This window comes from Flavobacterium sp. Root901 (assembly GCF_001429765.1).
Classification (GTDB): domain Bacteria; phylum Bacteroidota; class Bacteroidia; order Flavobacteriales; family Flavobacteriaceae; genus Flavobacterium.
On record NZ_LMJB01000008.1, the window covers coordinates 1 to 57671 of the forward strand.

At 34.2% G+C, this 57671-nt stretch carries 48 protein-coding genes (1 of these 48 running past the window's edge); 31 read left to right on the plus strand and 17 right to left on the minus strand.

Going from position 1 to position 57671, the window contains the following annotated elements:
- Window positions 1-4081: 4081 nt before the first annotated feature.
- The 3 genes from ASE21_RS22475 to ASE21_RS15520 are packed head-to-tail and all read left to right on the plus strand — an operon-like array spanning window position 4082 to window position 8426.
- Window positions 4082-5449 (plus strand): gliding motility-associated C-terminal domain-containing protein, encoded by a 1368-nt coding sequence (locus tag ASE21_RS22475; protein ID WP_410503572.1) that lies wholly within the window; start codon window positions 4082-4084, stop codon window positions 5447-5449.
- 50 nt (window positions 5450-5499) lie between these two features.
- Entirely contained in the window at window positions 5500-6411 is a 912-nt protein-coding gene (locus ASE21_RS15515; RefSeq protein ID WP_057123607.1) for a type IX secretion system membrane protein PorP/SprF, read from the plus strand.
- Between the two features lie 11 nt (window positions 6412-6422).
- Window positions 6423-8426 carry an OmpA family protein gene (locus ASE21_RS15520; protein WP_057123608.1) on the plus strand — a complete coding sequence of 668 codons (2004 nt, stop codon included), beginning with the start codon at window positions 6423-6425 and terminating at the stop codon, window positions 8424-8426.
- 43 nt (window positions 8427-8469) lie between these two features.
- Here the strand turns inward: ASE21_RS15520 and ASE21_RS15525 are convergent, their stop codons facing one another.
- Window positions 8470-8811, minus strand: a complete 342-nt coding sequence (locus ASE21_RS15525) for a hypothetical protein (protein WP_057123609.1) — start codon at window positions 8809-8811, stop codon at window positions 8470-8472.
- A gap of 89 nt (window positions 8812-8900) precedes the next feature.
- Between ASE21_RS15525 and ASE21_RS21620 the strand changes: the two genes are divergently transcribed.
- The 17 genes from ASE21_RS21620 (at window position 8901) to ASE21_RS15610 (ending at window position 29665) form a co-directional block, all read left to right on the plus strand.
- Window positions 8901-9380 carry a helix-turn-helix domain-containing protein gene (locus ASE21_RS21620; RefSeq protein ID WP_082603494.1) on the plus strand — a complete coding sequence of 160 codons (480 nt, stop codon included), beginning with the start codon at window positions 8901-8903 and terminating at the stop codon, window positions 9378-9380.
- Window positions 9381-9732: 352 nt separating this feature from the next.
- Window positions 9733-10158, plus strand: coding sequence for a CBS domain-containing protein (locus ASE21_RS15535; protein WP_057123610.1), 426 nt, complete (start codon window positions 9733-9735; stop codon window positions 10156-10158).
- A 157-nt stretch (window positions 10159-10315) separates the two neighbouring features.
- Window positions 10316-12607, plus strand: a complete 2292-nt coding sequence (locus ASE21_RS15540) for an NADP-dependent malic enzyme (protein WP_057123611.1) — start codon at window positions 10316-10318, stop codon at window positions 12605-12607.
- 80 nt (window positions 12608-12687) lie between these two features.
- Window positions 12688-13269 carry a Holliday junction branch migration protein RuvA gene (ruvA, locus tag ASE21_RS15545; RefSeq protein WP_057123612.1) on the plus strand — a complete coding sequence of 194 codons (582 nt, stop codon included), beginning with the start codon at window positions 12688-12690 and terminating at the stop codon, window positions 13267-13269.
- Window positions 13270-13293: 24 nt separating this feature from the next.
- A complete protein-coding gene (gene sprA, locus ASE21_RS15550) occupies window positions 13294-20505 on the plus strand; it encodes a cell surface protein SprA (protein WP_057123613.1) in 7212 nt (2403 codons plus the stop codon).
- A gap of 85 nt (window positions 20506-20590) precedes the next feature.
- A complete protein-coding gene (gene gcvH / locus ASE21_RS15555) occupies window positions 20591-20971 on the plus strand; it encodes a glycine cleavage system protein GcvH (RefSeq protein ID WP_057123614.1) in 381 nt (126 codons plus the stop codon).
- A complete protein-coding gene (locus ASE21_RS15560) occupies window positions 20964-21347 on the plus strand; it encodes a VanZ family protein (protein ID WP_057123615.1) in 384 nt (127 codons plus the stop codon). Before gcvH ends, ASE21_RS15560 begins: the two co-directional genes overlap by 8 nt.
- A gap of 114 nt (window positions 21348-21461) precedes the next feature.
- Window positions 21462-22205 carry a deoxyribose-phosphate aldolase gene (deoC, locus tag ASE21_RS15565; RefSeq protein ID WP_057123616.1) on the plus strand — a complete coding sequence of 248 codons (744 nt, stop codon included), beginning with the start codon at window positions 21462-21464 and terminating at the stop codon, window positions 22203-22205.
- Between the two features lie 17 nt (window positions 22206-22222).
- On the plus strand, window positions 22223-24337 hold the full coding sequence (locus tag ASE21_RS15570; RefSeq protein ID WP_057123617.1) for an energy transducer TonB: 2115 nt from the start codon (window positions 22223-22225) through the stop codon (window positions 24335-24337).
- A gap of 159 nt (window positions 24338-24496) precedes the next feature.
- Complete coding sequence (cyoE, locus tag ASE21_RS15575) at window positions 24497-25399, plus strand: heme o synthase (RefSeq protein WP_057123618.1); 903 nt, start codon at window positions 24497-24499, stop codon at window positions 25397-25399.
- A 2-nt stretch (window positions 25400-25401) separates the two neighbouring features.
- Window positions 25402-25989 carry a heme-copper oxidase subunit III gene (locus ASE21_RS15580; protein ID WP_057123619.1) on the plus strand — a complete coding sequence of 196 codons (588 nt, stop codon included), beginning with the start codon at window positions 25402-25404 and terminating at the stop codon, window positions 25987-25989.
- A 42-nt stretch (window positions 25990-26031) separates the two neighbouring features.
- On the plus strand, window positions 26032-27018 hold the full coding sequence (locus ASE21_RS15585; RefSeq protein WP_057123620.1) for a cytochrome c oxidase subunit 3: 987 nt from the start codon (window positions 26032-26034) through the stop codon (window positions 27016-27018).
- Window positions 27019-27036: 18 nt separating this feature from the next.
- The gene (locus tag ASE21_RS15590) at window positions 27037-27387 is read left to right on the plus strand and encodes a cytochrome C oxidase subunit IV family protein (protein ID WP_057123621.1); all 351 of its coding nucleotides are present in this window, start codon (window positions 27037-27039) and stop codon (window positions 27385-27387) included.
- 77 nt (window positions 27388-27464) lie between these two features.
- Window positions 27465-28121 (plus strand): hypothetical protein, encoded by a 657-nt coding sequence (locus ASE21_RS15595; RefSeq protein WP_057123622.1) that lies wholly within the window; start codon window positions 27465-27467, stop codon window positions 28119-28121.
- 11 nt (window positions 28122-28132) lie between these two features.
- Window positions 28133-28822 (plus strand): SCO family protein, encoded by a 690-nt coding sequence (locus tag ASE21_RS15600; RefSeq protein WP_057123623.1) that lies wholly within the window; start codon window positions 28133-28135, stop codon window positions 28820-28822.
- Between the two features lie 2 nt (window positions 28823-28824).
- Window positions 28825-29409, plus strand: a complete 585-nt coding sequence (locus ASE21_RS15605; RefSeq protein ID WP_057123624.1) for a DUF420 domain-containing protein — start codon at window positions 28825-28827, stop codon at window positions 29407-29409.
- The gene (locus tag ASE21_RS15610) at window positions 29399-29665 is read left to right on the plus strand and encodes a hypothetical protein (protein WP_057123625.1); all 267 of its coding nucleotides are present in this window, start codon (window positions 29399-29401) and stop codon (window positions 29663-29665) included. The genes ASE21_RS15605 and ASE21_RS15610 overlap by 11 nt, the downstream gene beginning before the upstream one ends.
- Window positions 29666-29677: 12 nt before the next feature.
- Here ASE21_RS15610 and ASE21_RS15615 read toward each other — a convergent pair whose 3' ends face one another.
- Window positions 29678-31084 carry a DUF4403 family protein gene (locus tag ASE21_RS15615; RefSeq protein ID WP_057123626.1) on the minus strand — a complete coding sequence of 469 codons (1407 nt, stop codon included), beginning with the start codon at window positions 31082-31084 and terminating at the stop codon, window positions 29678-29680.
- A 178-nt stretch (window positions 31085-31262) separates the two neighbouring features.
- Between ASE21_RS15615 and ASE21_RS15620 the strand changes: the two genes are divergently transcribed.
- From ASE21_RS15620 to tsaB, 7 genes are all read left to right on the plus strand, one after another.
- The gene (locus tag ASE21_RS15620) at window positions 31263-31964 is read left to right on the plus strand and encodes an ABC transporter ATP-binding protein (RefSeq protein ID WP_053471651.1); all 702 of its coding nucleotides are present in this window, start codon (window positions 31263-31265) and stop codon (window positions 31962-31964) included.
- Complete coding sequence (locus ASE21_RS15625) at window positions 31957-33201, plus strand: ABC transporter permease (RefSeq protein ID WP_057123627.1); 1245 nt, start codon at window positions 31957-31959, stop codon at window positions 33199-33201. Before ASE21_RS15620 ends, ASE21_RS15625 begins: the two co-directional genes overlap by 8 nt.
- A 2-nt stretch (window positions 33202-33203) precedes the next feature.
- Window positions 33204-34469, plus strand: coding sequence for an ABC transporter permease (locus ASE21_RS15630; RefSeq protein ID WP_057123628.1), 1266 nt, complete (start codon window positions 33204-33206; stop codon window positions 34467-34469).
- A gap of 38 nt (window positions 34470-34507) precedes the next feature.
- On the plus strand, window positions 34508-35626 hold the full coding sequence (locus tag ASE21_RS15635; RefSeq protein WP_057123629.1) for an efflux RND transporter periplasmic adaptor subunit: 1119 nt from the start codon (window positions 34508-34510) through the stop codon (window positions 35624-35626).
- 79 nt (window positions 35627-35705) lie between these two features.
- The gene (locus ASE21_RS15640; protein WP_057123630.1) at window positions 35706-37094 is read left to right on the plus strand and encodes a TolC family protein; all 1389 of its coding nucleotides are present in this window, start codon (window positions 35706-35708) and stop codon (window positions 37092-37094) included.
- Between the two features lie 6 nt (window positions 37095-37100).
- The gene (locus tag ASE21_RS15645) at window positions 37101-38390 is read left to right on the plus strand and encodes an efflux RND transporter periplasmic adaptor subunit (RefSeq protein ID WP_057123631.1); all 1290 of its coding nucleotides are present in this window, start codon (window positions 37101-37103) and stop codon (window positions 38388-38390) included.
- A gap of 62 nt (window positions 38391-38452) precedes the next feature.
- Entirely contained in the window at window positions 38453-39124 is a 672-nt protein-coding gene (tsaB, locus tag ASE21_RS15650) for a tRNA (adenosine(37)-N6)-threonylcarbamoyltransferase complex dimerization subunit type 1 TsaB (protein ID WP_057123632.1), read from the plus strand.
- Between the two features lie 7 nt (window positions 39125-39131).
- Here tsaB and ASE21_RS15655 read toward each other — a convergent pair whose 3' ends face one another.
- From ASE21_RS15655 to ASE21_RS15665, 3 genes are all read right to left on the minus strand, one after another.
- Complete coding sequence (locus tag ASE21_RS15655) at window positions 39132-39947, minus strand: mechanosensitive ion channel family protein (protein WP_057123633.1); 816 nt, start codon at window positions 39945-39947, stop codon at window positions 39132-39134.
- 90 nt (window positions 39948-40037) lie between these two features.
- Window positions 40038-40310 carry a hypothetical protein gene (locus ASE21_RS15660; protein ID WP_057123634.1) on the minus strand — a complete coding sequence of 91 codons (273 nt, stop codon included), beginning with the start codon at window positions 40308-40310 and terminating at the stop codon, window positions 40038-40040.
- Between the two features lie 131 nt (window positions 40311-40441).
- The gene (locus ASE21_RS15665; RefSeq protein WP_057123635.1) at window positions 40442-41341 is read right to left on the minus strand and encodes a NifU family protein; all 900 of its coding nucleotides are present in this window, start codon (window positions 41339-41341) and stop codon (window positions 40442-40444) included.
- A 143-nt stretch (window positions 41342-41484) separates the two neighbouring features.
- Between ASE21_RS15665 and ASE21_RS15670 the strand changes: the two genes are divergently transcribed.
- On the plus strand, window positions 41485-42474 hold the full coding sequence (locus ASE21_RS15670; RefSeq protein ID WP_057123636.1) for a type IX secretion system membrane protein PorP/SprF: 990 nt from the start codon (window positions 41485-41487) through the stop codon (window positions 42472-42474).
- Between the two features lie 9 nt (window positions 42475-42483).
- Window positions 42484-43005, plus strand: a complete 522-nt coding sequence (locus ASE21_RS15675; protein WP_057123637.1) for a gamma carbonic anhydrase family protein — start codon at window positions 42484-42486, stop codon at window positions 43003-43005.
- Between the two features lie 91 nt (window positions 43006-43096).
- Here the strand turns inward: ASE21_RS15675 and ASE21_RS15680 are convergent, their stop codons facing one another.
- The 5 genes from ASE21_RS15680 to ASE21_RS15700 all read right to left on the minus strand — a co-directional run bounded on the left by ASE21_RS15680 (window position 43097) and on the right by ASE21_RS15700 (window position 47208).
- On the minus strand, window positions 43097-43813 hold the full coding sequence (locus tag ASE21_RS15680) for a LytR/AlgR family response regulator transcription factor (RefSeq protein ID WP_057123638.1): 717 nt from the start codon (window positions 43811-43813) through the stop codon (window positions 43097-43099).
- A gap of 118 nt (window positions 43814-43931) precedes the next feature.
- Complete coding sequence (locus tag ASE21_RS15685; protein WP_057123639.1) at window positions 43932-45026, minus strand: sensor histidine kinase; 1095 nt, start codon at window positions 45024-45026, stop codon at window positions 43932-43934.
- Window positions 45027-45356, minus strand: a complete 330-nt coding sequence (locus ASE21_RS15690; RefSeq protein WP_057123640.1) for a DUF4907 domain-containing protein — start codon at window positions 45354-45356, stop codon at window positions 45027-45029.
- Window positions 45346-46350: a Kelch repeat-containing protein gene (locus ASE21_RS15695; protein WP_057123641.1), complete on the minus strand. Its 1005-nt coding sequence runs from the start codon at window positions 46348-46350 to the stop codon at window positions 45346-45348. The genes ASE21_RS15690 and ASE21_RS15695 overlap by 11 nt, the downstream gene beginning before the upstream one ends.
- Before the next feature lie 15 nt (window positions 46351-46365).
- A complete protein-coding gene (locus ASE21_RS15700) occupies window positions 46366-47208 on the minus strand; it encodes a DUF6268 family outer membrane beta-barrel protein (RefSeq protein ID WP_057123642.1) in 843 nt (280 codons plus the stop codon).
- Window positions 47209-47439: 231 nt separating this feature from the next.
- On the opposite strand from ASE21_RS15700, the gene ASE21_RS15705 reads away from it, so the two are divergent.
- Both ASE21_RS15705 and ASE21_RS15710 read left to right on the plus strand, forming a co-directional pair.
- Window positions 47440-48768 carry a DUF4270 family protein gene (locus ASE21_RS15705; protein ID WP_057123643.1) on the plus strand — a complete coding sequence of 443 codons (1329 nt, stop codon included), beginning with the start codon at window positions 47440-47442 and terminating at the stop codon, window positions 48766-48768.
- A complete protein-coding gene (locus ASE21_RS15710; RefSeq protein WP_057123644.1) occupies window positions 48769-50004 on the plus strand; it encodes an aromatic hydrocarbon degradation protein in 1236 nt (411 codons plus the stop codon).
- A 3-nt stretch (window positions 50005-50007) separates the two neighbouring features.
- Here ASE21_RS15710 and murI read toward each other — a convergent pair whose 3' ends face one another.
- The 7 genes from murI to ASE21_RS15745 form a co-directional block, all read right to left on the minus strand.
- On the minus strand, window positions 50008-50784 hold the full coding sequence (gene murI / locus ASE21_RS15715) for a glutamate racemase (RefSeq protein ID WP_057123646.1): 777 nt from the start codon (window positions 50782-50784) through the stop codon (window positions 50008-50010).
- A 148-nt stretch (window positions 50785-50932) separates the two neighbouring features.
- Entirely contained in the window at window positions 50933-51436 is a 504-nt protein-coding gene (locus ASE21_RS15720; protein ID WP_177178064.1) for an OmpH family outer membrane protein, read from the minus strand.
- 15 nt (window positions 51437-51451) lie between these two features.
- Window positions 51452-52486 carry an OmpH family outer membrane protein gene (locus ASE21_RS15725; RefSeq protein WP_057123647.1) on the minus strand — a complete coding sequence of 345 codons (1035 nt, stop codon included), beginning with the start codon at window positions 52484-52486 and terminating at the stop codon, window positions 51452-51454.
- 61 nt (window positions 52487-52547) lie between these two features.
- A complete protein-coding gene (locus ASE21_RS15730) occupies window positions 52548-55322 on the minus strand; it encodes an outer membrane protein assembly factor (protein WP_057123649.1) in 2775 nt (924 codons plus the stop codon).
- Window positions 55255-55995, minus strand: coding sequence for an isoprenyl transferase (locus tag ASE21_RS15735; RefSeq protein WP_057123651.1), 741 nt, complete (start codon window positions 55993-55995; stop codon window positions 55255-55257). Before ASE21_RS15735 ends, ASE21_RS15730 begins: the two co-directional genes overlap by 68 nt.
- A gap of 6 nt (window positions 55996-56001) precedes the next feature.
- The gene (locus ASE21_RS15740) at window positions 56002-56691 is read right to left on the minus strand and encodes a DUF6089 family protein (protein ID WP_057123652.1); all 690 of its coding nucleotides are present in this window, start codon (window positions 56689-56691) and stop codon (window positions 56002-56004) included.
- 172 nt (window positions 56692-56863) lie between these two features.
- Window positions 56864-57671: the 3' portion of an NAD kinase gene (locus tag ASE21_RS15745; protein WP_057123653.1), read on the minus strand. Its footprint extends 77 nt past the window's final position; only the last 808 of its 885 coding nucleotides appear in the window; the start codon falls outside the window, past its right edge; its stop codon occupies window positions 56864-56866.

A 57671-nucleotide genomic window follows, 5' to 3' on the forward strand; every position in this document is an offset into this window, starting at 1 on the left:
GACGGAACAGTAACAGTTGCAGTAAACACTGCAGCAGGAACTTATGATGTAGAATACAGCATCTGCGAGGTAACCAACCCTGCAAACTGTGATGCAGTGATCTCTAAAGTTGTAGTAACAGCAGCGTCATTGATTGCCAATGCTGATACTATTGGATCTGTAACATCTGGAAACACGGCTCAGACTTTACCGGTTAATGTATTTGATAACGATACCAAAAACGGAACAGCACTGGTTCCATCAGATGTAAATCTGACGACAACTACTGCAGACCCATCAGGATATTTAGTTTTAAACCCAGACGGAAGTTTAACATTAGGCGGTAATGCTCCGGCAGGCACTTACACATTAACTTATACAATCTGTGNCAGACCCATCAGGATATTTAGTTTTAAACCCAGACGGAAGTTTAACATTAGGCGGTAATGCTCCGGCAGGCACTTACACATTAACTTATACAATCTGTGAGAAACTAAACCCATCAAACTGCAGTTCAAACACAGTAAGTGTAACAATTGCAGCACCAATAATCGATGCAGTAACAGAAACTACAGCATCAGTAAACGGCAATACAGGCGGTACAACAGCNCAGTTCAAACACAGTAAGTGTAACAATTGCAGCACCAATAATCGATGCAGTAACAGAAACTACAGCATCAGTAAACGGCAATACAGGCGGTACAACAGCGGCCTTGACAGCAAATGATACCTTAAATGGTAACCCGGTTGTAATTGGTACTTCGGCAGGACAGGTTACATTAACAGCAATCAGCGTTCCAGCAGGTTTAACACTTAATGCCGACGGAACAGTAACAGTTGCAGCCAATACTGCAGCAGGAACTTATGATGTAGAATACAGCATCTGTGAGGTAACCAATCCGGCAAACTGTGATGCAGTGATCTCAAAAGTGGTGGTAACAGCAGCGACATTGATTGCCAATGCAGATACTATCGGATCGGTAATATCAGGAAACACTGCGCAAACTTTACAGGTTAACGTATTTGRTAACGATACYAAAAACGGAACAGCACTGGTTCCATCAGATGTAAATCTGACAGTTTCAGTACCAGACCCATCAGGATATTTAGTTTTAAACCCAGACGGAAGTTTAACNAAAAACGGAACAGCACTGGTTCCATCAGATGTAAATCTGACAGTTTCAGTACCAGACCCATCAGGATATTTAGTTTTAAACCCAGACGGAAGTTTAACCTTAGGTGCTAATGCTCCGGCAGGTACTTACACRTTRACTTACACAATCTGTGAGAAACTAAACCCGTCAAACTGCAGTTCAAATACTGTAAGTGTGACAGTAGGAGTAACGGTACCAACACCAGTAATTAATGCAGTAACCGAAACTACGGCAGCAATAAACGGAAATCTTGGAGGTACAACAGCAGCCTTAACGGCTAATGATACGCTGAACGGAAACCCAGTTGTAATTGGTACTTCGGCAGGACAGGTTACATTAACAGCAATCAGCGTTCCAGCAGGTTTAACACTTAATGCAGACGGAACAGTAACAGTTGCAGCAAATACTGCAGCAGGAACTTATGATGTAGAATACAGAATCTGCGAGGTTACCAACCCTGCAAACTGTGATGCAGTGATCTCAAAAGTGGTGGTAACAGCAGCGTCATTGATTGCCAATGCTGATACTATCGGATCTGTTACATCAGGAAACACAGCTCAGACTTTACCGGTTAATGTATTTGATAACGATACNAACAGCAGCGTCATTGATTGCCAATGCTGATACTATCGGATCTGTTACATCAGGAAACACAGCTCAGACTTTACCGGTTAATGTATTTGATAACGATACCAAAAACGGAACGGCACTGGTTCCATCAGATGTAAATCTGACAGTTTCAGTACCAGACCCATCAGGATATTTAGTTTTAAACCCAGACGGAAGTTTAACATTAGGCGGTAATGCTCCGGCAGGCACTTACACATTAACTTATACAATCTGTGTAACAGTTGCAGCAAATACTGCAGCAGGAACTTATGATGTAGAATACAGAATCTGCGAGGTTACCAACCCTGCAAACTGTGATGCAGTGATCTCAAAAGTKGTRGTAACAGCAGCGTCATTGATTGCCAATGCTGATACTATCGGATCTGTTACATCAGGAAACACAGCTCAGACTTTACCGGTTAATGTATTTGATAACGATACYAAAAACGGAACRGCACTGGTTCCATCAGATGTAAATCTGACAGTTTCAGTACCAGACCCATCAGGATATTTAGTTTTAAACCCTGACGGAAGTTTAACTTTAGGTGCTAATGCTCCGGCAGGCACTTACACGTTGACTTACACAATCTGTGAGAAACTAAACCCGTCAAACTGCAGTTCAAACACAGTAAGTGTAACAGTAGGAGTAACGGCACCAACACCAGTAATCGATGCAGTAACCGAAACTACGGCAGCAATAAACGGAAATCTTGGAGGTACAACAGCAGCCTTAGCGGCTAATGATACCCTGAACGGAAATCCAGTTGTAATTGGTACTTCGGCAGGACAGGTTACATTAACAGCAATCAGCGTTCCAGCAGGTTTAACACTTAACGCAGACGGAACAGTAACAGTTGCAGCAAACACTGCAGCAGGAACTTATGATGTGGAGTATAGAATCTGCGAGGTAACCAACCCTGCAAACTGTGATGCAGTGATCTCTAAAGTTGTAGTAACAGCAGCGACATTAATTGCCAATGCTGATACTATCGGATCGGTTACATCTGGAAACACAGCTCAGACTTTACCGGTTAATGTATTTGATAACGATACTAAAAACGGAACAGCACTGGTTCCATCAGATGTAAATCNCAAACTGTGATGCAGTGATCTCTAAAGTTGTAGTAACAGCAGCGACATTAATTGCCAATGCTGATACTATCGGATCGGTTACATCTGGAAACACAGCTCAGACTTTACCGGTTAATGTATTTGATAACGATACTAAAAACGGAACAGCACTGGTTCCATCAGATGTAAACCTGACAGTTGCAGTACCGGACCCATCAGGATATTTAGTTCTAAACCCAGACGGAAGTTTAACATTAGGCGGTAATGCTCCGGCAGGCACTTACACGTTAACTTACACAATCTGTGAGAAACTAAACCCATCAAACTGCAGTTCAAACACAGTAAGTGTAACAGTAGGAGTAACGGCACCAACACTAGTAATCGATGCAGTAACAGAAACTACGGCAGCAATAAACGGAAATCTTGGCGGTACAACAGCAGCCTTAACGGCTAATGATACCTTAAACGGTAACCCAGTTGTAATTGGTACTTCGGCAGGACAGGTAACATTAACAGCAATCAGCGTTCCAGCAGGTTTAACACTTAACGCAGACGGAACAGTAACAGTTGCAGCAAACACTGCAGCAGGAACTTATGAAGTAGAATACAGAATCTGTGAGGTAACTAATCCATCAAACTGTGATGCAGTGATCTCAAAAGTCGTTGTAACCAGCGGAGCATTATTACAAGCGATTGATGATATTGTTGGATCTGTAGTTGGAGTAAACCACCCTCAAACAGTAGTAAATGTTTTTGATAATGATACTAATAACGGATTGCCAGTTATAGCAAACACTTTGAACCTTTCAGTTGTGACTCCGGATCCAGCAGGATTTTTAACATTAAATCCTGACGGAACAGTTACATTAGGAGCAAGTGCACCAAGAGGCGATTATACATTGACTTATACAATTTGTGAAAAACTAAATCCAACAAACTGTAGTACAGCTTCTGTAAAAGTAACAGTTGATGATCCAACAATGACAGTAACAGCAAACAGTTATTGTTCGAACAACGTTCCTTATGTATCTTATAATGTTGTAGCAGATAATTTTACTCCTACAAATTTATTAACGATTCAATGGGTAGACAGTGCAAACAAGGTTGTCGCTACTCAGACTAACTTGCCATTAAGCGGAAATATTTTATGGCCGGGTGCAGTTGTTGATGGAAGCGGAAATGGACTAGACTGGCCAGGATGGGTAAATACAAATGGACAATGGACACAAGGTCCTGACGGATTTGAAAACACCAGACCAGCAGTGACAATGGTATTTTCATTGAACCCAACAGTTAATGTTTCGGTAAATTATCCAACAGCGACAGCTGGTTGTAATGCAAGACCAACATTTGAGATCAAAGCAAATAATGATACTGCAGGACCAATCGATATTACCAAAGGAACTAGTACAGGCATAAATGTATTTACTAATGACACACACAATGGATCAGCTGTTATTCCTGCAAATGTAATTTTGAGTACTGTTCTTCCAAATGCTAATTTAATTTTAAATGCAGATGGTACAGTTTATATTAAACCGGGAACACAAACAGGAAACTATCAGCTTACTTATCAAATATGCGATGCTTTAAGTTCATCTAATTGCAGTCAGGCAGTTGTAAGTGTAGATGTGTTGAATACGGTTATTCCGGTTACGCCAACTAAACCAATTGCTGCAAATAATGACGGAGAAATAGCAGTTGACGGAATTAACGGTTCTCTTGAATTCATAAATGTGTTAGATAATGATTTATTAGACGGATTAGCAGTTAACCCTGCAGATGTTACAATAACGAATACTTCTAATAATACGAACTTTGAATTTAATGCTGATGGAACTGTAAATGTAAAACCAAACACACCTAGAGGAACATATCAGATCACGTATGAAATTTGTGAGAAGGCAGCAGCAACAGCAAATTGCGCTTCGGCAACATTATCTGTTTTTGTTGAAGTTCCGGCAATCGCAATTGTTAAAACAGCTGTGTTCAACAATGAGAATAAGAACAACAACGCAGAACCGGGTGAAACAATTACATACAAATTTGTAGTGACAAACACAGGAAATATACCATTAAAAAATATTACGATTACAGATCCATTACCGGGAGTAATTGTTTCAGGACAAGCCTTGGATTTAGGTGTTGGAGAATCAAATGGCAGCAACTTTAGTGCAATTTATAAAATAACACAAACCGATATCAATAAAGGAGAAGTTACGAATCAGGCAAGTGTTAAAGGAAACAGCGCAAAAGGAGTAGTAGTTGAGGATCTTTCAGATAATGAAGGAGTAAATGGAGACCAGCCTACTGTGATAACATTAAATGGTTGTCAAATCGATGTTAAGAAAGGTATGTCACCAAACGGAGATGGTAAAAATGATCGATTCTACATTCAGGGAATAGAATGCTACCCGAATAATACGGTAGAAATCTATAACCGTTGGGGAGTTCTGGTTTTCGAAAAAGATGGTTATAATAATGAAGACAGAGTATTTAAAGGGTATTCTGAAGGACGTACAACCATTAAACAATCTGACGGATTACCAGCAGGAACTTATTTCTACATCCTGAAATACAAAGACAGCGGTTCTAATCCTCACGAAAAATCAGGTTATTTATATATTAATAAATAAAAATTACAAACGGCTTAGTACAAGCTAAGCCGTTTTAAAATTTCTTATAAATGAAAAAATTAGGCTTAATTTTCATGTTTTTTACAGTTGTGTGCTCTGCTCAGCAAGATTCTCAATTTACACAATATATGTATAACACTATCGAAATCAATCCGGCATACGCAGGTTCGCGTGGTGTTCTAAGTGTTTTCGGGTTATATCGTACGCAGTGGATTGGACTTGATGGAGCTCCGGTGACCAGTACTTTTTCATTAAATACACCTTTAAACAACAGTAATTTAGGATTAGGAGTTTCGCTGGTAAACGATAAAATCGGGCCAACAAATGAAAATACCTTGTCTGCAGATTTATCTTATAGTGTTCCAACTTCTGAATCGTTTAAACTTTCATTCGGAATTAAAGCAACAGCGAATCTTTTCAATCTTGATCCAAGTAAATTGAGCTACGAAGATCAAAATGACGAAATGTTTCAGGATTTGAGAAACAAGTTTACTCCAAATATTGGTGCCGGTGTTTATTGGCATTCTGACAAAGCATATATAGGTTTATCTGTGCCAAATTTTATTGAAACAAACCGATATGATGATAATGATGTGGCTATTTTCAAAGAAAAAATAAACTACTATTTAATGGCAGGATATGTTTTCAATTTAGATCGTTTAGAATATATAAAATTCAAACCGGCTGTATTAACAAAAATGGTAGAAGGAGCGCCTTTACAAGTTGATGTTTCAGGAAATTTTATGTTCAATGACAAATTTGTTTTAGGACTGGCTTACCGTTGGAGTGCCTCTGTTAGCGCAATGGCAGGTTTTCAGGTTACAAGAGGAATGTATATAGGATACGGCTACGATCACGAAACAACACGTTTGCAAAAATACAATTCAGGATCGCATGAAATTTTCCTTCGTTTTGACTTTTTTAATACCTACAGCAAACTTACTTCACCAAGATTCTTTTAATTGATTAAAATATGAAGATGAAAAATTTAGTTTATTCCTTTTTGTTCTTTTGCTTTTTTTTCAGTGCAAATGCGCAGACAGCCAGTATACAAAATGCAGATAAAAAATACGATAGTTACGCTTACGCGGATGCTATAAAAGCGTATGAAAAATTAGTAGAAAAAGGAGTTAAGGAAGAAAGGATATTTCAAAGACTTGGAAATTCTTATTACTTCATAGGAGAATTAGAAAACGCATTAAAATTTTATCAGGAACTATTTAATATTAATGAAAATCAGGAACCTGAATATTTATACAGATATGCGCAATGCCTAAAATCAATTGGAAATTATGCTAAAGCAGACAGGATTCTGGAAAAATTCAGCGACATAGCACCTTCAGACAAAAGAGCAGTTTTATTCTTAAAAAATAAAAGTTATTTAGACGATATTAAATCCAATTCAGGCCGTTTTGATATTGCTGATGCCGGAATTAATTCAAAAGATTCAGATTACGGAACTACAATTTTAGACAACAAATTAGTATTTACATCGGCAAGAGACACCGGTGCGATTATTAAAAAGAGTTTTAAGTGGACAAATAAAGCCATCTCAACTTTATATACCGCACAATTGAATCCGGACGGAAGCATTGGAAAAGCAGAGTTATTTCACAAGAAAAACTTAAAAGTAAACCTCAACCAGTCGACTCCGGTTTTTACAAAAGACGGACAGACCATGTATTTTACCAGAAATAATTCTGTAAACGGTAAAAGAAAAGAAAATGAAAAAAACATTACATTTTTAAAACTTTACAAAGCAGTATTGGTGAATAACGAATGGAAAGAAGTTCAGGAACTTCCTTTTAACAGTGACGAATACAGCGTAGCGCACCCGGCTTTAAGTGTGGATGAAAAAACATTATTTTTTGCATCAGATATGCCGGGAACCTTAGGTTTGTCTGATATATTTAAAGTGAGTATTCTGCCAGACGGAACGTATGGAACACCAGAAAATTTAGGATCGGAAATTAATACAGAAGGAAGAGAAACTTTTCCTTTTATTTCAGATGAAAATGAACTTTATTTTGCTACTGACGGTCGGCCAGGATTAGGAGGACTCGATATTTATGTTTCAAAAATAAACAAAGATGGTTCTTTTGATGAAGTACTAAATGTTGGAGAACCGGTAAATAGTAAACAAGATGATTTTGCTTTTTCAATAAACAGTAAAAACAGAAATGGCTTTTTCTCTTCAAACAGAGTAAACGGTCACGGACTTGATGATATTTACAGATTTACAGAAAACCGAAAACTAATCTGCGAACAGCAATTATCCGGAACAGTTATAGATCAGGAAACAAACGAAGTACTTTCAGACGTTTCATTAATTTTATTTGATGAATCCGGTAAATCGGCTGTTGAAACAAAATCGGATTCAAACGGAAATTATATTTTTTCGAATGTCAGATGCGGAAAAAAATATTATATCAAAACTTCCAAAGAAGATTATATATTTAAAGAAGTTAATATAACGCTTAAAAAAGCAACAGGTTCTGTTTCGCTGCCAATAGTTTTAGAAAAGAAACCAAAACCAATTGTAAAAGCAATGCCGGTTGTTATTAAAGGAAATTCAATTAAGCCGGTTAAAGTTAACATTACAGTTGGAACAGATTTAGCTAAACTTTTAAACATTCCGATGAACTTTTTCGATTTAGGAAAAGCAACGATTAAGAAAGAATCAGAGCCTAAACTGCAAAAAATCGTAGATATGCTGAAACAATATCCAACCATAAAAATCGATATTCGTTCGCATACAGACAGCCGTTCATCTACAGAAAGCAATCAGATTTTATCTGAAAAAAGAGCACAGTCTTCTAAAAGCTGGCTGGAGCAGAGAGGAATTGATCCAAGCCGATTAACAGCAAAAGGTTACGGAGAAACACAATTAGTTAATAAATGTGCCGATGGCGTAAAATGTACCGAAAAAGAACATCAGCAAAACAGACGAAGCGAATTCATAATTATAAGTCTGTAATTTAAGATATAAGGCCTTTCTAAATTTAGAAAGGCTTTTTTATTTACGTATTCTCAGGATTTGAATCTGCAGTAAACATATAATTGATTTCACTTAAAAATTCGAATTCTCTTAAAGGAAAAATTTGCAGCAAAGTTTCTAAAACAAGACTCACATCAATAGATTGATTTTTGTTGGTTTCCGAAATCTTATGCATATCGTGATTCAATGCCAAAATGCATAATTTCAGCATATCAGTTATCACACAGCCAAGTTCAAAATAGTTTAGAAATTTAATTTGAGCAGCATACATTTCACTTCCGTCATTAACGGGTTTAAGAGTCTGAAAATATAAGGCAGATAATTTTTTTAGGCGTTCTAAATTTTTAATTTCATTAGTTTCCATATAATATGTTTTTAGCAAATGTAATATTATATTCCACAAACGACATATATGTCGCGTTTATTTTTTTCACAGTTTAATAGATTTGATTTGTGGAAAAAAATAAATACGAGTTAGAGATTATTAAATTAGGTTTATTAATCAAAGAACTCAGAGGAAAACAAAATATTACACAATTACAATTGTCAACATTATGTAATGTTGATGTAAGAACTATTCAAAGAATTGAAAAAGGAAAACAAAATATTACCATTGGTTTACTTTTTTCAATAGCTTATTCTTTGAAAATAGAATCAAGTGTTTTAATAAGCAAAATTTTTTCCGAAAATAATTTACTTCAAGACTCAAACGAAATATATAAGGTAGAGGATTTAAAGCGTTTAGGAACTAGGATTAAAGAGCTTAGAACAGCCAAAGGATTGTCGCAAGCTAAGTTAGGTTTACTGATATTTAAAGATGAGCAATTTATACATAAAGTTGAGGCAGGTGAATTCAATCCTACATATCTTAATTTGCTTGCATTATCTAAAGGTTTGGGAATATCAATAAAAGAACTTTTTGATTTTGAATAAATCAAAACGAGTTACATAAGATATTTTCTAAAAATCTATAATAAATCAATTAGACTTTCTGTATTAATTCTTCATTCGTAATATACTTACGGGATATTTTTATTGACATAAATTTTATCTCTTTGACGCAATTGCAATAAAACAAATTCTACATTCAAACCAAAAACGTTAAAAAATCTAATTTTCTACAAAAAACAACTGTAAATTTTTTCTTTCATTAAATTATAATTTTGAAAATCTGTTATTTTATGTATTTTGTTTAAAATGAGCTAGTTGTGATTTTAAAAAATCGATTTCGCTGCGCATCGTATTTGTTTTTATTTTAACTTTATAAATCTAAAATTTTTCAGATATGACTGTAGATCAAATACTAAACGCAAAAGGGAAAAATGTTTTTTCGGTACGTTCAACAACAACTGTTTACGAAGCCCTGAAAGTAATGGGAGATAAAAACATCGGCGCTATTCTGGTCATAGACGGAACCGACTTAAAAGGGATTTTGTCTGAAAGGGATTATGCTAGAAAAATTGTTTTAAAAGACAAATCTTCTAAAGAAACATTTGTGCATGAAATTATGGAAAGCAATGTATTTTCTGTACAGCTCTCCAATAATATTGATGATTGTATGGAACTGATGAGTTCAAAAAGAATCAGACACCTGCCTGTTTTAGAAAACGGAATTGTGGTAGGAATCATTTCGATTAGTGATGTTGTTAAAGCAATTATTGAAATTCAGAAAGATACAATCCATCACTTAAACTCTTATATATCACAGTAAACGCTTCAATAAAAATACTTTTTTAAATAGTCCGGATCACGCCGGACTATTTTTTTTGAGTTTCCAATTTTGATATTTTAACAAAAGAAACCACTAAAAGCGCACCTTTTTAAAACTAAGACTTATATCTTTGTAAGCTAGAATAAAAGCTAAAATAATGAACAAAGAGAGTAAAAGAAGAGAGGCATTACTGTATCACGCAGAGCCGACTCCAGGAAAAATTCAGGTAGTTCCAACAAAAAAATATGCAACCCAAAGAGACTTGTCACTGGCCTATTCGCCTGGAGTTGCTGAGCCATGTTTAGAAATTGCAGCAAACGTTGATGACGTTTATAAATATACAGCAAAAGGAAATTTAGTTGCTGTAATATCAAACGGTACTGCTGTTTTAGGACTTGGAGATATTGGTCCTGAAGCTGGAAAACCAGTAATGGAAGGAAAAGGTTTGTTATTTAAAATATTTGCTGATATTGACGTTTTTGATATCGAAGTTGATACAAAAAATGTCGAAGAATTTATTCAGACGGTAAAAAATATCGCTCCAACTTTTGGAGGTATTAACCTGGAAGATATTAAAGCTCCGGAATCTTTTGAAATTGAAAGAAGGTTAATAGAAGAATTGAACATTCCGGTAATGCACGATGATCAGCACGGAACGGCAATTATTTCTTCTGCCGCATTAATCAATGCACTAGAACTGGCAGGTAAAAAACCTGAAGATGTAAAAGTAGTAGTTTCAGGAGCAGGCTCTGCAGCAATTGCCTGTACAGATTTATATGTTTTATTAGGTGTTAAGGTAGAGAATGTTTTAATGTATAATAGTAAAGGACTTTTAACAAAAGACAACCCTTCGCTTTCAGAATTGCAATTAAAATATGCCATTGATGGTCCAAAAATTGAATTAGCAGAAGCTGTAAAAGGAGCAGATGTTTTCATCGGATTATCATCAGGAGATATCCTGACAGCGGAAATGTTATTAACAATGAAAGACAATCCGATTGTTTTTGCAATGGCAAACCCAAATCCGGAAATCGATTATAATTTAGCGGTACAAACCCGCAAAGACGTTATTATGGCTACAGGCCGTTCAGATTTTCCTAATCAGGTAAATAACGTTTTAGGTTTCCCTTATATTTTTAGAGGAGCATTAGACGTAAGAGCGACAAAAATTAACGAAGCAATGAAAATGGCTGCCGTTAAAGCGTTGGCTATTTTGGCAAAAGAACCGGTTCCTGAACAGGTAAACGTAGCTTATGGTGCTACTAAATTAGGTTTCGGGCAGGAATATATTATTCCAAAACCATTTGATCCGCGATTGATTACAGTGGTTGCTCCTGCAGTTGCAAAAGCAGCAATGGACTCCGGAGTAGCAAAAAATCCGATTACAGACTGGGCAGCTTACGAAGATAAACTGCGCGAACGTATGGGGAACGATAATAAAATGGTACGTTTAATTACAAATCGTGCTAAATTAGATCCTAAACGTGTTGTTTTTGCAGAGGCAGATCAGTTAAATGTATTAAAAGCAGCGCAAATTGTTCATGAAGACGGAATTGGTATTCCGGTTTTATTAGGAAGCAGAGAAACTATTTTAGAATTAAAAGCTGAATTAGGTTTTGATGCTGATCTTGAAATCATCGATCCTAAAACAAACGAAGAAGAAGCAAGACGTAATAAATTTGCAAATTCATACTGGGAAGCGAGAGAGCGCAGAGGTGTTTCTTTGCTTGATGCTCAGAAATTTATGCGCGAAAGAAACTATTTCGCAGCCATGATGGTCAACGAAGGAGAAGCAGATGCACTGGTTACAGGTTATTCAAGAAGTTATCCAAGCGTTGTTAAACCAATGCTTCAGTTAATTGAAAAAGCACACGGAGCATCACTTGTTGCCACTGCAAACATGATGCTGACATCGAGAGGGCCAATGTTTTTATCAGATACCGCAATAAACATTAATCCTTCATCTGAAGATTTAGTAAACATTGCACTGATGACAGCAAAAACAGCAAAAATGTTCGGAATCGAGCCAGTTATTGCCATGGTTTCTTATTCAAACTTTGGATCATCGACACATCAAAATGCGGCAAAAGTAAGAGATGCAGTAGCATTTTTACATAAAAATCACCCTGAGATGGTCGTAGATGGTGAAATTCAGGCCGATTTTGCCTTAAATTCTGAAATGCTTCAGGAAAAATTCCCTTTCTCTAAACTGGCAGGTAAAAAGGTAAATACACTGGTTTTCGCTAACTTAGAGGCAGCAAACATTACTTATAAACTAATGAAAGAGTTGAATAAATCAGCTTCAATTGGTCCGATTATGATGGGAATGGGCAAGCCGGTTCACATTTTTCAATTAGGGGCAAGCGTTGAGGAAATGGTTAATATGGCGGCAATTGCTGTTATAGACGCTCAGGAAAAAGAAAATAAAAAGAACAAATTAGCACAATAGATTAATAAAAATAAGGATCAGATAATATTGTCTTATTTTTATTGCATTTTTACTATATTTGATTCTTATTAATATTACTTATGATAGCACATTTGCAGGGAAAATTAGTTGAAAAAAATCCAACAGACGTTATAATTGACTGCGGGGGAGTGGGATACCACGTAAATATTTCTTTACACACTTTTTCATTAATTCCAAATGCTGATTTTATAAAATTGTATACGCATCTTCAAATCAAAGAAGATGCGCATACTTTATATGGTTTTGTAGAAAAATCTGAACGTGAGATATTTAGGATGTTATTGTCGGTTTCAGGAATTGGAGCCGGAATTGCACGAACAATGCTTTCTTCAATAGAACCAAGACAAATTATTAATGCAATTGCCTCGGGCGATGTTGGGGTTATTCAGTCAATTAAAGGAATTGGAAACAAAACAGCGCAGCGAGTAATACTTGATCTGAAAGAAAAAGTGTTAAAGTTGTACGATTTAGACGAAGTTTCGGTAGTTCAGAACAATACAAATCGAGATGAAGCGTTATCTGCTTTGGAAGTTCTGGGATTCGTTAGAAAAGCTTCTGAAAAAGTAGTAGAAAAAATCGTAAAAGAAGATCCGGAAGCTACAGTAGAAACGATCATCAAAAAGGCTTTAAAAAGCTTATAAAACCAATTTTTTATAACCAATTGTATGCGTAAAATTTGTATTTTTTTACTGGTTTTATTTTGTGGTAATGTTATACGATCACAAGTAAATCCGGCGGTTCAAGATACAACAAAAACTCAGTTCTCTGTAGGGAAACTCGAGTTGGAAAATCCACCAAGCATACTTTCGGCCTATAAATACGATCCTGTTACAGACCGGTATATTTACACCAATTCAGTTGATGGTTTCTCCATTGACTATCCACTCGTTTTGACTCCCAGAGAATACGAAGATTTGGTTTTAAAAGAATCCAGAAGGAACTATTTTAGAAAAAAAGCCGACGCAATTGACGGTAAAAAAACCGGAGCAGAGGCTGCTAAAAAAGATTTACTTCCAAGATATTACATTAATTCAAGTCTTTTTGAAAGTGTATTTGGAAGTAATACAATTGATGTAAAACCCACAGGTTCTGTAGAAATGGACTTGGGTGTTCGCTACACCAAACAGGATAATCCGTCCTTTTCACCGCGAAACAGATCAAGCCTTACCTTTGATTTTGACCAGCGAATCAGTATGAGTCTGATGGGAAAAATAGGAACAAGATTAGAAGTAAATGCTAATTACGACACACAATCCACTTTTGCATTTCAAAACTTGTTTAAACTTGCCTATACTCCATCCGAAGATGATATTATTCAAAAAGTCGAAGTTGGTAACGTCAGTATGCCGCTTAACAGTACGTTAATTCGTGGTGCACAATCTTTATTTGGGGTAAAAACACAATTACAATTTGGAAGAACCACCATTACAGGTGTTTTCTCTGAACAAAAATCACAAACAAAAAGTGTTGTTGCAGAAAATGGAGGAACTGTTCAGAACTTTGATCTTTATGCTTTAGATTACGATAACGACCGTCACTTTTTCCTTTCTCAGTATTTTAGAAATAAATACGATGCGTCGTTAAAAAATTACCCTTTTATTGACAGCCGTGTTCAGATTACAAGACTGGAAGTCTGGGTAACCAACAAGCAAAATCGTGTAACGACAAACAATAATAACTTAAGAAATATTATTGCGCTTCAGGATTTAGGAGAAGCACAAATTACCGGCATTCCTGACAATCAGGTGGTAGTTATAAGTTCGACAACGGGATTTTTTAATAATCCGGTTGACAGTCCAACCAGCAATAATAACAACAAATACGATCCGGCGACAATTGGTCAGGCTGGGTCTTTCTTAAATTCGAATATTAGAGAAATCGTAACTGCAAAATCCGGATTTAATAACACAAACGTCAGCGAAGCAACAGATTATTCTGTTTTGGAAAATGCCAGAAAACTGACAACTGCAGAATATACTTTTAATCCGCAGTTAGGATATATCTCTTTACAGCAGCGTTTGGCAAATGATGAAATCCTGGCTGTAGCTTTTGAATATACAGTTGGAGGCAAAGTGTATCAGGTAGGGGAGTTTGGTAGTGATGGTGTTGATGCTACAGTTGTTACAGGAAATAACAACGCAAATCAGGCCATTATTACACAAAGTTTGGTTTTAAAAATGCTGAAAAGTAATTTGACGAACGTTCAGAATCCGGTTTGGAACCTTATGATGAAAAACGTTTATCAAATTCCACAGGCTTATCAAATTAAACAGGACGATTTTAGATTAAATATTCTTTACACAGATCCTTCGCCTATAAATTATATTACTCCGGTTCCGGGATCAACTTTCCCGACAAACCCAACGGCAGATATGAAGGTTGAACAAACACCGTTATTAAATGTTTTTAACCTGGACCGTTTAAATTACAACAACGATCCGCAAGTAGGAGGAGATGGTTTCTTCGATTACATTCCGGGAATTACAGTTGATGTTCAAAACGGACGTATCATCTTTACCACAAAAGAGCCTTTTGGAGAACTTATATTCAATAAATTAAAAAACGGAACAGAAGACTATAACGATCCCACGACATATAATGCAAACCAGCAGAAATATGTATTCAGAAACATGTACCGAAATACGCAATCTGGAGCTTTGCAGGACAGTGATAAAAACAAATTCTTATTAAGGGGAAAATACAAATCATCAGGAAGTAACGGAATTCCTATTGGTGCATTTAACGTTCCGCAGGGTTCTGTTGTGGTTACAGCTGCCGGAAGAAGATTAGTAGAAGGTATTGATTATAGTGTCGATTATCAATTAGGAAGAGTTCAGATCCTTGATCCGTCATTGCAGGCTTCGAATACACCAATTGAGGTTTCGCTGGAAAACAATTCTATTTTTGGCCAGCAGACCCGAAGATTTATGGGATTCAACATTGAACATAAAATCTCGGATAAATTCGTTATTGGCGGTACTTATTTAAAAATGACAGAAAGACCATTTACTCAAAAATCGAGTTATGGACAGGAATCTGTAAACAATACTATTTTTGGCTTTAATGGAAATTACTCTACAGAAGTTCCGTTCCTGACAAGATTGGCAAACAAACTTCCAAATATTGATACTGATGTTCCGTCAAATTTATCTGTTCGCGGAGAAGTAGCCTTTTTAAGACCAGATGCACCAAAAGCAAGTGATTTTGAAGGAGAAGCAACTATTTATGTTGATGATTTTGAAGGCTCTCAGTCAACAATAGATATGCGTTCTGCCTATGCATGGAGCTTAGCTTCAACACCGTTTGTAAATTCTATAAATGACAATACGTTTAATGCCAATTCAAATACCTTAGAATATGGTTTTAAAAGAGCTAAATTATCATGGTATACAATTGATCCCGTGTTTTATTCTTCAAAACCTTCGGGAATATCAAATGATGATTTATCGCTAAATACAACAAGAAGAATTTATAGCAGGGAATTATATCCAAATACAGATATTGCTCAAGGACAGATTCAGGTAGTTAATACACTCGATTTGACTTATTATCCATCTGAAAGAGGACCTTATAACAACAACCCGAATTTTGGAACAACAAATCCGGCAACCAATTTTGGTGGAATTATGCGTGCTTTAAATTCAACCAATTTTGAGCAGGGAAATGTTGAGTATATTCAATTTTGGGTTCTTGACCCTTATGTTGGAAATGGAGAAGCTCCGGTAAATAATACGGGTAAAATTTATTTTAACTTAGGTGAAATCTCAGAAGACGTTTTAAAAGACGGAAGAAAACAATACGAAAACGGATTAGGTCCGGATCAGATAAAGGTTAATCCGAGACCACTTTGGGGAGATGTTCCGGCTTCGCAATCTTTAATTTATGCTTTTGATACCAACCCTGACAATAGAAAAAATCAGGATATTGGTTTAGATGGATTGCCAAGTGCTCAAGAAGGACAAATTTATACTAATTATGCAGGAGAAGCAGATCCTGCTGCAGACGATTATACCTATTATTTAAATACGGATGGAGGTGTTTTAGAGCGCTATAAAAATTATAACGGCACAGAAGGAAACTCCGCAGTAAATATAGATGACCCTAATCGTGGTTCGACAACTCTTCCTGATGTTGAAGATATTAACCGTGATAACACGATGAATACGATCAATGCTTATTATGAATATAGTATTGATGTTAAACCGGGAATGCAGGTTGGAGAAAATTATATTACAGATATTAGGGAAGTAAGTAATGTGGAGCTTCCAAATGGAGGAAGTACTACTGCAAGATGGATTCAGTTTAAAATTCCTGTTTCTCAGCCGCAGAATACAATTGGAAACATTACTGATTTTAGATCGATTCGTTTCATGCGTATGTTTATGACTGGGTTTAACAGCCAGACAACAGTTCGTTTTGGTGCTTTAGATTTAGTTAGAGGAGAGTGGAGAAGATATACAGGAACACTTGATGCAAATGATCAAAATCCTAATGATGATGGTGTAGAATTTGACGTTGCGGCAGTAAATATTCAGGAAAACGGAACAAAATGTCCGGTTAATTACGTAATTCCTCCAGGTGTTCAAAGAGAGCAGTTGTACAATAACAATACTGTCATTAACCAAAATGAACAGGCATTGGCCGTGAGAGTGGGCGGAACAGGTTTGCAATATCAGGATTCTAGAGCGGTGTTCAAAAACGTAAGTGTCGATATGCGTCAGTACAAAAAACTGAAAATGTTTTTACACGCAGAATCTCTTCCAAATGAAAATGCACTTTTAGATGATGAAATGATAGGTTTCATCCGTTTCGGAAATGACTTTACACAAAACTTCTATCAGATTGAGATTCCCTTAAAAGTAACTACAACCGGAGGTTCTTGTACTATAAGTCCGGATTTGGTCTGGATGGAGGAAAACAATATTGATCTGGCTTTGGAATTGCTGACCAAAATGAAAATTAAGGCCATGAACATTGATATTAATTCTTCCAAAAGAGATATCAATGGTATTTATTATCCGGATAATGACCCGGATGTTGCAGGAGGTGATGGCGATACTAAATTAACTTTAGGTATAAAAGGAAATCCTAATTTCGGGCTAGTCAGAAATTTAATGGTCGGTGTAAAAAGCAGGGCCGATCATAAAGATATTAAAGGGGAAGTTTGGTTTAATGAGCTTCGTCTGGCCGATTTGGAGAACAAAGGCGGTATGGCTGCATTGTTAAATATTGATACCAATATGGCCGATTTTGCTACAGTTTCTGCAACAGGAAGAAAAAGTACAATTGGTTTCGGATCTTTAGAACAGGGTGCAAATGAACGAAGCCGTGAAGATGTACAGCAGTATAACATTGTAACCAACTTAAATTTAGGAAAATTAATGCCTAAAAAATGGGGAATTAATCTGCCGTTTAATTATGCAATTGGCGAAGAAGTAATTACTCCGGAATACGATCCGTTTAATCAGGATATTAAATTAGATCAGCTGCTTAGAGAAACAACAGATCAGGCAGAAAAAGATAATATCAGAACTCGTGCAGTAGATTATACCAAACGAAAAAGTATCAACTTTATCGGAGTAAGAAAAGACAGGGCGCCAGAACAAAAACCGCATGTTTATGATGTAGAGAATTTTACATTTTCGCAATCATACAATCAGGTCGAACGTCATGATTATGAAGTGGAAGATTACGAAGATGAACAGTCAAATACAGCTGTAAATTATGCTTATACATTCCAGCCAAAAGAAGTAGTTCCTTTTAAGGAAACCAAATTCATGAAGAAAAGTGAGTACTGGAAATTATTAAGTGATATCAACTTTAATTATCTTCCTTCCAATATCTCTTTCAATTCTAATATTTTAAGACAAAGCAACCGTCAGCTATTTAGAGAAGTGGAATTAACAGAAGGCAGCATTGGGCTTGATCCGCTATACAGACGAAACTTTGCCTTTAATTATCAGTATGGATTTGGTTTTAACTTAACTAAATCTTTAAAACTGAATTACAGTGCAACATCAAATAATATCGTTCGTAATTTCTTAAATGATGATAATTCTCCGAAAGAAGATTTTAATATTTGGGATGATTACTGGGACATTGGAACGCCAAATCAGCATGCACAGCAATTGGTGTTGAATTATGAAATTCCAATTAACAAAATTCCGGTTTTTGGTTTTGTAAAAGCGAGTTATTCGTATACTGCAGATTATAACTGGCAGCGTTCTTCAACTGCATTTTCTGAATATACAGATCCTGATACCGGAAGTGTATATAACTTAGGAAATACAATTCAGAATGCTAACTCAAATACGCTGACAACGACTTTAAATATGCCTACGCTGTATAAATATTTAGGGTTAACTCCGGGCGCAAAAAAACAGGCAAAACCTAAACCGACAGCTCCGCCAAAACCAGGTGAAAAAATTGTAAATACAGCAAAACCTGTTGTAAGCAGCAGTCCGTTTTACGATGGTTTGATTGGTGTATTGACGAGCATTAAAAATGTTCAGATTAATTATACCAAAAATAGCGGGACGGTTTTACCGGGTTATACACCCAGTATTGGTTTCTTCGGAACATCAAAACCAAGTTTAGGATTTGTTTTTGGAAGTCAGGATGACGTACGTTACGAAGCGGCTAAAAACGGATGGCTGACAACGTATCAGGATTTCAACCAAAGTTACTCGCAGGTTACCAATAAACTATTGAAAGTAACAGCTAATATTGATTTATTACCAGATTTAAAAGTTGATTTGTCAATGGACCGTTCTTACTCTGAAAACACTTCAGAACAGTATAGCGTTGACCAGACGACACATGAATATATACCGTTGTCGCCGTATACTTATGGAATGTTTTCTATTTCTACAGTATTGATAAAAACGGCTTTTGCAACCAGTAATGAAAATGAATCTGCTGCATTTGATGATTTTAGAACTAATCGTTTGATAATAGCAAACCGTCTGGCAGAAGAACGTTATGGGTCTGGCGCTGCAATTCCCAGATATGGTGACGCAAACAACCCGATTCCGGCAGAAACAGATGCTAATTATGGAATCTATTCTTCAAATCAGGGATATCCAATTGGTTACACTAAGAGTAATCAGGCAGTTTTATTGCCGGCTTTCATAGCGGCATATACAGGTAGTAATGCTTCTAATTCTTCTACAGATATTTTTAGAAGTTTTCCAATTCCAAACTGGAGTATTAAATACAACGGATTAATGCGTTATAAATATTTCAAAGATAAATTTAAGCGTTTTTCACTGCAGCATAATTACAGGGCGTCGTATACAATTAATCAGTTTAGATCTAACTTTGATTACAACGATTCTCCAAAAGTACAGGACGTTAACACCAATTTCTACAATCCGATAGTTATGTCAAATATCAACCTGGTAGAGCAGTTCAGCCCTTTAATCAGAATGGATTTTGAATTGAAAAACTCTTTCCGCGTTCTTTCTGAAGTGAAAAAAGACAGAGCCTTATCCATGAGTTTTGATAATAATTTGTTGACAGAAGTTAAAGGAATTGAGTATGTAGTTGGTTTAGGATATCGTTTTAAAGATGTTATATTCTCATCAAGACTGGCAGATAATCCAACCGGAATTATTAAGAGTGATATCAATATTAAAGCTGATTTCTCTTTTAGGAACAATCAGACATTAGTTCGTTATTTAGATTATGACAACAATCAGCTGGCGGCTGGTCAAAATATATGGGCACTTAAGGTAACAGCCGATTATTCATTCAGTAAAAACCTGACTGCGATATTCTATTATGACCACTCCTTTTCAAAAGCTGTTGTTTCGACCTCGTTCCCAATAACAAATATTAGATCCGGTTTTACACTTCGATATAATTTCGGAAATTAAATTTAGGTTTCTAACCAAGATATTATTAGAAGATTATTACATTTGTTGAAGAATTAATAAAATATCAATTTTCAAACATATTATTATGAGCATACCAGCAAATTTAAAGTACACAAAAGATCACGAATGGGTTAGCATCGAAGGCGATGTTGCAACTGTAGGAATTACTCATTTTGCACAAAAAGAGTTAGGAGATATTGTGTATGTTGAAGTAGAAACTTTAGATCAGACACTTGATAAAGATGAGGTTTTTGGAACAGTTGAAGCTGTAAAAACAGTTTCAGATTTGTTTTTACCTTTAACTGGAGAAATTATTGCTTTTAATGAAGATTTAGAAAGCGCACCTGAAACTGTCAATTCTGATCCTTACGGAGCCGGATGGATGATTAAAATTAAAATTGCTGATGCATCAGAAATAGATACTTTATTATCTGACGAAGCGTATAAAGAACTTATCGGTGCCTAAACAATTATTGTTAATCTGGGCAATTATCTGCTCCGGGATCATTGCGTACTTTTGTTTGATAGATTCAAGCAATATTCCGGCGGTAAATTTTCCAAGTATTGACAAGATTGTACATTTTTGCTTTCATTTTGGATTTACAATTTCCTGGATCTTATTCTTTAAAAAAGAACTCAAAGGGAAAGATGCTAATGATTACAAAGCATATTTGATTTCGTTTATTTTTTCTGTCTTTTTCGGAATAACAATCGAAATTCTGCAAAGTGTTTTAACCACAACAAGAGCATCAGATGTAACAGATGTTTTGGCCAATGCATTAGGTGCATTCACAGGAGTTTTTTCGGCAATAGCTTTTAAAAAACAAATCGATAAAATATAAGAATATAATTACCCACTTCGGTGGGTTTTTTATTGGCATAAAATCAAGCTTTTAAAACACTATTTTTTCTGAATTTAAATGTATTTTTGCCACATTCGATCTAACTTCAATATTATGAATGTTAAGCAATACTTAGATTCTACTTATTTAAAAACAGCTTCTCAAGCCGGAATTTCGGAAGAGAAGAATATTGTTGTGGTCAGAAATGCAATTTCAGAAGCGATTGATGAAAAGTTTAAACTAATAATGATTCGCCCTGAATATGTGAGTTTAGCCAAAGAAATGATTTTAAAATCAAATTCGAATCTGCTTGTTGGTACAGTGATAGATTTTCCAAAAGGAAATTCAAGTTTAGAATCCAAAATCAAAGAAGCCAATGAAGCAATTGAAAACGGAGCTGATGATTTGGATTTTGTCTGTAATTACGAAGCATTTAAAAATGGTGATGTTTCGTTAATTAAAGAAGAAATTTTAATTGGAACCCAAATTGGCCTGGCCAGTAATAAGACAGTAAAATGGATTATTGAAACAGCTGCTTTGACAGATAAACAAATTATCCAGTTTTCTGCATTAATAAAAAATGTTATTATATCAAATTTTAAAGAAGAAGATTATAGTTCGGTTTTTGTAAAATCATCAACAGGTTTTTACAATACCGAAAACAATCTGCCAAACGGAGCAACAGTTCCCGCTATTATCATGATGCTTGAAAACGCATCACCTTTACCTGTAAAAGCAGCCGGCGGCGTCCGCTCGTATGAAGATGCTGTACAAATGATTCGTTTAGGTGTTAAACGGATCGGTACATCGGCAGCAAAAGCGATTGCAGACGGAAAAAATACCACAAATCAATATTAAATAAAGCCCCAATCTACGTGAATAAGTTTTTTTTATCCTTTGTTATTATCTTGACCCCATTCTTTATTTTTTCTCAGGAAACAAATATAAAGCAAGGTTTTACTGCAGAACAGTTTCCAATTTTTCCACATTGCGAAAACCTTCAGTCTAAGAATTTAGAAAACTGCTTTTACAGAGAAGTGCAGAATTTTGTGTATGACAATTTTCAAATCCCCGAAACCTTAAAACAGAATAACTATAAAGGTGAAGTAAAAGTGCTTTTTGAAGTTGATGCTAATGGCGAATTTAAAGTTATTTATGTAAATGCGGCAAATGATTTATTATCTGAAGAAGCCAAACGTGTTTTTGGAAAATTCCCGAAAATAAAACCTTCTACTTATAATGGACAGCCAACTTATTCTAAATACACGATTTCAATTGATATTCCTTTAAAGAGTGCAGATCAGATTGCGGCAGAAGCTTTGGCAGCCTCTCAAATTTTGAAGCCAATTGAAAAACCAATGACTGAACTAGACAGTATAGTATACAAAAAATACAATATGCCTGAATTTGAAAGTCATTTAAATATTCCTTTTTCGCACAGCTATTATGCGCAGTTTGATGGGGCGATGAACCAGGTTGGGAGTAATAACCATACGGCTTCAAAACCTTATACATATGCTGAGGTTTCAAAATATTATAATTTAAAAGCAGTAAATGAATCGCTTCAGAAAAAAGTTTCAGGCTGGTGGGGCAGAAAACTCTGGAATGAAAACCTTGTTCAGATTCAGGGAGAAAATTACTGGCTGGCGCTAAACCCAATTTTGGATTTACAAATGGGAAAAGCCTCAGATCTTGACGCTTCTTATTCTTATGTAAATACGCGTGCGCTAAATTTTAGAGGCGGGCTGGGAGAACAAATCAATTTTACAACAACCATTTTTGAAAGTCAGGGCCGATTTGCAGGTTACTACAACGATTATGCAGAAACGCTAAAACCTTCAGGAGGAAATCCGGCAATTATTCCGGGAGTAGGAATTGCCAAAAGATTTAAAACCGATGCTTACGATTTTCCTTTGGCAGAAGCCAATATCACCTTTGCTCCAAGTAAAATATTTGATTTGCAATTAGGCTACGGAAGAAATTTTATTGGAGATGGATACCGCTCTTTGCTTGAAAGCGATGGAGCAAGCCCTTATCCATACTTTAAAATCAACACAAATTTCTGGAAAATAAAATATACCAATACTTACATGTGGCTTAAAGATGTTCGCCCGGACGTAACGGTTGACAGAACATACGCAAGTAAATATATGGCCAACCATTATTTGAGCTGGAATGTTTCAAACAAACTAAATTTAGGATTCTTTGAATCTGTTGTCTGGACAGATACCAACAACAGAGGATTTGATGTTAACTTTGTAAATCCTATTATTTTTTACCGTTCTGTTGAGTTTGCATCATCATCACGAAGCGGTAATGCGCTTTTAGGAATGACTTCGAAATACAAGTGGAATAACAATGTTAATTTATATGCTCAGTTTTTATTAGACGAATTCTCAATTGGAGATATGAAATCCGGAGATAAAAGCTGGAAAAATAAATTTGGATATCAGTTAGGAGCTAAATATTATAACGCTTTCCATGTAAAAGATTTGCTTTTGCAATTAGAATACAATCACGTGCGTCCGTATGTGTATTCTCATAGTGATCCTATTACAAATTATGCTCATAACAATCAAAGTATTGGACATCAATGGGGAGGAAATTTTGAAGAATTTATCGCAATTGGACGCTACCACAAAGGACGTCTCTTTGCAGATGCTAAATTTACAATTGGAAAAAGAGGTTTAGATTTTGATACTGCAGAAAATACTTTTAATTATGGAGGGAATATCTATAAGGATTATGATGAAAACCGTCCATATGATAAAGGTGTAAAAGTAGGACAGGGAAATAAAACGAGTATTTTTATTGCCGATATTCAGGGAGGATATTTGATAAATCCCATCACAAATTTAAAACTCTTTGGAAGTTTTATTTACAGAAATTTTGATCCGACACAAGAAACAGCGACGACATTTAAACAAAGTACAACATGGTTTACTATCGGTCTTCGTTCTGATATTTTTAACTGGTATTTTGATTATTAGAATTTTTAATAAGATTTTTCGAAGTAATAGTGTTAAAGATTGGCTAGTTCTTATTTTATAAAGGTTTTATCGAAAAAAATCTAATTTTAAAGTTCTAAATTCTATAATCTAATTTGTACATTTGCAGCACTCAAAAAAAAATATACAAAGACTACGGTATTGAACGCTGCTAAAAATACAATTTCAATAAAATCAATATTTCTGGATTTCAAAGAGATAACTAAGGCTGGTTTGGCTATTAGTGTTTTGTTCTCTTCTATAGCAGGATATTTATTAGGTGTTAACAGCGAACATCCTTTTAAATGGAGCGTTTTGCTTATTTTGTCAATTGGAGGATATTGCATGGTTGGAGCTTCAAATGCTTTTAATCAGGTAATAGAAAAAGATATCGATTCTTTAATGGACCGAACAAAAAACCGTCCGGTTCCTTCAGGCCGAATGTCTTCAATAACGGCATTAATTGTTGCAAGTCTGCTTACTATCACGGGCATTGCATTGTTGTATACTATAAATGCAAAGTCGGCGATGTTTGCTGCAATTTCAATATTTTTATATACCAGTATATATACACCATTAAAAACCGTAACTTCATTGTCTGTTTTTGTTGGTGCTTTTCCGGGAGCAATTCCGTTTATGTTAGGATGGGTTGCGGCAACAGGAGAATTTGGTATCGAAGCCGGAACATTATTCTTGATTCAGTTTTTCTGGCAGTTTCCACATTTTTGGGCAATTGGCTGGTTTTTGTATGATGATTATGCGAAAGCAGGTATTTTCATGCTTCCAACAGGAAATAAAGATAGAAAAACAGCTTTGCAGGTTATTTTATATACGATTTGGTTAATTATTGCTTCATTATTACCGGTTTTAGGGTATACAGGGCAATTGTTTATTTCGCCAATAGCTGCAGTTTTAGTGTTTTTACTTGGTTTGTGGATGTTGTTTTATGCAGTACGTTTGTATCAGCTCAGAACACCAAAAGCAGCGAGAACATTAATGCTTGTAAGTGTATCGTATATTTCGTTACTGCAGATTGTATTTATAGTAGATAAATTTTTAAGATAGTTATGGAAATGACAATTCAGGCGAGTGAAGAGCAGGTAAGAAAATCAAAATCGGCAAAACTGATTTTGTTATTCGCAATGGTTAGTATGACCATGATGTTTGCAGGACTTACAAGTGCATTTGTAGTTAGTAAATCCAGAGCAGACTGGTTGCAAAATTTTCAAATACCAACTGCATTTTATTTTAGTACCGCAGTTATTATTGGCTGCAGCGTTACTTTTTATTTAGCAAAAAAAGCAATTGAAAAAGGAAACAGAAGCGCAACTTCTGCATTTCTTTTAGGAACATTTGCTTTGGGGATTCTATTTGTAATCTTACAATTCAGAGGTTTTGGACAGATCATCGAAAGTGGTTATTATATGACAGGACAAGGTAGCTCAATTACTACAACTTTCCTTTATGTAATTGCCCTAATGCACCTATTGCACTTGGCGGGCGGATTAATTTCGCTTTTAATTATAATTTATAATCATTTTAAACAAAAATACAATCCGACTCAAACTCTTGGTATAGAACTAGGTGCGATGTATTGGCACTTTTTGGATTTATTGTGGGTATTATTATTTTTATTTTTATATTTCTTTAAATAAGAAAAAAACGTAAATTTGGGAACTTTTTAACGAATATCTTTTATGGAAGCGACAGTTACTACTGCAAACAACGACGAAAAAACTTGGGGAGGCGGTGAGCATATCCAGCCATTAGGAGCAAGTTATGGTAAAATGATGATGTGGTTTTTTATCGTATCAGATGCCTTGACATTCTCCGGATTCTTAGGTGCTTACGGTTTTTCTAGATTTAAATTTATTGAAACATGGCCATTGGCTGACGAAGTGTTTACTCACTTTCCTTTTATGCATGGTGTTTCGGCTCCTATGTATTATGTAGCCTTAATGACTTTTATCTTGATTTTTTCATCTGTAACAATGGTTTTAGCTGTTGATGCAGGTCATCAGTTAAAGAAAACAAAAGTTGCTGTTTACATGTTCTTAACTATTATTGGAGGTTTAATTTTCGTTGGTTCTCAAGCCTGGGAATGGAAAAACTTCATTAAAGGTGAATATGGTGCAGTTGAAACTAAAGGCGGAAGTTTATTACAGTTTGTTAAAGCTGATGGAACAAGAGTCGCTCTTGAAGAATTTGCTGTAAAATTACCGGAACAAAGAGAAGCTTTGACAAGAAGCAAAACAACCTGGTTCATGGAAGACGCACAGTCATTGCCAACTTATACAGTTGCTGAAGTTCAGGCTGGTTTTAAAGCACACCCTGAAATTTTAATCAGAACTGAAAAGCTTACTGAGAAAAAGAAAAAAACTGTTTTAACAAGAGCTGAATCTGAAGCTCGTTTAGTTGACGCAAAATATGTAGTAGAAGGAGCAAACTTAACTAGAAATGAATACGGTAGTAAACTATTTGCTGATTTCTTCTTCTTCATCACAGGATTCCACGGATTCCACGTATTCTCTGGGGTTATCATTAATATCATTATTTTCTTTAATGTATTATTAGGAACTTACGAGAAAAGAAGAAGCTACGAAATGGTAGAGAAGGTTGGTTTATACTGGCACTTTGTAGATTTGGTTTGGGTATTTGTATTTACAGTTTTCTACTTAGTTTAATTTTAGATTTTAATTATTATGTCACACGAGCACGTATCAAATACAAAAAGAATCTGGTTTGTTTTTGGATTACTATCAGTAGTAACTACAGTAGAGGTTATCCTTGGTATTTTAAAACCAGGAGTATTAGAATTTAATCATTTTATTGGTTTGAATTTGTTAAACTGGATATTTTATATCTTGACAATTTTCAAAGCTTATTATATTGTATGGGCATTCATGCACATGGAGGGTGAAAAAAGCAGCCTTAGATGGTCTGTTGTGTCACCAGTTATTTTCCTAGTATTATATTTATTGTTCATCTTGTTAACAGAAGGACACTATATTTATGGGGTTTTTAAAGATTCTACTATTAAATGGAATTTTTAACATGATATTAATTCGAAAAGAAGCTCCGTTTAACGGAGCTTTTTTTATTTTTGTATCTCAAAACTTCCGTTAAAACAATGAAAAAAAATATAGTTCTTTTTGTGCTTTTTGTTTTACCAATTGTAGCCTATTTGTTTTTTGCTTCTGGTGTAAATAGTTTTACAAAACTTCCTGTAATTACTCCAAAAATTGCCGACTTTGGAAACTGGAAATCTCTCGACGGCAAAAAAGTTTCTCTCGATAAAAAAATTACTGTTTTGGGTTTCTCGGGATCTGATATTTTAAACAGAAGAGGGAACTACTTTAATCTTAATGAAAAAATCTACAAACGTTATAATGGTTTTCAGGATCTTCAGTTTGTAGTTGTTTGTCCGCTTGGTACAGAAGCTGAAGCTCAAAAACTTGTTGATGCCCTTAAGCCTTTTACAGATGTTTCAGGATGGAATTTTATTTTTGCTTCGCCCGATGAAATACAGGCATTTTATAATCAGCTGCATTTAAAAGGAAAACTAGATGAGACACTTGGGACTTCAAATGTTTTTATTGTAGATAAAGAAAGAAATTTAAGAGGCCGGAAAGGTGCAGATAAAGATAAAAAGGATGAATACAAAGAAGGGTACGACACCTTTCATCCATCTGAATTAAGCAATGAAATGCTTGATGACTTTAAGATTATTCTATACGAATACCGTGCTGCCCTTAAAAAGAATCATAACGCTACTAAGCAACTTTAAATATAGATACAATGTTCAAAAATAAATCTTATATAGGAATTTCATTCATTATTTTGATTTTTGGAATTTATGCTGTGCCAAAAATTGTAGACAGAATTAAAAATGGCGATGTTGTAAAAGGAAATCGTTTAGATAATGTTGGTTCTAAATCTTCTAACACAGACGGAAAATTATTGGTTATTGGAAAAGCTCCAAAATTTGAATTAACCAATCAGGACAATGTCAAAATTTCAAATGATACCTATAAAGGAAAAGTGTATGTTTTAGAATTTTTCTTTACTACTTGTCCGTCAATCTGCCCGAAGATGAACATGAGTATGCTGGAAATTGAAAAAACATTTTTTGGAAACCCTAATTTCGGAATCGTTTCCATTACAATCGATCCCGTACATGACACGCCTCAGGTTTTAAAAGACCACGCAAAATTGTTAGGTGTTAAATCATCAACATGGAACTTTTTAACAGGAGACAGAAATGTGATTATGGATTTATCCAATAAAGGATTTAATCTTTATGCCGGTGAAAATTCAAAAGTAAGCGGAGGTTTCGAACATTCCGGATTATTTGCTTTAATTGATAAAAACGGAAATATCCGATGCAGGAAAGATGAATTCGGGAACCCGAATATTTATTATGACGGTTTAGATAAAAAAGGCGTTAGAGACATTCAGGAAGATATTAAAATACTATTAGAAGAATAAAAATGGAAGATCATTCACTAGAAAAAAAATACAATAAATACATCGTTGCGGTTTCAATTATTATTCCGTTACTCGTAGGCATTCTTTTTGCAATCAAATTAAAAGACTTTGGAATTAACGTAGAACCACTTTCATTTCTGCCTCTAATTTATTCTGCTACAAATGGTCTTACAGCTATTGTTTTAATTGCAGCTGTAATCGCTGTTAAGAACGGAAAACTTAAACTGCATGAACGTTTAATGACATTTGCAATTGCTTTGTCATTGGCTTTTTTAGCCATGTATGTTGCTTATCATATGACTGCAGATTCAACTAAATTTGGAGACGTAAATCATGATCGAATTCTAGATACAGTTGAAAAAGCTAAAGTAGGCGCTGTAAGATATTTATATGCTTTTATTTTAATCACACATATTATTTTATCAGTTGTAATTATTCCTTTAGTATTGATTACTTATGTGAGAGCATTGGCTCAAAAATTTGATAAACACAGAAAAATAGCTAAAATTACCTTTCCGCTTTGGTTGTACGTTGCGGTTACAGGTGTTATAGTCTATTTAATGATTTCTCCTTATTATGTATATTAAAAATAAAATCAACAAAACAAATTCCAAAATCCAAAGCTTTATTCTTGGAATTTGTCTTTTTTTAATTGGAATTTCAGCGAATGCGCAATGTGCAATGTGTCGCGCCGCGCTTGCCGGAGATTCAAATGTAAAAAAAGCAGAAGCTGTAAATGACGGAATCGTTTTTTTAATGATTATTCCCTATTTACTGGTAGCCATAATCGGTTTTCTTATTTACAAGATGTACCGGTCTAAAAAGAAAAAGGCAGAAATATAATTCTGCCTTTTTTTATTTCAATCCATTAACAGAAACATTTACCGTTCCGTTAATTTTGATAAAAGCGATAATGGCCTGATTGGTTAACTGAATTTTATCAAACTGAATATCTTCCATTTTTCCGTTTACAAAAACGCCCGGCATTGGCGAATAGTTTTTTAGATAAGAAGCCATACTTTTTTTGCCTTCTTCTAAATTAGGCTGTATGGAATACCTGCAGCTTTCTTCCATCTTTTTTAAGACATAACCCTGAACAAGCCAGTTTGCAGTTCGCATAAGCTTACTTTTAGTATCTAAAACATAATCCAGTTTTTCAAAAAATATTTCTTTTGTCTGCGGATTGTACTGCGGAAAACCATTTAAATATAATGTACCATTTATCGATCCTAAAACATCAAGTGCAATTACCATTTTGCCGTCTTTATGCCAGATAGAAACATTTTTAACGGTTACTTTTTTACTTCCTGAACCAAATTCCTGTCCGGCAAAATTCCTGGTCATAATTTTTGAAGCATCAACATAACTTGAAATAGCGGCAATATTGGCTGAAATCTGATTTGGAATTTTAGTAACCGGTTTTAAAACAATTTTACTGGCATTAAATTTAGATTCCGGTTGTTTGCCCACAATGGTTTCCATATTGCATTTCATTCCCATTTCCATCAAAAAAGAATCATTTTTCAGTTTTGCATTGGTAGAATAAATTTCAATAGGAACAATTCGCAGCCAGCTTTCATAAGTATCACTCATTTGAAACGGCGTACAAATTTTTTCTAAAGCAGATAAAACATTTGGCTTAAAATCCATTGATTTTTCAATAGCATCATCAATAGTATGTTCTAATTTAGATTTGAAAATTGAAATTGCAGGATTGATCAGATATGTAATTGGCAGATTTTTTCCAAAAACAATCATCGTCGGACTTTCACTCCATTCTAAAGATTTGAATTCGGTTTTAGTATTTAATTTCCAATTTGTTAAAGCAGCTTCGCTTGACAATGTTATAACCCCGTTTAAATTGAACTCTCTTGTATCGTAAAGTTCAACACCCAATTTTTTAGTACCAATTCTGTATTTAATATTGGCTTTTAACGGAAGAATTGTTTTTATTTTTTTATCAGGATTCGAAGGATCATTCTGAATTTTAATAGGAGCCTGTTTCCAGATTTTTATTTCGATGTCATCATCTTCTATATTATTATCTTCATAAATCAATCCGTTTAAGAGAGTATTGGTTTGATTTTCAATATCATTTAGCTTAACGGTAATCGGCAGATTAATAAAGGATGGATTCGCATCGTAAACTAACGGACTCGCATCATCAGGTTCTGGTTTTAAAGTTTCTAATTTTTGAGATGTAGAACAGCTTATAAATGCTGCAGTTACCGCAAACATTGAGATTATGGAAAAAAATTTCATAATTAATGATTTTTTAAAATAAAGCAAAATTAAGAAAACAATTAAATTATTCTGACAAACTGTAACATTTGATAATAACTACCGTCTTATTTAAATAATGAAACATAATTATTAACGTTTTATTATCATAATTTACTTATAAAATATATTATTATTGTTTTAAAAATTTAACAATACCATGATCGAAATTAAAGATTTGCATAAATCCTATAAAATGGGAAGTTCTGAACTTCATGTGTTGAAAGGAATAAATTTTAATATTGCCGAAGGAGAATTAGTAGCGATTATGGGTTCATCCGGATCTGGAAAATCGACTCTTCTTAATATTTTAGGGATTCTTGATGAAGCAGATTCTGGTAGTTATATTTTAGACAATACTCCAATTAAGAAATTAAACGAAACTTTAGCTTCAAAATACAGGAATAAATTTCTGGGTTTTGTTTTTCAGTCTTTCAATCTCATCAATTATAAATCGGCATTAGATAACGTTGCTATGCCTTTATACTATCAGGGCGTAAAAAGAAAAGAACGTTATGATATAGCAATGAAATATCTTGAAAAAGTTGGCTTGGGATCTCATTCACACCATTTGCCAAATGAGCTTTCGGGAGGTCAAAAACAGCGTGTTGCCATTGCAAGGGCACTGGCTTCGAATCCTAAAGTTTTATTGGCCGATGAACCGACAGGAGCTTTAGATACCAAAACTTCTTATGAAGTTATGGAACTTATTCAAGGAATTAACGATGAAGGAAAAACGATTTTGATCGTTACACACGAACCTGATATTGCCGCAATGTGCAAAAGAAATGTAGTCCTGAAAGACGGATTAATTATCGATGATAAATTAGTAGAACAAGTTAGAGCTTCATCTTATGTTTAATATTGAACGCTGGCAGGAAATATTTGATGCCATTTCAAAAAACCGACTTCGAACATTTCTGACAGGAATTTCGGTAGCGTCGGGAATTTTTATTTTGGTGATTTTGCTCGGAGCGGGTAAAGGACTTCAAAATGGTATTGAAAAGCAGTTTGAACGTGATGCTGCCGGAATTATTGAGGTTTGGGCCGGTACCACAACAAAAGAATATAAAGGATTGAACCCAGGAAGACAGGTTCAGTTTCGAAATAGTGATTATAACCAATCAGTTCAAAAATTTGAGGAAAAATTAGATTTAAGAGCTTCAACACAAAACTATTGGGGAGCGCAATTTGCGTATGGAAAAGAAAATGGAAATTATCAATATAGAGGAGTAAATCCTGATTACGGAGGAATTGAAAACCTTACCATAGTTCAGGGGCGATATGTAAATAGTAAAGACTTAGCTAATAATGAAAAAGTCGCTACTATTGGTATGAAAATTAAAACAGATTTGTTTAAAGATCAGGATGCCCTTGGAAAAGAAATTCAAATAAATAATATCAATTTTAAAGTAATTGGCATTTTTACAGATCCGGGAGGAGAAAGAGAAGAAGCAAGAGCTTATCTGCCATTAACAACTGTTCAGAGAACTTTTGGAGCGGGAGATAAAATCAGCAATATGTTTTTTACTTTGAAAAAGACAAAAGATTATGATGAAGCCCTGGCCCAATCTGAAAAGTTTACTCAGGATTTAAAAGAGCTGCTCAAAAGTAAAAACATGGTCGCTCCGGAAGACGACAGCGGAATTGGGGCTTATAATTCGGTTAAAGATGCCAAACAGTTTTATGATTTGAATTTATACATCAGACTGTTTTTTTGGTGGGTGGGAATTTGTACCATTATTGCCGGAGTTGTTGGTGTAAGTAATATCATGCTGATCATTGTAAAAGAAAGAACTAAAGAAATTGGGATTAGGAAAGCATTAGGCGCATCGCCGTTTTCTATTATTTCGATGATTCTTCACGAATCAATTTTTATTACCACAATAGCAGGTTTTGTCGGACTTTTGGCGAGTTTATTGCTGCTGGAATTTGTAGGGCCAATGGTTCAGAGTGAATATTTTAGAAATCCTGAGGTAGATTTTAGTGTGGCCCTGACAACACTTTTTTTGCTTGTATTTGCAGGTGCCGTTGCCGGATTTTTTCCGGCATACAGAGCCGCCAAAATTAAACCGATTGTAGCACTTAGAGACGAATAGTTATGTTTAAAAAAGATAATTGGGACGAGATTTTACAGGCTTTGACAGCCAATCCTTTCAGAACTATTCTGACCGCTTTTGGTGTATTTTGGGGGATTTTTATTCTGGTGATTTTACTTGCTGCAGGTAATGGTTTGGAAAATGGTATTAAAAAAGGATTTGACGGAATCGCTACAAATACAATGTTTATGTGGAGTCAGACTACGTCTAAAGCATATAAAGGACTGCCAAAAACACGCCGTTATGATTTTAGAAACAGCGATGTGGCGGCTTTAAAAGCAGCGTTGCCAGATTTATTATATGTTTCTCCAAGAAATCAGTTAGGAGATTTTAACGGAACAAACAATGTTGTCCGAGGAACAAAAACTTCTGCATTTACCATTTATGGGGATTATCCGGAACTGATTAAACAACAGCCAATGGATATTACAAAAGGCAGATTTATAAACCAGCAGGATATTCTCGATAGAAGAAAAATTGCTATAATTGGTACAGGTGTTATCAGTGAACTTTATGGAAAAGAAGAAGATGCTGTAGGGACTTATATCAAAATCAACGGAATAAATTTTATGGTTGTTGGAGTTTATAAATCCAAACAGCAAGGAGGAAATGCAGAACAGGAGCAAAAAAATATTTTTATTCCGTTTACTACTTTTCAGCAGGCTTTTAATTATGGTGATAAAGTAGGGTGGATGGCGCTTACTGCAAAAGACGAAACCTCTATTACCGATTTAAAACCTAAAATTTTAGAAATTATAAAATCGCTTCATTCAATTAATCCGGCAGATGACAGAGCGGTTGGAAATTTTGATTTGTACGAGCAGTTTAATAAAGTACAGAGCTTATTTAACATTCTAAAAATCATTGCTTATTTTGTTGGAACACTGGTTTTGATTTCCGGAGTAATTGGAATTTCAAATATCATGCTGATTGTAGTGAAAGAGCGCACAAAAGAAATAGGAATCAGAAGAGCATTAGGAGCAACACCGGGTGCGATACGCGGACAGATTTTATCAGAATCTATATTTTTAACTATTATTTCTGGAATGTTTGGAATTGCCGTCGCAACCGGAATTATTGCGCTCTTAAATATGGCGCTCGATTCGATGCCGCCCGGAAATGACACCATGTTTGCTAATCCAAGTGTTGATTTAGGCGTTGTATTTGTAGCCTTAATAATATTAGTAGGATCTGGTTTGCTGGCAGGATTTATTCCGGCGCAGACCGCAATTAATGTAAAGCCTGTAGATGCTTTACGAACAGAATAAAATTATCAATCAAAATAATCGATTAAACCGAAAACAAAATGAAAAAAGGAGTAACCGTAACCATTTTAATTTTAATTGCCATAGTCTTTTTTGGAGCGCTTTATTATTTATACGCGAAGAATCAGGCATCACCAATTGTTTTTAAAACGGAGAAAGCAGAGATTAAAACTATTGTAAAAAATACAATCGCAACTGGTAATATTCAGCCTGATGAAGAGGTCCTAATCAAACCAAATATTTCAGGTATTATTGAGCAGGTTTACATCAAAGCGGGAGAAAAAATTAAAGCTGGCGATATGATTGCCAAAATTAGAGTTGTAGCAAATGTTTCTAATGTCAGCAGTACTCAAAATCAAGTTCAGACAGCTAAAATTGCTTTGGATAACCAGGAAAAAATTTACCAGAGACAAAAAACGCTTTTTGATAAAGATGTAATTTCTGCTAATGATTTTGATGCTGCACAAGTTGCCTATAAACAAGCAAAACAAAATTATCTGGCGGCAAAACAAAACTTAGATATCGTTAAAACAGGTACAACAACTTCATTAGGAAGTTATGCGAATACTTTAATTCGTTCGACTGTTAACGGAATGGTTTTACAGGTTCCTGTAAAAGTTGGAAATCAGGTTATTGAAAGTAATAATTTCAACGAAGGAACCACTATTGCAAGTGTTGCCGATGTTGGAAGAATGATTTTTATTGGAAAAATTGACGAATCTGAAGTTGGAAAAATCAAAGAAAAAATGCCAATTGAAATCACAGTTGGAGCTATTGAAAATAAAAAGTTTGAAGCTGTTTTGACTGATATAGCGCCAAAAGGAGTGGTAGAAAACGGAGCAATTCAGTTTGAAATAAAAGCAAGATTAGAAAACAAAGGAGATACATTTATTAGAGCCGGTTTAAGTGCAAATGCATCTATTATTCTTGAAAAAGCTGATAAAGTATTGGCTATAAAAGAATCATTAGTTCAGTTTGACAAAAAAACTCAAAAACCTTATGTGGAAGTGGAAACAGCACCGCAAAAATTTCAAAGAAGAGATTTGGTTCTTGGCGTAAGCGACGGAATTTACGTTCAGGTTAAAAGCGGTATCAAAAACACAGATAAAATTAAAATCTGGAATCAGGGTTTAATTGATGAAAAGGAAGAGAAAAAGTAATTTGAAATTATAACGAGTTTTTGGTTTTAAAAAATGTTAAATTTGCGTAGTCTGGTTTACTGCGCTTCATTCAAAGTATATGAAAATAAATAAATATAATAGCCTTGTTTTTGCCCTCTTATTCGGTTTTGGAATAGTTGGACATGCACAAACAAAACAATGGACACTGGAAGAATGTGTGAGATATGCATTAGATAATAATATCACAATTAAATTATCCGAGCTCGACGTAAAAACAGCAAATATTGATAAAAGAGGCGCATTAGGAAGTTATCTTCCAACGGTAAATGGTAATGCTTCTCATTCATGGAATATTGGTTTGAACGTAAACCCTGTAACTAACATTGCCACTACACAAACGACCCAGTATTCTTCATTAGGCGTTAATGCAAATGTTGATATCTACAAAGGTTTGCAAAATCAAAATGCTTACAGAAGAGCAACACTTTCAATTATAGCATCAAAATATCAGCTGTTGAAAATGCAGGAAGATATTTCATTAAACGTTGCGAACGCTTTTCTTCAGATTTTATCAAATAAAGAAGACCTGAAAATAAAGAAAGAGCAATTAACAATTGATGAAAAACGTTATGCACGTTCTGAAGAAATGGTAAATGCGGGAACAATTCCGCGTGGCGATTTATTTGATCTGAAAGCGACTGTTGCTACAGATAAGCAAAATATTACAGTTTCTGAAAACAATTTATTGATTTCAAAATTAAGTTTAGCCCAGCTTTTACAATTAAAAGAATTTGCAGATTTTGACGTTGTAGACGACACAAATGCGACAGATGAAAATAATATCATGGCGCAAACACCAATTGATATTTACAATAAAGCAAAAGAAACAAGAACGGAATTAAAATTAGCGCAGACTAATCTTGAAATTGCCGAGAAAAATGTTGCGATTGCAAAAGGTGCTTATCAGCCAACTTTGAGAGGTTTTTATCAATTTAGTACAAGTGCCAGTTACAGTGATCGATTAATTGGAACTGATCCTGTTACTAAACAACCAATTTATGCAGGACCAGATCCTGTTTTTACTCAGTTTAGTGATAACAAAGGACACAATTTTGGTTTTCAATTAAGTGTTCCAATATTTAATGGATTTTCTGCCAAAAACAATGTTGAAAGAAACAAAGTAAGTTTAGAGAAATCTAAAATAGATTTAGAGCAAAAAAGTTTAGATTTGCAGCGTAATGTTTACACAGCATTTACAGATGCAAAAGGAGCTTTAAATACTTATGAATCTGCTACTGTAACTCTTGAAGCAAGACAGCAGGCTTACAATTATGCTAAAGAAAAGTACGATGTTGGTTTAATGAATTCATTCGATTTTACACAAGCACAAACTTTGCTGACAAATGCACAATCTGACGTTATCAGAACGAAATACGATTACATGTTTAAAATTAAGATACTTGAGTTCTATTTCGGAATTCCAATTGTTCCAATTATTACAAAATAATTTATTATGTCAAAAAAAACAGTTTACTTCTTAGTTGGTTTAGCCGTAGTTATTATTATAGCGTTAGTTGGGCTTTCCAAAGCAGGAGTAATAGGAAATAAAGATGAAGGAAAAGAAGTTGAAACATCAAAAGTAGTGGCTTCAACAATTGTTGAAACAGTTTCGGCAACTGGAAAAATCCAGCCGGAAATTGAAGTAAAACTTTCATCAATGGTTTCCGGTGAAATTATTGCACTAAATGTAAAAGAAGGTCAGGTTGTAAAAAAAGGAGATCTGCTGGTAAAAATAAATCCTGATTTATATACATCAGGATTAGAAAGATCGGTAGCCAATTTATCAGGAACAAAAGCCGGTTTAGTGCAGTCTGAAGCCAGTTTTAAAGAGGCAAAAGCAAATTATGAGCGCAATAAAACGCTTTATGATAAAGGTGTGATTTCAAAATCTGATTGGGATAAAGCTATTTCGACTTATGAAGTAGCAAAAGCAACAAAACAATCTTCTTACTATAATGTTCAGAGCGCTTCGGCGTCTGTAACAGAAGCCAGAGACAACTTAGGCCGTACAACAATTTATGCTCCGGCAGATGGTACAATTTCTGTATTAAACGTGGAGTTGGGAGAACGTGTTTTAGGAACGCAGCAAATGGCTGGAACAGAACTTTTAAGAGTTGCCAACCTGAATAATATGGAGGTTGAAGTTGATGTAAACGAAAATGATATCGTAAAAATTAAAATAGGTGACGAGGCAAATGTTGAAGTCGATGCTTATTTAAAAAAGAAATTTAAAGGTGTTGTAACCAGTATTTCAAATTCAGCAAGTACAACTTTGACTTCAGATCAGGTTACGAATTTCAAAGTTAAAGTTCGTATTTTAAAAGATTCCTATCAGGATTTGTTAGAAGGAAAGCCAGCAGCATATTCACCTTTCAGACCGGGAATGACCGCTACAGTTGACATTATTACCACAACTAAAAACAATGTTTTGGCAGTGCCGATTAGTTCAGTTGTCGTAAAATCTGATACTACAGCCGTAAAAGATTTTACAGTTGAAGATCCGAATGAGAAAAAAGCAGCTCCAAAAAGCGATAAAAAATTCGAATGTGTTTTTGTAAAAGTTGGAGACAAAGCTAAAATCAGAATTATCAAAACCGGAATTCAGGACGATACCAATATTGAAGTAATGTCCGGATTAAAACCGGGAGATGTTGTCATTACAGGGCCATATACAACAGTTTCAAAAGAATTAAATTCCGGCGATAAAGTAAAGTCCAAAAAAGCAGAAGCTTCTAAGAAATAAATAACATATTTGTCTGAACTTCACTCAGTCTGCCATAATAATTAATTTTAAAATTACATACATTGTCTTTCATTCTCAATATCGAAACCGCAACTAAAAATTGTTCTGTCTCAATTGCAAAAAATGGAGAAACGATTCTCTGTAAAGAAATCGCCGAAGAAGGATATTCGCATGCTGAAAAACTTCATGTTTTTATTGAAGAAGTTATTGCAGAATCCGGCATTTCTGTTCAGGATTTAAAAGCGATTGCGGTAAGTCAGGGACCAGGTTCGTATACAGGTTTACGAATTGGGGTTTCGGCAGCAAAAGGATTGTGTTTTGCTTTAAACATTCCCTTAATCGCGGTTGATACGTTACAAACTTTGGCTTCAAAAGCCAATGTTACAGACGGAAAAATTATTCCGATGCTCGATGCCAGAAGAATGGAAGTATACAGCGAAGTTTTTAATGCTGATTTAGAAGTAGAAAGAGCAATTAAAGCAGAGGTTATTACAGAAGATTCATTTTCAGAATATACTGAAAAACTTTATTTCGTTGGTGATTGTGCCGAAAAATGCAAACCGGTTTTAGCAAAAGAAAACTTTATCTTTTTAGAAGAAATTAAATACCCGTCGGCACGGGAAATGAGTAAAATCAGTTTCGATAAATATCAAAAAAGCGACACTGTAGATGTCGCTTATTTTGAACCTTATTATTTGAAAGATTTTATGATGACACTGCCTAAAAAGCAGTAAATACCTTTTATTTTTGAAGTGTAAACGGCTGAACAGAAATTCCTGCTTCATCTAAGGCTGTTTTACAATTTTCTAAAGTTTCAGAAAAAACAGCCCCGTAATTTGCATTTTTTGCCCATGGACGAACTGCAAAATCTACAGAACTAGCAGATAAATTCTTTACAAAAACTTCTGGTGCCGGGGTTTTAAGCACTTTTGGATTTTTGTTTAAGACATCAAGAAGAATGTCTTTTGCCTTTTTGATATCAGAATCATAAGAAACAGAAAAGGTCAAATCAGCTCTTCTTTCTCCCTGCATTGAGTAATTAATAATTGTTCCGTTTGATAAAGCACCATTTGGAACAAAAACAGTCTGATTATTTCCGGTAAGCATTTTGGTTACAAAAATCTGAATCTCTAAAACTGTTGCAATTACACCTTGAGCCTCAATTGTATCGCCAACTTTAAAAGGTTTAAAAACGATAATCAGCATTCCGCCGGCAAAATTAGAAAGTGAACCCTGCAGCGATAAACCAACCGCTAGTCCCATCGCACCTAAAATCGCAACAAACGAAGAAGTCTCAATTCCGAGTTTTGAAATAAAAGTTACAAACAGCAAAATTCGAAGTGCCCATAACAAAATATCGGCAAGGAATTTTGTTAAAGTCGGGTCAAGATTTCTCTTAACCATGATTTTTCTAATGATTCTGTTTATTAATCTGATGGCATATAAGCCGACAAATAAAATTAAAAAAGCTGAAATTAATTTAGGCGAATAATCAAGCAGTACTTCTATATACCTGCTGGCATAACTGCTAAATTGATCTGAATTGATTTTGTCCATTATATTGTAAGAATAAAAAAACCTTCTCAAAGAGAAGGTATATTAGTGCTGCAAATATAAATATATTTTATTTTTTGAAAAGGATTTCAATTACTTATCTTCTTCTGAATCTCCATCAGTTACTGCGTCTTCGCTGACATCGACTACAGTTTCAGAAACAAGTGCATAATCAGGATTTGTATTTTCTGAAATCACTTCTTTTATCGAATCAAATACATCATGTATTAAATCGGCTGCATTTTCGAGAATAGGTTCTGCAGCTTCTTTGACGTCTTCAAAAGTATTTTCGGCTTCATCGGCTAAAACAGCAGTTGTTGCTTTTGCCGAGCCAAATAAATTGCTAAAAAATGATGATAATCCCATGGTTTTAAATTGATTAGTTTAGGTTACAATATTAATTATTTTTAAAGAAAAACAATTTAAATTCCGATTAATTAATTGGTATAAAAAAAGCGCCTCGTTTGAGACACTTCAATCTTTTATTTAATTACAATTTATGCATTTAAAGCTTCAACTTTAATAGCTTCATCATTTAACATGCTTTTCAGCATATTTTCGATACCGCTTTTTAAAGTAAATGTTGATGAAGGGCATCCGCTGCACGCACCTTGCAATATTACTTTTACAGTTTTGTCGTCTTCGTTGTAAGAGTCAAAAGCAATATTTCCGCCATCAGCAGCAACCGCCGGTTTTACATATTCTTCTAAAATATTAATAATCTGCTGAGACGTAACATCTAATTTGTCAAAAGCTTCATCTTTTGTAACATCATTTTTAACAGTTGTCTGAATTAAACTTTCGTCAAGAACTGTTCCTCCGTTTTCGATAAACTGTTTAATGAACGTTCTTAATTCTAAAGTGATTTCTGACCAGTCATTAATATCATATTTAGTAACAGAAATATAATTTTCATCAATAAATACTTCTTTTACGTAAGGAAACTTGAATAATTCCTGTGCCAGTGGAGAAGAAGCTGTCTGATCGATGTTTTTGTATTCAACGGCATTTCTCGTCAGCATTCTGCTTACAACAAATTTTAATGCTGCAGGGTTTGGAGTTGTTTCTCCATAAACTGTAATTGGTTGTTTTTTTGCTTTGTTTTCGTCGACTTTTATGATAACGCCGCCTTTGTCCACAAACGCTGCAATTTGCTCTGCAACATCCTCTTTAACATCATTCCATTCTACAATACTGTATCTTTCGATTGCAATGAAATTTCCTGAAATGTAAACTGTTTTTACAAAAGGAAGATAGAATAATTGCTGTGCTAATGGCGAAGCTTGTGCTTCATCAATATTTTTAAATTCAAAGCTTTGATTTTGAGTAATAAAATCTTCAAATTCGAACTTTAAAATAGTCGGATTTTGAGTCTCTTTTATAGTGATTTTTGTCATGGTAGTAATTTTTTGCAAATTTACTAAAGTTATTTTCTACTATTACCTATATTTGATTTTTTAATAAAATAATTAAGACTCTATTCAAATAATTCGTACTAAATTATTGAGAGTGTAAAAATTAGACTAACTAGCCACCCATTATGAAATTAAAAATCAAGTTATTAATTGTTTTTTTAATAACGACTTTTTATACTTACTCTCAAGAAGGAATTCCGGTTTATTCAGATTATTTATCAGATAATTATTACTTAATCCACCCTTCAATGGCAGGTGCGGCTAATTGTGCAAAAATCAGACTGACAGCCAGAAAACAATGGTTTGGTCAGGAAGACGCGCCTTCTTTGCAAACATTGAGTTTTAATGGAAGAATAGGAGAACGTTCAGGAGCAGGTATTATTGTTTTTAATGATAAAAACGGGTATCATTCAGAAAAAGGAGTAAAGCTTACTTACGCGCATCATATTATGTTTTCAAGAGACGAAGTTGATTTGAATCAGCTTTCTTTTGGTATCAGCGGCGGATTGATTCAAAGTCAGTTAGATGAAACAAAATTTGGAGGAACTTTCGATCCAATTGTTTTTGGTTCTATTCAAAAAGATTCTTATTTCAATTTAGATATTGGTGCATCTTATAATTATTTGGATTTTTATGTTCATGCAACAGTTCAGGGTGTGCTTGAAACCCGAAGGAAATTGTATACGGATTACGAAAATGATAACTTAAGAAAATATCTTTTAAGCGCTGGTTATGTTTTTGGTAAAAGCGATAAAATTACATGGGAGCCTTCTGTTTTATTTCAAATGTTTGATCAGACAAAAGAAAAAACAATTGATGTAAACATGAAAGTTTATAAAAATTTGGATTTTGGAAGTTTATGGGCTGCGCTGTCTTATAGAAGAAGTTTCGACGGAACACAATTGAACGCAGGAAATGGAGTTTCTTCTCAAAAATTGCAATATTTCACTCCAATTGTAGGCGTGAATTTTAAGAATTTTATGTTTGCATACACTTATTCTCAGGTTATGGGAGATGTAAAATTTGATACAGGGGGTTATCATCAGATAACTTTGGGAGTAAATTTATTTTGCAAAAAAGAACGTTACGATTGTAATTGTCCGGCAATTAATTAAAATTTGGTTATGCTTATTAAATCTGTAAACGGAAAATCGCCTTCTATTCCAGAAGATTGTTATGTTGCTGAAAACGCAACAATTGTTGGAGATGTTTCTTTTGGAGACTCTTGCAGCGTTTGGTTTAATGCTGTTGTTCGCGGAGATGTTCATTTTATTAAAATAGGAAATAAAGTAAACATTCAGGATGGTGCAATAATTCATTGTACGTATCAAAAGCATCCGACAATTATAGGAAATAATGTTTCGATTGGCCATAATGCAATTGTGCACGGATGTACCATTCATGACAATGTTTTAATTGGAATGGGCGCTATCGTTATGGATAATTGTGTAGTAGAAAGTAATTCTATTATTGCGGCCGGAGCGGTTTTAACTCAAAATACAGTCGTTCCTGCGGGAACAATTTTTGCGGGAGTTCCTGCCAGAAAAGTGAAAGATATTGATCAATCTGATTTTGCGGGCGAGATCGAGCGTATTTCAAATAATTACGTAATGTACTCAGGCTGGTTTAAAAACGAAGAACAATAATAAAAAATTCCTATATAAAAATTCCAGATTCCAATTGTTTGACAACGCATTACAACTTGGAATTTGGAATTTTTATATTGGAATTTAAGCTTTATAAATTGATCTTTTCGAAGAAAGCACTTTTATAGCTTTCACTAATAGGGATTCGTTTGTCGCTGATTAAAACCTTATTTTTTTGAATTGATTTTACGTGCTTTATATTTATAATATACGATCTGTGAATTCTCGAAAATCCTTTATTCGAAAGCAGATTTTCAAGCTTTATTAAACTAATCAGAGTCAGTGTAAACTTATTATCTGTGGTGTAAATTTTAACGTAATCCTTCAATCCTTCAATAAACAAAATATCCGAAAAATTCATTTTTACGTTTTCATATTCAGCTCTTACAAACATAAAATCCTGTTCTGCTTCCGGAGTTGGATTTGTTTCGGCAATTGCCTGAACAGGAACTGATGGATTATTAATTTGCTGTGCCCTTACAACTGATTTTAAAAAGCGATGGAAAGGAATCGGCTTAACCAAATAATCGACTGCACCAAGATTAAAGCCTTCTACAGCATAATCAGAATAAGCAGTTGTAAAAATGACCAGAGGTTTTTTTTCTATTGTATTTAAAAAATCTATTCCGGAGAAATGCGGCATTTGAATGTCCAGAAAAATCAAATCAACATTATTTTGATTGATAAACGAAACGGCATCAATAGCATTATTAAAAGTACTAACCAATTCAAGCGTATCTACTTTACGGACAAAATCTTCTAACAATTCAACTGCTAAAGGTTCATCATCTATAATTACACATTTCATCTGTTATAAATTAAGTTTTTAAATTTGTTTTGGCAGTCAAAAGTAGTTTTAAACCAATGAATTAAGTTCTAAAATTATCATAAAAAGCTTAATTAAGTTTTAAATTTCAGATGATAATTTAAGTAGTTTTAATCTCATCCAGTTTTAGGTTTAAATGAACACGATAAAATTGATTGTCCTGATTAATAGTTAGTTCGTGTGCGTTTGGATAAAGTAAATCCAGTCGGCTTTGAATATTTACAAGTCCAATTCCAGAATTGTCAGGATCTTTTTCATAATTTTCAATAGTATTCTCAATCCAGAAATCAAGATTATTTTCAGAAATAAATATCTTAATTTTTACATGTGTGGCCCCTTTATAATCTGTTCCGTATTTAAAGGCATTTTCTACAAACGAAATTAAGAGCAAAGGCTCTATAAACTTATTTTTTGTGTTTCCATGAACATTTATTACAATGTCTTCAATATTGTTAAGCCTGAGTTTTTGCAGTTCAATATAATTTTGAATATAATTAATTTCTTTCTCCAAAGCCACCGTTTTATTGTCTGTTTCGTAGAGCATATAGCGCATTAATTCAGATAAGGTTACGATGGCATCAGGCACCAAATCAGATTTTTTATGAGCGAGCGAATAAATACTATTTAATGAATTGAATAAAAAATGAGGATTAGTCTGCTTGCGCAGATATATCAATTCTGTATTTGTCCGGTGTGTTTCGGCAATTAATTTATTTTGCTGGTTATTGTAGAACTCTGTTAAAGTCCTGATTACGGCACTTATGGTAATAATTAAAATATAGAAAAATGATGGCCCAATTTTGAAAAATAAAGGCTGTTTTGCTGGTGTAAAGAAGACTCTTCCTTTGTGTCCTTTATAAAGGTTAATCGCTTCGGGCGGAAACATTCTTGGTCTTGCGAGTCTAAATTCAGGAATAAAATAATTAATCCTGATAATCATGAAAACGGCTATAATCATGAAAATGAAAAGAAAATACTTCCAATATTTTTTTTGCAAAAGAAGAGCCGGCACCAGATAAAAATAATTCAGATAAAACAGCAAAATTCCTGTTGTCCATTGTACATAGAAATCATTATTGATTCTAAACGGACTTTCATAAAACTGAATTAAGGAAGTCAGAATAAAGAAAATCCAAAGTATACCATGAAATAGTATTTTATTTGAATTTGTATTTTTAATGGCATCGATTTTCATTTATAATTTTATTTTTAATAAAATTAATTCATTTTTGGTTACCGTTGGCGATAAGTTATGTTTGAGTTTATCTATCACTAAATGAGCTGTTTTTAGCGCATCTTCTTCTGTCGAAAAACTCTTATTGTCATTTATAACAGGAATAATCGATTGCTTAATGAGGATTTTATTTTTATAAGAAATCGAATATCCCCAGCCTGAATTTGTTTTAAAAGATTCTGCTTTTAATGTTTCTTTTTTAGTACACGAAACAATGAGTAAGGCAAAAATCAAAAACAAGACATTCTTCTGGATTTTATTCCAGAAGAATTGTGCCGTATTAATTGTCATCGTCGCTTTGTTCATCTTGCGGTCTAAATTCCCATGCATCATCAAAGTAAGTTGAGCCTACTCTTCCTAACATATAAAACCCGCGATTGTTAATAGAAAAACCAACAGCATCTGTTCTCGTTGCGCCTTCCATTGGTGTTCTTTCTTCCCAAAGGTCTGTAGAAGGATTATATTCCCAAACTGTTTTAATGTTTTCCCCGCCTACAACATATCCTAATCCATTCATTGAGAAACTGGAAGCATTAGATCTTGTAATAGCATATTCATCATTCCATGAGTTATCATCATCTGTGTCTTTGTCAATATCTCTTTTTCTTGTCCAAAGATCAGTTGCAGGATCAAATTCCCAGAAATCTTCCTGATAAACACCATTGTTAACCCCGGTTACTAAATATGCTTTATCTGAAATTATAAATACAGTTGCGTTACGTCTTTTGTTTCCGCTAAATCCGTTTACAAGAGTCCAGGTATTTGCCTGATTGTCGTACTGATAAAAATCCTTTAAATAATTTCCGTCATAACCGGTTCCGAAAAAAGCTTTTCCGCCAGCCTGAAAACCAACAGCACCGTAACGGCCTGTTCCGCCAAAATCAGCTTTTTGAGTCCAGCTGTTGCTTGTTGGATCATATTGATAGAAATCTTTCAATTTATTAGTTCCATCATAGCCAAGGCCAACGTAACCTTTATCATTTAATGTAAAAGCAGATGCGGAACTTCTTCCAACTCCTGCAAAATTTGCTTTTTGTTCCCAATAATCCCCAGTCGAATTGTAAGCCCATAAATCTTTTAAATATTCGTCTCCGGTATAACCGGTTGCCACATAAGCAAAATCTCCAATAACAAAACTTGTTGCACTAGATCTTGCAGGACCGTCAAACGCAGACTTTTTAATCCAGTTTCCTATTAAATCTTCATCATCGTCGTTGCTGCAGCTTACAAAAAACAGGCTCGAAAGCAGGGTAGCGAATAATATTCCTTTTTTTAGATTATTCATAGTGTATTAATTTATTTATTGTTTGTATTTGATGCCTATTCCTAAAATATATCCGCTGCTTATATTAAAATCATGCACGGTATTATTCTTATCGTCTGTCAGTTTATATTTTTTGTCAAAATCATAACCGGCTTTAAAATTTAGAAACCAGTTTTTATCAACATTTCTTTCATATTCAAATGATGTTGTCATTTGTGATAAAACCGCTTTAGAAGCATTTTTATCTTCATAATTTTGAATATTTAAATTGTAAAAGCTTCCGTTGAAACTATTGTTTATGATGAATTTATTTCTGATGTTGTTCGAATAAGAAAACCTGGAATCCGGAAAACCAATCTTTAAATCAGTTTTGTCGTTTAGTTTATAATTTATTGATGCAGTCGGCAAAAATTTAGCATTACCAAAAATGGTCGTTCTGGCAGCACCAACGCTTAAACTTGTTTTAGAATTCAATCTCTGAAAGATTTCAAAACTTCCTAAAAGTGTAAAATCTGAAAAACTTACATTTTGTTGAAAATTAAATGTTGGAATAACCTCAAAATTTAATCTTGTTGAATTTGTTATTTCCTGTGAAAATTCAAGTTTGTCCTGAATCTTCTGCAATCGCTCTATGTTTTGAAATGATACATATTTGTCTAAATCATAATTTAAATTCAAATTCGAATATTCTAACGTATTTGTGATCTGACTCTTTGAATTAATCTTTTTATTAAACAACATTCCGATATTTGTTTCGGTAAAATTTATATTGTCAGTAGGTTCTGTTTTTAAATTTACATTTACCGAAAAATTTTCCTGGGCCTTCACATTCAAAAATGACACTAAAAAAACCAAACAAATTATAAACCTTATTTTCATTATTTTTTTATTGGTTCAAAAGTAGGTTGGAGAAGGTTTTAAAAAAAAGAAGATATATGTATGGCTCTTTTTGATAGACAAAACGGGGCTTTTTACAGTCGAATGAAATATTTGTTTCCGTTAATCTGTTGTAGAGGTTTTTGAGCCGTTTATAGTCAAAAAAACCGAGACTGTATATGTTATAGTGTTGTGCAGAACAGCGCCTTTTATATTTGTGCAAAAAATGGATTTATGCGCAAGTTTTTATTAATGCTGGTTTTTGCTTTTACTCTATTTTCATGTGGTACAGATACGGATGCCGGTGAATTTGTAGTTGGTTCAGATTATTTAGCTCTGAATAATAAAGTTGTTATGATCGACACTGTTACGGTAGAAATGTCGACAATAAATTTCGATTCACTTGTAACGTCTGCACAAAGTCGAATCTTAATAGGAAACTATGATGATCCTGTTTTTGGGAAAGTAAAATCAAACGGTTATTTTCAGCTTTCCGCAAGTTCATATGCATTAAACAATTCGGGATCAGATACTGAGGCAGTCAACTTTGTTTTCGATTCTATTTCGATGATTTTAAAGTATGATAATTATTATTACGGAGATACAACACAGGTCCAAAAATTTGACATTCACAGATTAACTCAGAAAGTGAAACCCAATACTGATGATGACAGCTTTTATAATAACTCCACGTTGAGTTACAGTGACGAAAGCCTGGGAACGATTTCTTATAAACCACGCCCAACAGAAAAAGATTCTATCAACATTAAAATGAATAATGATTTTGGGGAAGCTCTTTTTCAAAAAATAAAGAAAAGAGAAATTACCGGATTAGATAATTTAATTGAATATTTGAAGGGATTGGTTCTGGTACCTTCAACTTCTAATTCTTCGAGTGTAATAGGATTTAGTTCTTCTACAAGCAAAGTCAGGCTTTATTATTCAAAATACCAAAATGATTCTGATGCCGATTCTTTTTTTATTGATTTTTTGATGTCAAATACATCAACACAGTTTAATTCCATTTCTCTGGATAAAACCGGAACTATAATTCAGAACCTGCCAATTTCGAGTCAAAAACTGTCGAGTTCTTTAACCAATAAGCAGGGATTTATTCAGTCTGGAACAGGAGTAGCCTGCCGAATTGATTTTCCGAATATAAAACAACTCAAAAACATTTCCAGTAACGGAGCAATTGTAGATGCGCAATTGTTATTGAAACCCATTAATAATTCTTATTCGGATAAATATCCTTTGGCAGATTCCTTAAAGGTTTATGTAGGCGATAATTTAAACCGAATTAGCGGTTCTTTGACCAATGCCGCCGGAACTGCTGTCTATGGAATTTTAAATAAAAAAAGCGATGAGTTTAATGAAAATATCGGATACACGATTCCGCTCGGAACTTTTCTGCAAAAAGAAATGCTGAAAGCATCTGATTCAAGATCTGCATTAATCCTGACCTTGCCCGGAATTTCCAAATCGGTTAACAGGCTTGTTTTAGGAGATCAAAAACATGCAGATAACAAAATTCAAATTAAGGTTTATTATATCTCCTATTAAATGAAAAATAAATTATTTTTTTTAGTCTGCTTCTTAATGTCGCTGACTTCATTTTGTCAAAGTATATCCAGTTCTCCTTATTCATTATATGGTGTAGGGAGTTTATATGATTCTGATTTTGGTTCGATTCCTTCAATTGGAACATCTGGAATTGCTTTACCTTCAGCTAATTTTATTAATAATTTGAACCCTGCTTCATTAGGTTTTATGCCTCTTAATCATTTTATGCTCGATGTAGGAGGAAAAGCAATAGCAACAACATACGAAAGCGGTTCTAAAAGTGAAAAACGTAATAACTTTCAATTTTCTCATTTTGCTTTTGCATTTCCGGTTACCAAAAAATCAGGTTTTAGTATTGCTTTGCGTCCTTACTCAAGCGCATCTTATAAAATTTCGAATCTGCAGCTTCCTATTGCAGATAGTAACGAATCCTATTACCTGACAGCGGGAGGAAGCGGAGGATTAAATAATTTTGATTTTTCGTATGGGTATCGCTTTAGCGAAAAATTAAGTGTAGGGGCTTCTGCAGCTTTGTTGTTTGGAAATGTTGTAGACGACCGAACTTTTACAATTTTAAATTCAATTACAAACATCCATAAGAAAACTGATTATAATGGTTTTCGTGCAACGGTAGGAGGTCAGTATAAAATCGATTCTACTTTTACTATTGGAACAACATTTAAGTTACCTGCACAAATTAAAAGTTCAAAAGTGCAGTCTGTAGAAACAGTTACTGACAATGTCTATGGCGCTATTGAGTCCAATATTCCTTCTGATGTTGATGATTATTATATGCCTTTGGAAGTTGGCATTGGAATAAGCAAAAAGTTTAAAAAAGCTTTGAATATAACGTTTGACTATCAAAAAAGTTTGTGGAAAGATTCCAGACAATCTGATTTATATGGTGAATTTGTAAATCAGGATCGATTTGCCTTGGGATTTTCTTATTTGGATGAAAAAAAGAATTTTAGAAAATACCGTGACAGAATTCAATATTTTGCCGGTGCCAATTTTGATACAGGCTATCTTGAGGTTGATGGAAAAAGAGTCAATAATGCATCTGTTTCTATTGGAATAAATCTGCCTATTGAAAGCACACTTTCGTCGCTGAATATTTCCTATTCATACGGGCAAAAGGGCAGAGTGGCAAATGATCTGATCAAAGAAAACTACCATAAGTTATCGCTTAATTTATCGTTGGACGGGATTTGGTTTGTCAAACGAAAATTTGATTAAACGTTAAAAATCTTTTTCTATTACCGGATATTTATCCTCTAAAATAGATCGAAGCACTGCAGGATTTGAATTTACATAAAATTCAGGCTTGTTTTCTGTGGCAGTAGTAAAACCAACTTTTTCACGCAGAATATTTTGTGTCTGCCTTGCCACGGCTTCTCCTGAGTCGATAATTTTAATGTGTTCCGGAAGTATTTTTTTGATCTGCGGAATTAAATAAGGATAATGACTGCAGCCTAAAACCAGATAATCGATATTAGCGTCGATCATTGGCTGTAGATATGACTCTAATAACTGAGTCATTTCCGGCGAATATAAATTCCCATCTTCAATTAATTGTACCAAGCCATAACCCACCTGTTCAATAATTGTAGTATGCTGAAACATCTCTGCTGTTTTATTAAATAATTCACTGTTTAAAGTGCCTTTTGTGGCCAGGATTCCAATAACCTGTGTTTTAGAATTATTGGCAGCAGGTTTAATCGCAGGTTCAATTCCTATAAACGGAATATCGTAATCATTGCGGAGTTCCCATATAGCATTTGTTGTAGCGGTATTGCATGCTACTACAATTAATTTGCAATTATTATCAAGTAAAAATTCGACATTTTTTTTGCTTAATGCAACAATCTCTTCTTTTGATTTTTGACCATAAGGAGCATTTTTACTATCGGCTAAGTAAATTGTTTTTTCGTTTGGAAGTAAATCGTGAATTTCTTTCCAGATTGAAGTTCCTCCAATACCAGAGTCGAAAACACCTATAGGATTATTATTTGTCATGATACAAATTTAAATATTTTTGAAATTAAAATATATTCCAATTTACCTGAAACTGTAAAATAATGATGAATTTTAATTTTAAATAAATGTAAAAAAAAACTGCTTAAATTTTAAAATTTAAGCAGTTTTAATTAATTGAATTCGATTATTAGAATCCTAAATCTTTTTTAACATCAGCAGTAATGTTTGGACCATCAGCTAATAAAAGAGTAGAACCATCTAAAACATATTGGAAACCTTTAGCTTTTCCAACTTTTTGGATAGAAGCTCTTACTTTTTCCATTAATGGTTTTACGATGTCAGTTTCTTTTTGTTGAAGTTCTTTTTGAGCATTGTCTCTGTAATCAACAATTCTTTTCTGCATATCCTGCACTTCTTTAGAACGGTCTCCGTTTACAGCTTCAGTTACAGTTGCTGCTTCAGCTTCATACTTTTTGATTTTAGTTTGATATTCATCAACCATTTTTTTGTATTCAGCATCGTATGTACCACTTAATTTTTGCAGTTGATTTTGAGCATCTAGCATAGCAGGCATTTTCGACATAATCTCGCTAACATCAACATGGGCCACCTTCGCCTGTGCGTTCATTGTGTTACTTGCTCCTAAAATAAGTATTGCAGCAATTAGTAAAGTTTTGATTTGTTTCATCATTTTTTAAAATATTAATTAATTATTGGTCGTATTTGTTTTTTGTGTTTCGGCTTCTTTAGCTTTTTTAGCCGCTTCTCGTTCTTCGAGTATCTTCTTCTTTCTTTCTTCTAATTCTTTTTTACGCTGTTCGTAAAGTTTTTGTCTTTCCGCAGCTTTATCTACAACTGGTTCTGTTGTTTCAGTTCCTGTAGCAGCAGGTTTTGCCGTTTCTCCTGTTTTAGCAGGTTCTGCAGACTTTGATGTTTCAGTTGTTTTAGATGCTTCCGTTGATTTTACAGTTTCAGAAACCGTGCCATTTTTTTTAGCTTCTCTTTCTGCCTGAAGCGCTTTTCGTCTGTCTTCGTATTCTTTTTTCTTAGCTTCCTGTTCAAGCCTTCTGTCTTCAATAAGTTTTTCTCTTGCCGTTCTTTTTTCATCCAATGCTTTCTGGCGGTCAGCCATTGCAGGATTTTCATCAATTGCATTTTCCTTACTCTCTTTGGCTTCCTGATCTTTCAATTGTTTTTTAGTCAATTGCTCTCTCTTGTCGGCTCTGTTGATGACTCTTAAAACCTGATCGCTGATGTCAAATCTTTTATTGCTGAAAAGCATTGTAAGATCTGATGACTTGTCAAAAATAAAATCATAATTTTTAGCTTCTGCAATATCCTGAACGGCTGTAAAAACCTGATCCTGAATTGGCTTGGCCAATGCTGATTTCTGTCTGATTAAATTTCCATCAGCTCCAAATTGTTTTTGCTGATATTCCAGCATTTCATTTTCAAGAAACTTAATTTCAGTTTCTCTTTCATCGATTAATTCTTTAGTCAGTAAAGCTTTTTCAGCTTTAAGATTTTCCTTAAGCGTATTAATGTTTAATTTTTTAGCCTCAATTTCTTGTTTCCATTTTTGGGCTTTTAGTTCTAGCTGAGATTTTGCTTCTTTATAATCAGCAACATTCTCCAAAATATATTCCATATCAATGTAACCAATCCTAGTCGTCTTTCCTTGTGCCTGACTTGTATTTGCTACAATCAAGGCTAAAAATATAAATAAAACCTGTCTTCTCATAACATTATGTTTATTTCGAAATTTTTAACCAAATGTACTAAACTTTGTAATAAAATTAGCACTAAAACTGTTGTCCAATGATAAAATGTGTTTCCCAGCCGTTTGCTTTGTTTGTTGTTGAGCCTGGAAGAGCATCAAATCCATAACCAAAATCAATTCCCAATAATCCAAAAGCAGGCATAAATACACGTAAACCAGCACCAGCAGAACGATTTAAATCAAACGGATTATAATCTCTGAAGGTTGGATATGATGAACCGGCTTCTAAGAACGTCAAAGCATAAATAGAGGCAGATGATTTTAACGTAATTGGATAACGTAACTCCATTGAGAATTTGTTATAAATTGTCGCTCCAATCTGCTGACCATATCTTGAACTTGTTCTGTCTTCAATAATTGGTGTTAATGAGTTATTAGGATAACCTCTTAACTGTATTGTTTCTCTACCATCCATAGAGTAATTTGCCATACCATCTCCACCTAAATAGAAACGCTCAAATGGAACCACACCTCTTGCCTGATCATAAGCTCCTAAGAAACCAAACTCAGTTAATGTTCTTAAAACTAATTTTCCGTATATTTTAGTATACCAGTCTGCTTTAAATTTAACTTTATAGTATTCTAGCCAGTTGTATTTCTTCTGGTCAACTTTTCCAACATCAGTATCAGCGCTTTTAAAGTCAGAACCTACACTTACTGTTCCTGCCTGACCATTTATTGTTTCAGTTTTAGTATAATCGCCAGTATTTACAGGCAGACCGTCTGCACCAGTATACATTGCACCGGTGTTGTGTGTTTTGTATTCTTTTTGATTGGCTAAATCTCCATAATCTATGTTATTGAATAAAGAATAAGGAGGTGTTACTTTTGCTGAAATACTAAATTCAGAACCATAAGTTGGGAATATTGGGTTAACCCCTTTGTTACTTCTCGAAAGTCCTATAGTATAAGCCAGGTTTCGTGATGCTCCATTACCAAATGTAAATAATCCTGTATAGTAATTATTTAAATCATAATGCTGATAACTTACAGATTGTGAAAGCACAAAATAATCATCTGGCACTGTAAGACGTTTAGCTAAACCAACTTGTACGGTAAAAATATTAAAGCTCTGGCTCTTATCTGCCTCTCTTGTAGTGTAATTATAATTAAACTGTTTACTATAAGAAATAGAAGAACTGAACTGAACTGGTTTTTTTCCTCCAAACCACGGTTCAGAGAATGATAAACTGTAAGTCTGGAAATAGGTACTTCCCTGTAATCGTAGCGCCACTTTTTGTCCGTCTCCCATAGGAAGCGGTTTGTAAGCATCTTTGTCAAATAATTTTCTTGCCGAGAAATTATTAAAAGACAGACCTAAGGTTCCAATGAACCCTCCACCGCCATAACCTCCCTGAAGTTCAACCTGGCTCGATCCTTTTTCTACTAATTGATATTCAATATCTACTGTTCCTGCAGCAGGATCAACATTTCTAAATTCCGGTTTGATAGCCTCAGGATCAAAGAATCCTAATTGACCAATTTCACGAATAGTTCTGACTAATTCTTCTTTACTGTATTTATTTCCGGGTTTAGTTCTTAACTCACGATAAATTACGTGGTCATTTGTTTTGTCATTTCCTGTAACATAAATTTTATTGAAATAAGCAATTGGACCTTCGGTAATTCTAATTTCAAAATCAATTGTATCGTTTACAGTTTTTACCTCTACGGCATTAATTTTAGAGAATAAATAACCATTGTTTTGATATAAGTTCGTGATATCTTCTCCGTCAGGTTTTGAGTTATCAGCGATTCTTTTTTCTAATAAAACACCATTATATGTTTCTCCTTTTTTGATTCCCAAATAACGGTTTAACTGTTGGTCTGAATAAACTGTATTTCCTAAGAATTTAATATTTCCAAAGTAATATTTGTTTCCTTCTTCTACATTAATTTTTATGGCAAGCATATTTTTGTCTTTGTTATAACTAACAGAGTCATAAATAATACGTGCATCACGATACCCTTTTTCTTTATAGGCAGCGATAACTTTTTCTAAGTCAGTTTTGTATTTTTCAGGAATAAATTTTGACGATTTAAAAACACGAAGCAGATTTTTTTGTTTCGTATCTTTCATTGCTGCTCTTAGTTTGGTATCTGTAAGCTGCTTATTTCCAATGAAATCAATACTGCTGATTTTAACTTTGTCACCTTTATCTACTCTTACAAGCATATTAACCATGTTTCCGGCTGTAGTATCGGGAGTAGTGGTAATGACAACTTTTGTATTATAAAAACCGTCTTTTTTATACTTATTTTCGATATAATTTTTGGTCGTTGTAATTAAGTTTTCGTTTACAATTTTATTCTTAGTTAAATTGTTATCCTTAATTAATCCTTCGATTTTACTTTTCTTAACGCCAGTAATTTTAACTTCGTTTAACTTAGGAAGCTCGACAATATTTAAATCTAAATAAATACTATCGTTTTGTACTTTATTAATATAGAAAGCAATTTCATCAAAAAGACCTAGTTTTCCTAGTTTTTTAATTGCTCCGGTAATTTCCTCACCAGGAACAGTAATTTCCTGCCCTGCCTGAAGGCCTGAGAAGGTTACAACGGTTTGCTCATTGAAGCTTATTTTACCAACAACAGAGACTTTAGCAAGAATATATTTTTTCCCTTGATCAAAAGGAACTCTATCCTGAGCTTTAATTTGTGAAAAACTACCCAGCATTAAAAGGGTACAGACTATTTGCGGTATTCTTTTTTGTAACACTAAAAATTTATTTAATTTGTTCACTGGTTTTTCCAAATCTACGTTCTCTTTTTTGATAACTAATAATAGCCTCATATAAATCTTGATCTTTAAAGTCTGGCCATAACACATTAGTAAAATATAATTCTGCATAGGCAATCTGCCAAAGCAAAAAATTACTTATTCTATGTTCTCCACTTGTTCGTATTAATAAATCTACGTCTGGTAAATTTTGCGTGTAAAGATGCTCATTTATAATTAAATCGTCAATAGTGTCTATTGAAATTATATTATTTTTAACTTTATCACTAATGGTTCGAACAGCATTTACTAATTCCTCTCTGGAACCGTAACTTAAAGCAAGGGTTAACGTAAGTCTGGTATTGTTTTTAGTTTTATCAATTACATCTAAAAGCTCTTTTTGAGCATTTTTTGGCAATTTCTCAAGATTACCAATTGCATTAAGTCTGATATTGTTTTCCTGAAGCGTAACCAGCTCTTTTTTTAAAGAATTAATTAAAATTTTCATTAATGCTTCAACTTCCAATTTAGGACGATTCCAGTTTTCTGTAGAGAAAGCATACAATGTAAGATATTCAATGCCGAGTTTGGCACAGGTTGTAATGGTCTTTTTTACAGATTTAGTGCCGTTTTCGTGTCCAAAAGCTCTTAAAAAGCCTTGTTGTTTGGCCCATCGCCCGTTTCCGTCCATGATAATGGCCAGATGTTTTGGTAAGTTAGATTGATCTATAGAGTCTAGTAAATTCATTATTTATTATTCTGCGCAGTAGCACGGTTTTTGTCCAAAGGTATAAGTTAAAGTAATACCTGAAAAGACATACCAGTCATTATTATTTAAATTTCCAAATTTTTTGATGGATGTATTGCTGGTATCCGGATTACTGCCATCAATATTATCGGTAAAAGTATATCGGGCACCAACTTCTGCTCCTATAACAAAATGAGGTGTTACGTTCGATTTTATACCCAGTGTCATTGGTATGGCAAAGGAATTTGAATTGATCTTCTGCGTTACATTCGGACTGGTATCATAACGGTATAAACCATCATAAAGGAAAAAGCTTAAACCTGAATATATATAAGGAGTAACTTTTGTATGGTAATCATGAAGATTGAAATCGAAGAAATTGAATTCCAGACCGGCAGAAAATTCTTTTACCTCATTGTCAAAACGATATCCTCTGTTGCTTCTCCCTGTTTCTTTAGAATCTAAATCATTGCCGGTTATTGTAGATTGTGTATAAGAGAAACGATAGGAGTGTCTTGGGCTTTTGTTCCATTTGTATAAAACACCTAAAGCCAGTTTATTAGGGTTAATATAAGTTGTGCTTCCAACATCACCAACAAAGTTGCTTCCGCCAATAAAAACACCAAGCTCATTTATTTGAGCATTAAGTGTGATAAAAGGGAAAAAACATAACAATAAATTAAAAATTTTCTTCATTTAATTCGGAATTGCGTGCAAATATAATAATTATCGATACGAATCAAAGTTCCTTTGCATAAATGTGCTTCTTTTTCAACTTACATTATGATTTTGAACAAATTAATCTGATTCGCTATATGCAGAACGAGAAAATGTGGTATTATCGTATAGTGATGAATAAGAAAAGAGATTAATTTCTCTTATCTTCTCCCCAGAGCAATTTGTTTCTTAACGTTTTTAAGAAAGTTTCTCCCGGAATTTCAACCATTTTTATCTTATAATCTGTTTTTTTTATTTTAAGAACAGATTCGTTTTTTACAGAAGAAATCCTGGAATCTAATGAAACCAGATATTGGTCTTCTCTCCCTGTTACACGTAATGTAATTTCTGTATCATCCGGAATGACAAGTGGTCTGGCAGTTAAATTATGCGGGGCAATAGGCGTAATTACTAAACTTTTTACATCTGGCGTTAATATTGGTCCGCCGCAGCTAAGAGAATATCCTGTAGAACCGGTTGGTGTTGAGATGATTAAGCCATCTGCCCAGTAAGAATTTAAATATTCATTGTTTAAATACGTTTCAACAGTAATCATCGAAGTGGTATCTTTTCTGCTCACTGTGACTTCGTTCATTGCAAAATTGAGTTCTTCAAAAGCCTCATTATACGGTTCGCAGCTTAAGCCCAATAAAGTCCTTTCAGAAGTGGTATAGTTTTGAGCGGTAACATATTGTAATAAACTATCAATATTTTCTTTTTGAACTTTAGCAAGAAAACCTAATCTTCCTGCATTTATACCTAATAAAGGAACACCGGAATTACGAACAAAGGCTGCGGCTCTTAAAATTGTACCGTCGCCCCCAATACTAATCAGCATTTCAAAACTATTATCTAAAGCGGTACTTGGAGAAAAAGTTTTGTATTCTTTTTTTATCAGCTGCTTTTCGTAAAGCATTTTCAGAAAATTTTCTTCAATTACCATTTCTACATTGTTGGAA

Bases quoted from the DNA above. Each gene is read 5' to 3' on its own strand.
- deoC (WP_057123616.1), top strand. From the start codon at position 21,462: ATGAATGTTAAGCAATACTTAGATTCTACTTATTTAAAAACAGCTTCT.
- ASE21_RS15700 (WP_057123642.1), bottom strand. From the start codon at position 47,208: ATGAAAATAAGGTTTATAATTTGTTTGGTTTTTTTAGTGTCATTTTTG.
- ASE21_RS15595 (WP_057123622.1), top strand. From the start codon at position 27,465: ATGAAAAAAAATATAGTTCTTTTTGTGCTTTTTGTTTTACCAATTGTA.
- ruvA (WP_057123612.1), top strand. From the start codon at position 12,688: ATGATAGCACATTTGCAGGGAAAATTAGTTGAAAAAAATCCAACAGAC.
- ASE21_RS15605 (WP_057123624.1), top strand. From the start codon at position 28,825: ATGGAAGATCATTCACTAGAAAAAAAATACAATAAATACATCGTTGCG.
- ASE21_RS15665 (WP_057123635.1), bottom strand. From the start codon at position 41,341: ATGACAAAAATCACTATAAAAGAGACTCAAAATCCGACTATTTTAAAG.
- murI (WP_057123646.1), bottom strand. From the start codon at position 50,784: ATGACAAATAATAATCCTATAGGTGTTTTCGACTCTGGTATTGGAGGA.
- ASE21_RS15600 (WP_057123623.1), top strand. From the start codon at position 28,133: ATGTTCAAAAATAAATCTTATATAGGAATTTCATTCATTATTTTGATT.
- ASE21_RS15640 (WP_057123630.1), top strand. From the start codon at position 35,706: ATGAAAATAAATAAATATAATAGCCTTGTTTTTGCCCTCTTATTCGGT.
- ASE21_RS15515 (WP_057123607.1), top strand. From the start codon at position 5,500: ATGAAAAAATTAGGCTTAATTTTCATGTTTTTTACAGTTGTGTGCTCT.
- ASE21_RS15535 (WP_057123610.1), top strand. From the start codon at position 9,733: ATGACTGTAGATCAAATACTAAACGCAAAAGGGAAAAATGTTTTTTCG.
- ASE21_RS15585 (WP_057123620.1), top strand. From the start codon at position 26,032: ATGGAAGCGACAGTTACTACTGCAAACAACGACGAAAAAACTTGGGGA.
- ASE21_RS15590 (WP_057123621.1), top strand. From the start codon at position 27,037: ATGTCACACGAGCACGTATCAAATACAAAAAGAATCTGGTTTGTTTTT.
- ASE21_RS15520 (WP_057123608.1), top strand. From the start codon at position 6,423: ATGAAGATGAAAAATTTAGTTTATTCCTTTTTGTTCTTTTGCTTTTTT.
- ASE21_RS15635 (WP_057123629.1), top strand. From the start codon at position 34,508: ATGAAAAAAGGAGTAACCGTAACCATTTTAATTTTAATTGCCATAGTC.
- ASE21_RS15720 (WP_177178064.1), bottom strand. From the start codon at position 51,436: ATGATGAAACAAATCAAAACTTTACTAATTGCTGCAATACTTATTTTA.
- ASE21_RS15670 (WP_057123636.1), top strand. From the start codon at position 41,485: ATGAAATTAAAAATCAAGTTATTAATTGTTTTTTTAATAACGACTTTT.
- ASE21_RS15685 (WP_057123639.1), bottom strand. From the start codon at position 45,026: ATGAAAATCGATGCCATTAAAAATACAAATTCAAATAAAATACTATTT.
- ASE21_RS15615 (WP_057123626.1), bottom strand. From the start codon at position 31,084: ATGAAATTTTTTTCCATAATCTCAATGTTTGCGGTAACTGCAGCATTT.
- ASE21_RS15660 (WP_057123634.1), bottom strand. From the start codon at position 40,310: ATGGGATTATCATCATTTTTTAGCAATTTATTTGGCTCGGCAAAAGCA.
- ASE21_RS15690 (WP_057123640.1), bottom strand. From the start codon at position 45,356: ATGACAATTAATACGGCACAATTCTTCTGGAATAAAATCCAGAAGAAT.
- ASE21_RS15580 (WP_057123619.1), top strand. From the start codon at position 25,402: ATGGAAATGACAATTCAGGCGAGTGAAGAGCAGGTAAGAAAATCAAAA.
- ASE21_RS15710 (WP_057123644.1), top strand. From the start codon at position 48,769: ATGAAAAATAAATTATTTTTTTTAGTCTGCTTCTTAATGTCGCTGACT.
- ASE21_RS15725 (WP_057123647.1), bottom strand. From the start codon at position 52,486: ATGAGAAGACAGGTTTTATTTATATTTTTAGCCTTGATTGTAGCAAAT.
- ASE21_RS15625 (WP_057123627.1), top strand. From the start codon at position 31,957: ATGTTTAATATTGAACGCTGGCAGGAAATATTTGATGCCATTTCAAAA.
- sprA (WP_057123613.1), top strand. From the start codon at position 13,294: ATGCGTAAAATTTGTATTTTTTTACTGGTTTTATTTTGTGGTAATGTT.
- ASE21_RS15540 (WP_057123611.1), top strand. From the start codon at position 10,316: ATGAACAAAGAGAGTAAAAGAAGAGAGGCATTACTGTATCACGCAGAG.
- ASE21_RS15730 (WP_057123649.1), bottom strand. From the start codon at position 55,322: ATGAGGCTATTATTAGTTATCAAAAAAGAGAACGTAGATTTGGAAAAA.
- ASE21_RS15645 (WP_057123631.1), top strand. From the start codon at position 37,101: ATGTCAAAAAAAACAGTTTACTTCTTAGTTGGTTTAGCCGTAGTTATT.
- ASE21_RS15695 (WP_057123641.1), bottom strand. From the start codon at position 46,350: ATGAATAATCTAAAAAAAGGAATATTATTCGCTACCCTGCTTTCGAGC.
- ASE21_RS15740 (WP_057123652.1), bottom strand. From the start codon at position 56,691: ATGAAGAAAATTTTTAATTTATTGTTATGTTTTTTCCCTTTTATCACA.
- ASE21_RS15675 (WP_057123637.1), top strand. From the start codon at position 42,484: ATGCTTATTAAATCTGTAAACGGAAAATCGCCTTCTATTCCAGAAGAT.
- ASE21_RS15620 (WP_053471651.1), top strand. From the start codon at position 31,263: ATGATCGAAATTAAAGATTTGCATAAATCCTATAAAATGGGAAGTTCT.
- ASE21_RS15705 (WP_057123643.1), top strand. From the start codon at position 47,440: ATGCGCAAGTTTTTATTAATGCTGGTTTTTGCTTTTACTCTATTTTCA.
- ASE21_RS15655 (WP_057123633.1), bottom strand. From the start codon at position 39,947: ATGGACAAAATCAATTCAGATCAATTTAGCAGTTATGCCAGCAGGTAT.
- gcvH (WP_057123614.1), top strand. From the start codon at position 20,591: ATGAGCATACCAGCAAATTTAAAGTACACAAAAGATCACGAATGGGTT.
- ASE21_RS15735 (WP_057123651.1), bottom strand. From the start codon at position 55,995: ATGAATTTACTAGACTCTATAGATCAATCTAACTTACCAAAACATCTG.
- ASE21_RS15680 (WP_057123638.1), bottom strand. From the start codon at position 43,813: ATGAAATGTGTAATTATAGATGATGAACCTTTAGCAGTTGAATTGTTA.
- ASE21_RS22475 (WP_410503572.1), top strand. From the start codon at position 4,082: ATGGTATTTTCATTGAACCCAACAGTTAATGTTTCGGTAAATTATCCA.
- ASE21_RS15525 (WP_057123609.1), bottom strand. From the start codon at position 8,811: ATGGAAACTAATGAAATTAAAAATTTAGAACGCCTAAAAAAATTATCT.
- ASE21_RS15630 (WP_057123628.1), top strand. From the start codon at position 33,204: ATGTTTAAAAAAGATAATTGGGACGAGATTTTACAGGCTTTGACAGCC.
- ASE21_RS15610 (WP_057123625.1), top strand. From the start codon at position 29,399: ATGTATATTAAAAATAAAATCAACAAAACAAATTCCAAAATCCAAAGC.